Genomic DNA, 57,671 nt, shown 5'->3' with positions numbered 1-57,671 from the left:
GAGCAAAATGCTGGCCGAATCAGCGGACTGACCTTTCACGGCAAATAGCCGTCATATGCCGACTACTGCCCTGATCCGGAAGCGACTCCCTTGATGATCCAACGGCTTTTACCGTTCCTCCTGTTGGGAGCCCTCGCCCTGGGCGGCTGCGCCACGGTGACTGCGCCTCGAGTGCCCAGCGACGCACTGCCGGCCGGGCAATCCTCGTTCGGCCGCTCTATCCAGGCCCAGGCGGCGCCCTATCAAGGGCGCTCGGGCTTTCGCCTGCTGCCCAACAGCAGCGAAGCCTTTATGGCCCGCGCCGAACTGATCCGCAACGCCCAGACCAGCCTCGACCTGCAGTACTACATCGTGCATGACGGCATCAGCACGCGCATGCTGGTGGACGAACTGCTCAAAGCCGCCGACCGTGGCGTGCGTGTACGCATCCTGCTGGACGACACCACCAGCGACGGCCTCGACCAGGTGATCGCCACCCTCGCCGCCCACCCCAACATCCAAATCCGCCTGTTCAACCCGCTGCATCTGGGGCGCAGCACGGGCGCCACTCGGGCCATGGGCCGCCTGTTCAACCTGTCGCTGCAACACCGGCGCATGCACAACAAGCTGTGGTTGGCGGACAACAGTGCAGCCATCGTCGGCGGCCGCAACCTTGGGGATGAGTATTTCGACGCCGAGCCCAATCTGAATTTCACCGATATCGACATGCTCAGCGTCGGGCCGGTGGCCGAGCAATTGGGTCACAGTTTCGATCAATACTGGAACAGCGCCCTGAGCAAACCGATCGACAACTTCGTCTCTACCCTGCCCTCCAAAGACGATCTGGCCGCCGCCCGCGCGGGCCTGGCGGCGTCATTGGCGGAGTCGCGCCAACAACACCATGCCCTGTACAACCGCTTGCGCGCCTACCAGACCCAACCACGCATGGACATCTGGCGCCGCGAACTGATCTGGGCCTGGAACCAGGCGCTGTGGGATGCACCGAGCAAGGTGCTAGCCAAGGCCGACCCGGACCCGCAGCTACTGCTGACCACTCAACTGGCACCTGAGCTGGAAAGGGTCAACCGTGAACTGATGATGATTTCGGCGTACTTCGTGCCAGGCCAACCTGGGCTGGTGTACCTCACCGGGCTCGCCGATGCCGGCGTATCAGTCAGCCTGCTGACCAACTCCCTGGAAGCCACGGACGTACCGGCTGTGCACGGCGGTTACGCGCCGTACCGCAAAGCGTTGCTGGAGCACGGCGTGAAGCTGTACGAACTGCGCCGCCAACCCGGCGACCCGAGCGCCGGCAGTGGGCCGCATCTGTTCCGGCGCGGCTCGTTCCGCGGTTCGGACTCCAGCCTGCACAGCAAGGCAATGATCTTTGATGGCGAGAAATCATTTATCGGCTCGTTCAACTTCGATCCCCGCTCGGTGCTGTGGAACACCGAGGTCGGGGTGCTGGTGGACAGCCCCGAACTGGCCGAGCACGTACGCAACCTGGCGCTGCAAGGCATGGCGCCCGCCCTCAGCTATGAGGCGAAACTACAAGACGGCCAAGTGGTGTGGGTAACCGAAGATGACGGCCAACTGCACACCCTGACGCGCGAGCCAGGCAGTTGGTGGCGGCGGTTCAATGCGTGGTTCGCTACCTCGGTCGGCCTGGAGCGCATGCTTTAAGAACAAGGCTGTGTAGCGCCGAAAGCACCTTTGCGCATTAACAACAGCACCAGCCCCAATGCCCCGGCAGCCATCAGCAACGGCAGTGCGTGCCCGCTGACCCATTGGCTGCCGGCGCCAGCGATCAATGGCCCCAACAGACACCCGATGCCCCATAGCTGCGCGATATGGGCGTTGGCCCGCACCAGCGCGTCGTCGCGGTAGCGCTCGCCGATCAGAATCAACGACAGCGTGAACAACCCGCCCGCACTGGCGCCGAACAGCACCCACACCGGCCAGATCAGCAGCGTGTGCAGCAGCGCAGGAATTGCCAGGCTCGATGCCAGCAACAGCAGCGCACAGCCGAGAAACAGGGTGCGACGTGGCAAATAATCGGCCAGCGCGCCGATGGGCAATTGCAGCAACGCATCGCCGACGACCACCGTGCTGACCATCGCCAGGGCAATCTCGGCGCTGAATCCCTGTTGCAGGCAGTACACCGGCAGCAGTGTCAGGATCATCGCTTCGAACGCGGCGAACAGCGCCACCGCCCAGGCAATGGCCGGAAGGCTCCGGCAAAAACGCCAAAGCTCGGCGAAAGTGACGCTAAACGAATCGGCCGTCGGCGCGCCGGAACGCCCCAGCAACAGCAACGGCGCAACCATCAGCAGCCCTACGCCGACCCAGAAACCGTAGTCATGCCCGGTGCCGATCACACCCAACAACAACGGGCCCGACAGTTGGCTCAGCGCATAGCTGCAGCCATACAGCGCCACCAGCCGGCCACGCCATTGCTCCACCACTAATTGATTGATCCAGCTCTCGCCAAGGATAAAAACAATGGTCAGGATCACCCCAATCATCAAACGCAGCACCAGCCACACGGGATAACTGGGCAGGATCGCCAGTAAACCGATGGACACCGCACCCGCCCACAGACACAAACGCATCAGGTTTGCCGTACCGAGCCAAGCGGCCAAGCGGCTGGAAAGCTTAGCGCCGAGCAGCACGCCGAAGGCCGGCATCGCGGCCATTACGCCAATGGCGAAACTGCCGTAGCCCCAGCTCTCCAGGCGCAGGGAGACCAGCGGCATACTGACGCCCAGGGCCAAGCCCACGCTGAGTACCGAAGCCAGGACGGCAAAGTAAGTCGCCCAACGCATTGCCACGCTCCTGTGGATAATTATTTTCTAGGTTCAAAACGAACTGTAGGAGCGAGCTTGTGCGGGAGCCGGGCTTGCCCGCGATGCAAACGCCTCGGTGTGTCAGCCACACTTCGGTGATGCTATCGCAGGCAAGCCGGCTCCCACACAAGCTCGCTCCTACACAGGCCCGGCAGTGTTGCTTACAGCTTGATCCAGGTGGCCTTCAGCTCGGTGTACTTGTCGAACGCATGCAGCGACTTGTCGCGACCGTTGCCCGATTGCTTGAAGCCACCGAACGGCGCAGTCATGTCGCCGCCATCGTACTGGTTGACCCACACACTACCCGCGCGCAGCGCCTTGGCGGTCAGGTGCGCCTTGGAGATATCCGCAGTCCACACCGCCGCAGCCAGGCCGTATTGGGTGTCGTTGGCGATCTTGATCGCTTCTTCGGCGCTGTCGAAGGTGATCACCGACAGCACCGGGCCGAAGATTTCTTCCTGGGCGATTCTCATGGCATTGGTCACACCATCGAAAATCGTCGGTTCGACGTAGGTGCCGCCGGTCTCTTCCAGCGTGCGCTTGCCGCCCGCCACCAGCTTGGCGCCGTCGGCGTGACCGGCTTCGATGTAGGACAGCACGGTGTTCATCTGCTGGGTGTCCACCAGGGCGCCGACATTGGTCGCCGGGTCCAGCGGGTTGCCAGGTTTCCAGCCTTTGAGGGCCTCGATCACCAGGGGCAGGAATGTGTCCTTGATCGAGCGCTCCACCAGCAGGCGCGAACCGGCGGTGCACACTTCACCCTGGTTGAAGGCAATGGCACTGGCGGCCGACTCGGCAGCGGCCTGCAGATCGGGGGCGTCGGCGAACACGATGTTGGGGCTCTTGCCGCCTGCTTCCAACCAAACACGCTTCATGTTCGACTCACCAGAGCGAATCAACAGCTGCTTGGCGATCTTGGTCGAGCCAGTGAACACCAGCGTGTCGACGTCCATGTGCAGCGCCAAGGCGTTACCCACGGTGTGGCCGTAGCCTGGTAGAACGTTGAATACGCCTTTCGGAATCCCCGCTTCAACGGCCAGGGCCGCGATACGGATGGCGGTCAGCGGAGATTTTTCGGACGGCTTGAGGATCACCGAGTTACCGGTGGATAGTGCCGGGCCGAGTTTCCAGCAGGCCATCATCAACGGGAAGTTCCACGGCACGATGGCGCCAACCACGCCGACCGGCTCACGGGTCACCAGGCCCAGTTGATCATGGGGGGTGGCCGCGACTTCATCGTAGATCTTATCGATGGCTTCACCGCTCCAGCTCAAGGCATTGGCGGCACCGGGCACGTCGATATACAGGGAGTCGCTGATAGGCTTGCCCATGTCCAGGGTTTCGAGCAGCGCCAGCTCTTCGGCATTGGCTTTGAGCAGCGCGCCGAAACGGATCATGGTGGCTTTGCGTTTGGCCGGCGCCAGGCGTGACCACACGCCGGAATTGAAGGTGGCACGGGCGTTTTCCACGGCGCGCTGGGCATCGTCGGCGTCACAGCTGGCAACGGTGGCCAGCAGGCGGCCATCGACCGGGCTGATGCACTCGAAGGTGTCGCCGGAAACGGCGGCGGTGTATTCGCCATTGATGTAGGCGCGGCCTTCGATCTTCAGATCCTTGGCGCGTTGTTCCCAGTCGGCACGGGTCAGGGTGGTCATGCGAGTGTCCTCCTCTTATTGAATACGAGGGCCAGGCGATGTCGTCCGGCAGCCTCAAAGAATTCTTGCCCGCCAGCCAGCTGTTCGGCCCAAGGCAGCTGCCACCCTAAACCAGCGGCCAGGGATGTTTCAATATATTTGACATAACGGCGGCAAACGCCCTTGCGATGTTCATTTTAATAAACATAGACTTTGGCCTCACCAACCGCAGGCCAGACGGGACATGCACATGAGCATCCAGGACATCGTCGACTTTAGCCAAGCCAACACCGCCCCCGAACGCTACCGCCCTGGCGCGGAAAAAATCCTCAAGGGCGACCCCGAGCAAACCCTCTACAACCACTACAACAGCCCCTGTGGTCAGATGAATGCGGGGGTCTGGGAAGGCGAAGTGGGGCAATGGAAAGTTAACTACACCGAACATGAATACTGCGAGATCGTGCAGGGCGTCTCGGTACTGCGCGATGATCAGGGCAACGCCAAGACCCTGCGCGCTGGCGACCGCTTCGTGATCCCCGCCGGTTTCACCGGGACCTGGGAAGTGCTCGAACCTTGTCGCAAAATCTACGTGGTGTTCGAACAGAAAGCCTGATCAGCAAATCGCACGCAAAAAAAAGCCCGCATCGTGAGATACGGGCTTTTTTTCACAAGGAAGGAAATCAATTACTTGATTTTGCCTTCTTTGTAGATCACGTGCTTGCGAACGCGCGGGTCGAACATTTTCTTTTCGAGCTTGTCCGGGGTAGTACGCTTGTTCTTGTCGGTAGTGTAGAAGTGACCAGTACCGGCGCTAGAGATCATTCGAATCAATTCACGCATGATATAGCTCCTTAAACCTTGGCAGCGCGGCGGATGTCGGCCAGCACGGCAGTGATGCCACGCTTGTCGATGATACGCATGCCTTTGGCGGATACGCGCAGACGCACGAAACGTTTCTCTTCTTCAACCCAGAAGCGGTGATGCTGCAGGTTCGGCAGGAAACGACGACGGGTTTTGTTATTTGCGTGGGAAATGTTATTCCCAGTCACCGGACCCTTACCGGTAACTTGACAGACTCTCGACATGCCTCAGCCCTCTAAAACCACATGCCCAACCCGGCATGGGTTGGCCGCTTAATCTCTCAGTCATTTGGCGCCAGGCGCCGCGTTTCTTTAGGGTCTTACCGGCTACACCTACAAGCGAAGGAACCGGGCCCCTAGAAAAGAGCGCTGCTTTATACCAGAAAGACCCAGGTGCAACAACAGCCCGTGTGTTTTTACCGACTTAATTCCAAGCCGCTAACGCCCGAACCGCTGCCAGGAGGGGCCGCCCTTACAGCTGACCGCTCGTCGCACAGAATCAGTTCGAGCCCCCACCCACGCGATCAGGCGCACGCAGAAACTCACCGAGGCGCCATCAAAACAGTATTTTCGGCAAAAGCACAGGCAAAAATGGGCTAGTCATTTATCGATCAGACCTCTACGGTAGGACTTTTCCAGACTGCACTCGCAGATGGGCCTACGATCTGCAAAGGAAACCTAATATGCGCCTCGCAGCCCTGCCGCTCTTGCTTGCCCCTCTCTTTATTACGCCGCTGGCCTCTGCCGCCAGCAATTTGAGCGTCTGCACCGAGGCCAGCCCCGAGGGGTTCGATGTGGTGCAGTACAACTCGCTGACCACCACCAACGCCTCGGCCGATGTGCTGATGAACCGTCTGGTGGACTACGACGCCACCAGCGGCAAGCTCGTGCCCAGCCTGGCCGACAGTTGGGAAGTCTCGCCCGATGGCCTGACCTACACCTTCAAACTGCACCCCAACGTAAAATTCCACCGCACCGAGTATTTCACCCCAAGCCGAACGCTGACGGCCGAAGACGTGCGCTTCAGCTTCGAACGCATGCTCGACCCGGCCAACCCTTGGCATAAGATCGCTCAAAGTGGCTTCCCCCATGCCCAATCCCTGCAATTGCCCACGCTGATCAAGAAGATCGACGCCCTCGACCCACTGACGGTGCGCTTCACCCTGGACCACGCCGACTCCACATTTCTCTCGGCCCTGAGCATGGGCTTCGCGTCTATCTACCCAGCGGAGTACGCCGACAAACTGCTCAAGGCCGGCACGCCGGAGAAACTCAACAGCCACCCTATCGGCACCGGCCCCTTCGTTTTTGTGCGCTTTCAAAAAGATGCCGTGGTTCGCTACAAGGCCAACCCAGATTACTTCGCTGGCAAACCGGCTGTGGATAACTTGATCTTCGCAATCACCCCCGATGCCAATGTGCGCCTACAGAAGCTGCATCGCGACGAATGCCAGATCGCCCTGTCGCCCAAGCCTCTGGATGTGGGCGAGGCCCAAAAGGATGCCGCTCTCAAAGTGGAGAAAACCGCTGCGTTCATGACCGCTTTCGTGGCCATCAACAGCCAGCACCCACCCCTGGACAAGCCCGAAGTGCGCCAGGCTATCAACTTGGCATTCGACAAGGCCAGCTACCTCAAGGCCGTATTCGAAAGCACCGCCGAAGCCGCCAGCGGGCCTTACCCGCCGAACACCTGGAGCTTTGCCAAGGAGTTGCCGGGTTATCCACAGGACCTCGCCAAAGCCAAAGCGCTGCTGGACCGCGCGGGGCTCAAGGACGGCTTCAAGACCACGATTTGGACGCGCCCCACCGGCAGCCTGCTGAATCCCAACCCTAACCTCGGCGCACAATTGCTTCAGGCGGACCTGGCCAAGGTCGGCATCCAGGCCGAGATCCGTGTGATCGAGTGGGGCGAGCTGATCCGCCGCGCCAAGGCCGGCGAGCACGACCTGCTGTTTATGGGCTGGGCCGGCGACAACGGCGACCCGGACAACTTCCTGACGCCGCAGTTTTCCTGCGCGGCGGTGAAGTCCGGCACCAACTTTGCGCGCTACTGCGACCCGACGCTCGACAAGCTGATCAGCGCCGGCAAGACCACCAGTGAACAAGGCGTGCGCAGCAAGCTGTATCAACAGGCCCAGGCGCAGATCCAGCAACAGGCGCTGTGGCTACCGCTGGCACACCCGACCGCCTTCGCCCTGACGCGCAAGGGTGTCGAGGGGTATCAGGTCAGTCCATTCGGACGCCAGGATTTCTCCAAGGTCAGCGTCAAGCCCTGAGCCCCGGCCCCCACCGGGCGGGGTCACATCCAGCCATGCTCGGCCATCGACAGCGGGTCGCCGTCGCCGACGATGATGTGGTCCAGCACCCGCACATCCACGACCTCCAACGCCTTTTGCAGCAGCTTGGTCAATTTTCGATCAGCTGCACTGGGCTCAAGGCTGCCGGAAGGGTGGTTATGACATAGGATCAACGCCGCCGCGTTGTAGGCCAGGGCGCGCTTGACCACTTGTCGCGGATAAACTATCGCGGCATCGATCGTCCCCTGGGACAACGCCTCGAAACCCAACACCCGGTGCCGCGAGTCGAGAAACAAGCAGCCGAATATTTCGTGAGGCTCATGCCGCAACATCGCTTTTAGGTAGTCGCGCACCACCACCGGGCTATCCAGTACGGAGTCTTTGCGCAAGCGTTCGGCCATATGCCGCCGGGACATTTCCAGTACTGCCTGCAATTGCGCAAATTTCGCCGGCCCCAGTCCCAACTGCTGGTTGAACAACGTCTGGCTGGCCTCGAGCAACGGCCGTAAGCCGCCGAACTGCGTCAGCAGATGGCGCGCCAGGTCCACCGCGCTGCGGCCTGCCACTCCTGTACGCAGGAAGATCGCCAGCAGCTCGGCGTCGGACAGACTTGCCGCGCCCCACTCCAAAAGTTTCTCCCGTGGCCGCTCTGCCGCCGGCCAATCGCGAATACTCATCCCACCTCCCTGTGCATGTGCGCCGCTGTTGCGTGGCGGTCGCTGTGTTATCGTAGGCCCTCTTTTTTGCCTGCGATTTCACCTGGGGAGGGGCATCGCAGGCGTCACTGAACTGGCTTCACTGAACTGGAAAGGCAAACCAATGCAGCGTCTGTATCGGAAACGCATCGTTCTCGGCGTCGGCGGCGGCATTGCCGCTTACAAGAGCGCCGAGTTGGTTCGCAGGCTCCTCGACCAGGGCGCCGAGGTGCGCGTGGTCATGACCCGCGGCGGCAGTGAGTTCATTACCCCGCTCACCATGCAGGCCCTGTCCGGCCACCCGGTTCACCTGGATCTGCTCGACCCTGCCGCCGAAGCAGCCATGGGCCATATCGAGCTGGCGAAATGGGCCGACCTGGTGCTGATCGCCCCGGCCACCGCCGATCTGATCGCCCGCCTGGCCCAAGGCATCGCCGACGATCTGCTGACCACTTTGGTACTGGCCACCGACGCTACCGTTGCCATCGCCCCGGCCATGAACCAGGCGATGTGGCGCGACCCGGCGACCCAGGCCAACACCCGACTCCTGCAAGACCGTGGCCTCAAAGTGTTCGGCCCCGCGTCCGGCAGCCAGGCCTGTGGCGACGTGGGCCTGGGCCGTATGCTCGAAGCCACTGACCTGGCGCAATGCGCCGCCGAGTGTTTCCAGCACCTGGCCCTGACGGGCAAGCACGTACTGATCACCGCCGGTCCGACCCAGGAAAACATCGACCCGGTCCGCTACATCACCAACCATAGCTCAGGGAAAATGGGCTTCGCCCTGGCCGAAGCTGCGGTTGAGGCAGGCGCACGCGTCACGCTCATCACCGGCCCGGTGCATTTGCCGACCCCGGACCGCGTCACGCGAATCGACGTAGTCAGCGCTCGCGACATGCTTGCAGCTTGTGAAGCAGCCATTCCGTGCGACCTGTTTATCGCTTCGGCGGCGGTGGCGGATTACCGGCCGGAAGTCGTCGCCCCGCAAAAGCTCAAGAAAGACCCTACAAGCGGCGACGGCCTGCTCCTGCAAATGGTGCGCAACCCGGACATCCTGGCAACCATCGCCACGCGTCCCGACCGCCCGTTCAGCGTCGGCTTTGCTGCCGAAACCGAGCACCTGCTGGACTACGCCGCACGCAAATTGAAAGACAAAAACCTCGACTTGATCGTTGCCAATGATGTCGCCAACCCGAGCATCGGCTTCAACAGCGAGGAAAACGCTTGCAGCGTGATCGACCGCCAGCTGCACGCCACCCTTTTCGCCCAGACCAGCAAGGGCAAGATTGCCCGCCAACTGATCTCTTTTATCGCCCAACGGCTGAACCAGGTTTAATTTACATGCACGCTTTGCAAGCCAAGATTCTCGACCCCCGCCTCGGCACCGATTTCCCACTGCCGGCCTACGCCACACCGGGTTCCGCCGGCCTGGACCTGCGCGCCATGCTCAAGCAAGACACCGTGCTCGAGCCAGGCCAGACCCTGCTGATCCCCACGGGCCTGTCCATCTACGTAGGCGACCCGGGCCTGGCCGCGCTGATCCTGCCGCGCTCCGGCCTGGGCCATAAGCACGGCATCGTGCTGGGCAATCTGGTGGGTCTGATCGACTCGGACTATCAAGGCGAGCTGATGGTGTCGTGCTGGAACCGTGGGCAAACCGCCTTCAACATCGCCGTTGGCGAGCGCATCGCCCAACTGGTGCTGGTGCCCGTGGTGCAGGCGCACTTCGAACTGGTACAGGAATTCGACGAAACCCAACGCGGCGCGGGCGGTTTTGGGCATTCCGGCAGCCACTGACTAAGCTGAATCGGGCCGGACACTGACGTCCGGCTCAATGCTTCTAGCGAGGCTCTTCAGGATGAAGAATGCGTGAATTTAATCGGAAATATTTATCCATTAAAATCAATGGCTTACGCAAATAAAATGACCGAACGCGAGCCGCGATGGCATTTGTGCACCACGAACTCTCTGCCGAAAACGCCGTCATACCCTTCAGCTTGAGCCTGCCGGCCCCCCCCATTTAGGCCAGCCTTGCCCCCTTCAGATGGAGTTTCCCCCCGCGATGAGTACCGCAGCCCGAGTAGCCCCGACGTTCCCCGACAGCATTTTCCGCGCCTATGACATTCGTGGTGTGGTCCCCAAGACCCTTACCGCCGAAACCGCCTACTGGATCGGCCGCGCCATCGGCGCGCAGAGCCTGGCGCAGGGCGAACCGAATGTATGCGTCGGCCGCGATGGCCGCTTGTCCGGCCCGGAACTGGTGGAGCAACTGATCCAGGGCCTGGCCGACAGCGGCTGCCATGTCAGCGATGTGGGCCTGGTGCCAACGCCGGCGTTGTACTACGCCGCCAACGTACTGGCCGGCAAATCCGGCGTGATGCTAACCGGCAGCCACAACCCGTCGGACTACAACGGCTTCAAGATCGTCATTGCCGGCGACACCCTGGCCAATGAACAGATCCAGGCCCTGCACACCCGCCTCAAAACCAACGACTTGACCAGCGGCCAGGGCAGCATCACCCAGGTCGACATCCTGCAGCGCTACTCCGATGAAATCACCCGCGACGTCAAACTCGCCCGCCGCCTCAAAGTGGTGGTGGACTGCGGCAATGGCGCCGCCGGTGTAATCGCTCCACAGCTGCTCGAAGCCCTGAATTGCGAAGTCGTCCCGCTGTTCTGCGACGTGGACGGCAACTTCCCCAACCATCACCCGGACCCGGGCAAGCCTGAAAACCTGGTGGACCTGATCGCCAAGGTCAAGGAAACCGGAGCTGACGTCGGCCTGGCCTTCGACGGCGACGGCGACCGTGTAGGGGTGGTCACCAACACTGGCGTGAACGTGTTCGCCGACCGCCTGTTGATGCTCTTCGCTCGCGATGTGGTCAAGCGCAACCCCAACGCCGAGATCATCTTTGATGTGAAGTGCACCCGTCGCCTCACGCCGCTGATCAAGGAATACGGCGGTCGCCCGCTAATGTGGAAGACCGGTCACTCGTTGATCAAAAAGAAAATGAAGGAAACCGGCGCCCTGCTGGCCGGCGAAATGAGCGGCCACGTGTTCTTCAAGGAGCGCTGGTTCGGCTTTGACGACGGCATTTACAGCGCCGCGCGCCTGCTAGAGATCCTCAGTAAGGAAGAATCCACCGCCGAAGAGCTGTTTCAGACCTTCCCGAACGATATTTCTACGCCAGAGATCAATATCCATGTGACCGAGGAGAGCAAATTCAGCATCATTGACGCACTGCACGATGCGCAATGGGGTGAAGGCGCCAACCTGACGTCCATTGATGGTGTGCGAGTCGATTACGCCAAAGGCTGGGGCCTGGTTCGCGCATCCAACACCACTCCGGTGTTGGTGCTGCGTTTCGAGGCGGATACCGAGGCTGAGTTGCAGCGCATCAAGGACGTGTTCCACGCCCAGTTGAAACGTGTTGCCCCTGATCTCCAATTACCGTTCTGATCTTTTACCGGAGCCCTGAATGACCCTCGAACGCGAAGCCGCTGCCAACACCGCCAAGGTCCTGTCCGAAGCGTTGCCTTATATTCGACGCTACGTCGGCAAGACGCTGGTGATCAAGTACGGCGGCAATGCCATGGAAAGCGACGAGCTGAAAACCGGCTTTGCCCGCGACATCGTGCTGATGAAGGCCGTGGGCATCAACCCGGTGGTGGTGCATGGTGGCGGCCCGCAAATCGGCGACCTGCTCAAGCGTTTGTCGATCGAGAGTCATTTTATCGATGGCATGCGCGTCACTGACGCGCAGACCATGGACGTGGTGGAGATGGTCCTCGGCGGCCAGGTAAACAAAGACATCGTCAATCTGATCAACCGTCACGGCGGCAGCGCCATCGGCCTGACCGGCAAGGACGCGGAGCTGATCCGCGCGAAAAAACTGACGGTCACCCGTCAGACGCCGGAAATGACCCAGCCGGAAATCATCGATATCGGCCAAGTGGGCGAAGTGATCGATATCAACACCGACCTACTGAACCTGCTGGTAAAAGGCGACTTCATCCCGGTGATCGCGCCCATCGGCGTGGGCGCCAACGGTGAGTCCTACAACATCAACGCCGACCTGGTGGCCGGCAAGGTGGCCGAGGCATTGAAGGCTGAAAAGCTGATGCTGCTGACCAATATCGCCGGCCTGATGGACAAGCAGGGCAAAGTGTTGACCGGCCTGACCACCCAACAAGTCGACGATCTGATCGCCGACGGCACCATCTACGGCGGCATGCTGCCGAAGATTCGTTGTGCCCTCGAAGCGGTGCAGGGCGGTGTGGGCAGCTCGCTGATCATCGATGGCCGCGTACCGAACGCGGTATTGCTGGAGATCTTCACCGACACCGGCATGGGCACGCTGATCAGCAACCGCAAGCGCCCCTAAGCGCTGAATACAAAAAGGCCCCCGTTCAATCCGATTGAACGGGGGCCTTTTTTATGCGGGACCTGTAAGCACTGCCAGTCAAGGTGGCAGGGGCCTGTGTCAGACCCCAAACTGCTCGCGGTATGCACGTACAGCAGGCAAGTGCTGCTTGAGCTGCGGGTCATCTTCCAGGAACTGCAACACCTGGTTCAACGACACAATACTCACCACCGGAATGCCGAAATCGCGCTCAACTTCCTGGATCGCCGACAACTCACCGTTGCCGCGTTCCTGGCGGTTCAGTGCAATCAGCACGCCGGCCGCTTTAGCGCCTTCCTGGGAAGCGATGATCTGCATCACTTCACGGATCGCGGTGCCGGCCGTAATCACATCATCGATGATCAACACATCGCCAGTCAGTGGCGCGCCGACCAGACTACCGCCCTCGCCATGGGCCTTGGCTTCTTTACGGTTGAAGCACCAAGGCAAATCGCGCCCATGATGCTCGGCCAGGGCCACGGCCGTAGCGGCGGCCAAAGGGATGCCTTTGTAGGCGGGGCCAAACAGCACGTCGAAGGACATACCGCTTTCAACGATGGCTGCCGCGTAGAAACGGCCCAACTGCGCCAGGGCCGAACCGGAGTTGAACAGGCCGGCATTGAAGAAATACGGGCTGGTCCGCCCGGACTTGAGGGTGAACTCACCGAAGCGCAAAACCCCGCGATCGATGGCAAAACGAATGAAATCGCGTTGATACGCCTGCATGAAAAAAGCCTCAGATACCACGGATTTAGCTAATTAGGTAGACGGCGTGTATCATACACGCACGCGATTTTTGGGGCCATTTATGCGGATCATCAGTGTGAACGTTAATGGTATTCAGGCTGCAGTCGAGCGTGGTTTGCTCAGTTGGCTGCAAGCCCAGAATGCCGACGTCATCTGCCTGCAGGACACCCGCGCCTCCGCCTTTGAACTGGACGACCCAGCCTTCCAACTGGATGGCTACTTCCTTTATGCCTGCGATGCCGAAGTGCCCACCCAAGGTGGCGTGGCTTTGTACTCGCGGTTGCAACCCAAGGCGGTCATCAGCGGCCTCGGCTTCGAGACAGCCGACCGCTACGGGCGCTACCTGCAAGCCGATTTCGACAAGGTCAGCATCGCGACCTTGCTGCTTCCATCAGGGCAGAACGGCGATGAAGACTTGAACCAGAAGTTCAAGCTAATGGACGATTTCGCCCGTTATCTGGATAAACAGCGGCGCAAACGTCGCGAGTACATTTATTGTGGCTCGCTGTACGTGGCGCAACAGAAGCTGGATATCAAGAACTGGCGCGACAGCCAGCAATCCCCAGGCTTCCTGGCGCCGGAACGGGCCTGGATGGACGAGATTGTCGGCAACATGGGTTACGTCGATGCCCTGCGCGAAGTCAGCCGTGAAGGCGATCAGTACAGCTGGTGGCCGGACAACGAACAGGCCGAGATGCTCAACCTGGGCTGGCGTTTCGATTACCAGTTGCTGACCCCAGGCCTGCGCCGATTCGTTCGCAGCGCACGCCTGCCGCGCCAGCCGCGCTTCTCGCAACACGCGCCGCTGATCGTGGACTACGACTGGACGCTGACCATCTGAGGTCTTTTCCCAGGCACAAAAAAACCGACATCGCTGTCGGTTTTTTTGTGGGCGGTCATTATTTAACCAAACGCCAGGTCAGCGGATAGCGATAAGCGATCCCCTTGTTGGCCTTGATGCCGCCAATGATGGTCAGCACCACAGTGGCAATCGCCAGGGCCGTCATCAGGAAAAAACCAATCACGGCGAATGCCAGCACGATACAAACCAACCAGGCGATAGCCACGGTGATCTGGAAGTTCAAGGCTTCCTTGCCCTGATCGTCGATGAACGGGTCCACTTCCTTTTTCATCTGCCACAGAATCAGCGGCCCAACGACACTGCCGAAAGGGAACACAAACCCGAGAAACGCCGCGAGATGGCACAGCATTGCGCTCTGCCGAACCTCGTAGGAAGGCGTAGGTACCGGCATTTGGCTGTCATTCATGGCGCTTCTCCTTGAGGCGGTTTTCAGTCGGCCAGGGCGGCGTTCTGCAGTTCGAAAATTTCGCTCATGCCTTTCTGGGCCAAGGCCAGCATGGCGTTCAGATCGGCCGGCTGGAATGGCGCGCCTTCGGCGGTGCCCTGCACTTCGATGAAACCACCGGTGCTGGTCATCACGACGTTCAGGTCGGTCTCGGCGGCGGAGTCTTCCAGGTAGTCCAGGTCCAGCACAGGCTCGCCCTGGTACATGCCGACCGACACGGCGGCGATCATCTGCTTGAGCGGGTCGCCGGCCTTGAGGCCGCCACGCTTCTTGATCACTTTCAAGGCGTCGACCAGGGCCACCATGGCGCCGGTGATGGACGCGGTACGGGTGCCGCCATCGGCCTGGATCACATCGCAGTCAACATACAGGGTCACGTCGCCCAGCTTGGACATGTCCAGGGCGGCGCGCAGGGAGCGGCCGATCAGGCGCTGGATTTCCAAGGTACGACCGCCTTGCTTGCCGCGGCTGGCCTCACGCTGGTTACGCTCGCCGGTGGCGCGAGGCAGCATGCCGTATTCAGCGGTCAACCAACCCTGACCCTGCCCCTTGAGGAAACGCGGCACGCCATTTTCGACGCTGACGGTGCAAATGACCTTGGTATCGCCAAACTCGACCAGTACGGATCCCTCGGCGTGTTTGGTGTAGTTGCGGGTGATGCGGATCGAGCGGAGCTGATCGGCAACGCGACCACTTGGACGTTTCATAGGGGATACCTGTACTGAGGACGAAAACTGCCGGGCATTATAGAGCCGCGAACCGCTTCGGGGCACTTCTAAAAATTCAGTTACGAATGCTCGGCCTGTCGGCCTTTGTTTGGGCGCACTCGCCCCACTGCGCTACAATCCTGCGCCTTCGCAGCCTGCCTGCTTCATTTACCCATCAGCCCGTGATCGCGGGACTGCAACGCGAGGTACCCGCATGGTGCACAGCATGACCGCCTTCGCCCGCGTCGAAAAAGCCGGCGTCCAGGGCACCCTGAGCTGGGAATTGCGCTCGGTCAACAGCCGCTACCTGGAGCCGCACTTGCGTCTGCCGGAGTCGTTCCGCGACCTGGAAGGCGCCGTGCGCGAAGCGCTGCGTCAGGGCATTTCCCGCGGCAAGCTGGAATGCACCCTGCGCTTTACCGAAGAAACCACCGGCAAACCCTTGCAGGTCGACCGCGAACGCGCGGCGCAACTGGTCGCCGCCGCCGAAACCATTGCCGACCTGATCCAGCGCCCCGCGCCGCTCAACCCTCTCGAAGTGCTGGCCTGGCCGGGCGTACTGGTAGCCGACGCTATCGACCCGCAGGCCCTGAATGCCGAAGCCCTCGCTTTGTTCAACCAAGGCCTGAAGGAACTCAAGGCCGGTCGTGAGCGAGAAGGTGCCGAGCTGGCCCGTCTGATCAACGAGCGCCTGACCTCGATCGAAGAGGATGTGTCGATCCTGCGCGAGCTGGTGCCGCAGATGCTGGCCACCCAACGCCAGAAGGTGCTCGACCGTTTCGCCGATATGAAGGCCGACCTCGACCCGACGCGGCTGGAGCAGGAAATGGTGCTGCTGGCGCAGAAAAGTGACGTCGCCGAAGAACTCGATCGCCTCAGCACCCACATCCTCGAAGTGCGCCGCGTGCTCAAGTCCGGCGGCGCCGCCGGTCGGCGCCTTGATTTCCTGATGCAAGAACTCAACCGCGAAGCCAATACACTGGGCTCCAAGGCCTTCGATCCGCGCAGCACCCAGGCGGCGGTCAACCTCAAAGTGTTGATCGAGCAGATGCGCGAACAAGTACAGAATATTGAGTAAGGCAACCTCCATGACCCACAGCACCGGCACCCTGTACATCATTTCCGCCCCTTCGGGCGCGGGCAAGAGCAGTCTGGTCAAGGCCCTGACCGACACCAACGATCAGATCCGCATCTCGATCTCCCACACCACCCGCGCCATGCGCCCGGGTGAGGTGAACGGCGTGCACTATCACTTCGTCGAGCGCACCGAGTTCGTGAAGATGATCGAGCACGGCGACTTCCTGGAACGCGCCGAGGTGTTCGGCAACCTCTACGGAACCTCGCAAAGCCACTTGCAGCAGACCCTGGACGAAGGCCATGACCTGATCCTGGAAATCGACTGGCAGGGCGCCGAACAGGTGCGCAAGCTGATGCCCAATGCGCGCTCGATCTTTATCCTGCCGCCCTCGCTGCAAGCCCTGCACCAACGCCTGACCAACCGTGGCCAGGACAGCGACGAGATCATCGATGGCCGCATGCGTGAAGCCGTCAGCGAAATGAGCCACTACGTCGACTACGATTACCTGATCATCAACGACGATTTTTCCCATGCGCTGGATGACCTGAAGGCGATTTTCCGCGCCAATCAGCTCCAGCAAAAGCGCCAACAACAGCGCTTTGGCAAATTACTGGCCGAACTGCTCGGCTGATTGACGCTTCCCAAAACCGCTGCAAGGGCTTTACATTGGCACTTGCAGCGGTTTGACGAGGCTCCGCGAAAAATCAGCGCTTCCCTAAACGCTGGTGATTTTTTAAACTGCTCAGTCCGCTCGCCCAACCGGGCAGCGCGCATCTTGCATTCGCTCCGAGGAATACCATGGCCCGCGTAACCGTTGAAGACTGCCTAGAACACGTGGATAACCGCTTTGAGCTGGTCATGCTCTCTACCAAGCGTGCCCGTCAATTGGCCACTGGCGGCAAAGAGCCTCTGGTCCAGTGGGAAAACGACAAGCCGACCGTTGTCGCCCTGCGTGAAATCGCTGAAGGCCTGATGAGCTACGAGTTCATCGCCAACGCCGAAATCGTTGAAGACGAACCGCTGTTCGCAGCGTTCGAGGACGAGTCCAACGAGGCCGTCTAAGCCTATGCCTGGTCGACGTAGCACGGTGCGGGGTCAAAGCCATCGGCAGGAGTTCACACTTTGCCGAGCATAGACGCCCTCGCCGATCGCTTATCGGCCTACCTCGGCCCAGACCAGGTCAATCTGGTCCGCCGAGCGTATTTCTACGCCGAACAAGCCCACGATGGCCAACGCCGCCGCAGTGGCGAGGCGTACGTCACCCATCCTCTTGCGGTGGCTAATATTCTTGCCGACATGCACATGGACCATCAGAGCCTGATGGCCGCGATGCTGCATGACGTGATCGAAGACACCGGAATCGCCAAGGAAGCTCTCAGCTCCCAATTCGGCGAAACCGTGGCCGAACTGGTCGACGGGGTCAGCAAACTGACCCAGATGAATTTCGAGACCAAGGCCGAAGCCCAGGCGGAAAACTTCCAGAAGATGGCCATGGCCATGGCCCGCGATATCCGCGTGATCCTGGTCAAACTGGCCGACCGGCTGCACAACATGCGCACGCTGGAAGTGCTGTCCGGCGAAAAACGCCGGCGCATCGCCAAGGAAACCTTGGAAATCTATGCGCCCATCGCCAACCGGCTGGGCATGCACGCCATTCGCATCGAATTCGAAGACCTCGGCTTCAAGGCGATGCATCCCATGCGCTCGGCGCGCATCTACCAGGCGGTCAAGCGTGCCCGGGGCAACCGCAAGGAAATCGTCAACAAGATCGAAGAGTCGCTGAGCCATTGCCTGGCCATCGACGAAATCGAAGGCGAGGTCAGTGGCCGGCAGAAGCACATCTACGGCATCTATAAAAAGATGCGCGGCAAGCGTCGGGCCTTCAACGAGATCATGGACGTGTATGCGTTCCGGATCATCGTCGACAAGGTCGACACTTGCTACCGCGTGCTCGGCGCTGTGCATAATCTGTACAAACCCCTGCCCGGCCGCTTCAAGGACTACATCGCCATCCCCAAGGCCAACGGCTATCAGTCGCTGCATACCACGCTGTTCGGGATGCATGGCGTGCCGATCGAGATCCAGATCCGCACCCGTGAAATGGAAGAAATGGCCAACAACGGCATCGCCGCCCATTGGCTGTACAAATCCAGTGGCGACGAGCAGCCCAAAGGCACCCATGCCCGCGCCCGCCAATGGGTCAAAGGCGTGCTGGAAATGCAGCAACGCGCGGGCAACTCCCTCGAATTTATCGAAAGCGTGAAAATCGACCTGTTCCCGGACGAGGTCTACGTGTTCACGCCCAAGGGGCGGATCATGGAGCTGCCCAAGGGCTCCACGGCGGTCGACTTTGCCTATGCGGTACACACCGACGTAGGCAACAGCTGCATCGCCTGCCGCATCAACCGGCGCCTGGCGCCACTGTCGGAGCCGCTGCAAAGCGGTTCCACCGTGGAGATCGTCAGCGCACCGGGCGCACGACCGAACCCGGCCTGGCTCAATTTCGTGGTCACCGGCAAGGCCCGCACACACATTCGCCACGCCCTGAAACTGCAGCGCCGTTCCGAGTCCGTCAGCCTGGGCGAGCGCCTGCTGAACAAGGTACTCAACGGTTTCGACAGCGCCCTGGACAAGATTCCCCAAGAACGCGTGCAGGCGATGCTTCACGAATATCGCCAGGAAACCATCGAAGACCTGCTGGAAGATATCGGCCTGGGCAACCGCATGGCCTACGTGGTCGCCCGCCGCCTGCTGGGCGAGGGCGAGCAATTGCCGAGCCCCGAAGGCCCGTTGGCGATTCGCGGCACCGAGGGCCTGGTGCTCAGCTACGCCAAATGCTGCACACCGATCCCGGGCGATCCGATCGTCGGCCACCTGTCCGCGGGCAAAGGCATGGTGGTGCACCTGGACAACTGCCGCAACATCTCCGAAATCCGGCACAACCCGGAAAAATGCATCCAGCTTTCGTGGGCCAAGGATGTCACCGGCGAATTCAACGTCGAACTGCGCGTTGAGCTGGAGCACCAGCGCGGCCTGATCGCCCTGCTGGCCAGCAGCGTCAACGCCGCCGACGGCAACATCGAAAAGATCAGCATGGACGAACGCGATGGTCGCATCAGCGTGGTCCAACTGGTGGTCAGCGTACACGACCGCGTACACCTGGCCCGCGTGATCAAGAAGCTGCGCGCCTTGACCGGGGTCATCCGCATTACCCGCATGCGTGCGTAGTTCTTCAACCCCGCCACTGCCTATTACAAGGAGTCATTCATGACCAAGACTGTTATCACCAGCGACAAAGCCCCGGCCGCCATCGGTACTTACTCCCAGGCAATCAAGGCAGGCAATACCGTCTACATGTCCGGCCAGATTCCTCTGGACCCAAAAACCATGGAACTGGTGGAAGGCTTCGAAGCCCAGACCGTGCAAGTCTTCGAAAACCTCAAGTCCGTGGCCGAAGCCGCCGGCGGTTCGTTCAAGGACATCGTCAAACTGAACATTTTCCTCACCGACCTGAGCCACTTCGCCAAGGTCAACGAGATCATGGGCAAGTACTTCGAACAGCCGTACCCAGCCCGTGCCGCCATCGGCGTGGCAGCCCTGCCAAAAGGCGCGCAGGTTGAGATGGACGCGATTCTGGTGATCGAGTAAAACACCCGGCGCAGCCCCCACAGGCTGCGCCGACCTCGTTTTAAAAGGATTTCATGATGCGCAAAGCGCTTGTAGCTTCTTCATTGCTCGCCCTGTTGCTCGGCGGCTGTGCCAGCAACCCTGCCGACCAAGACGTAAGCGGCACTTGGATCAATCAGGTCGCCATTGATGCGGCAGCCAAGGGCGGCCCTCTGCGTGAAGCGCTGCAAAGCTTTGGCCCGAACCTCGAATGGGAGGTCAACGTCAAGGCATCTCAAGCCCGTTACTACAACGGTTTTGAGGTCGCCGAAGGCAAGTTGCTCGGGCAACAATCCGGCGCCTGGAGCGTGGACTTCTATGGCAGCTCCGCCACCGAACTCAAGCGCAAAGGTAAGCAGTTGCTGCAAGTGGCCAACGATAACGAGCCCGAGCAACTGTTCGCCCGTGCTAAAGACCCAGCCCCGGAAGGCGCACCATTGGGCGCCAACTTCGAACGAGCGCTCTATGCCGCCTACCTGGGCGGCGACTGGAAAATCACCGACGGCTTCGGCAACGGCGCAATCGTGCAGTTCCAGGCCGACGGCAAGGTTGTCGGCCTACCCAAAGTCGACCGGTATTCGCTGTGCCTGGCAGGCGATTGCGCCTCTATGAGCGGCGGCTACGACAGCATCTGGCTGCAACTCAATGGCCAGGGCAACCCTTGGATTTTCATGCGCAAGGGCAAACAGCTGGAAATTTTCCAGGCGGTCAATACGGCACAGGCAGACGAAGTACCTTCGTTTACGCCAGGCCCACGCCAATGGCTGTTGGAAAAACAGTAACGACCCTTGCAGGCAGTTGAATGTGAGAGGGGCAGGCCCCTCCCACATTTTTCAGATCGTGTTTCAGCCCTTGAGGATCGCCGCGTAGCCTTCCCGGTAAGTCGGGTATGTCGGTACCCAGCCCAGCGCCTTGATCCGCGCGTTGCTGCATTGCTTGCTCCCCGCACGCCGCACACTGGCCTCGTCTGACCACTCTGTCACGCCCAGATAATCGCGCAGCCAGGCCACCACTTCGGCCAGCGGCGCCGGCGCGTCGTCCACACCGATATAGACCTTATCCAGCGAACCGCCCTGCTCCACATGCCGCAGCAAAAACGCGAGCAAGCCTGCTGCGTCGTCCGCGTGGATCCGGTTGCCATATAACGGTGGATCTACCGCCACCCGGTAACCTTGGCGCACCTGGGTCAGCAACCATTCGCGGCCTGGGCCGTAAATGCCGGTTAACCGCACAATGCTGGCAGGAATGCCGCTGTTCAAGGCAACCTGCTCGGCTTCGAGCATGATCTGCCCGGAATAGCCTTTGGCCTGGGTTTCGGACGTTTCGTCGACCCATTCACCGTTCTGCTGCCCATACACACTGCTGCTGGACACAAACAGCAGATGTTTGGGTTGCTGGCCGTAATCGCCGAGCCACTCCAGAACATGTTGCAGCCCCTGCACGTAAGCCGCGCGGTAGCCAGCTTCATCGTGATCGGTAGCGGCGGCGCAATACACCAGGTAATCCACGCCGCCGATTGGCCAGGTATCGGGGCAGTCCTTTTTGAACAGGTCACCGCCAATGCCGATCACCCCGACAGGCAAGCGCGAAATGTCGCGCCGCAGGCCGTACACCTCCCATTCCGAGGCAAGCAATTGGCTGGCTAACCGACTCCCCACATCGCCACATCCGACAATCACAACAGAAGGCGCGGACATCATAAAACTCCGTATTGAAAGGTCTAGGTTAGCCCTCTCAGTTGACCGACGGCCAGAAAAAGGGCAAATAAAGTTACTGTATTACTTCTGTTAACAAGAATTACTTGCAATAATGACCACCCATTTGTCCTCGCCCCTTGCTCTGGGTCTGGAAGGACAATCACTCATTCTTTCTCTCAGGTCCGGCCAGCATGACACGTAATACAACCCCCGCTTCGCCAACCAAGCCTCACAGCCCTTCCCGCGCCTGGCGCGCGATTGCTGCGCTGCTGTTCAGCGTTCTGCTGGCGCCGACCGCCGCATTCGCCGATGCAACCGCACCCGCCACACCTGCTGCCGCCGAGCAGAATGCCGCCACCCCGCCCGCACCGCCTGCCGCGCCAGTCGCCACCGACCCGGCCGCCCCGGCTGCGGACGACACCGGTGTGGTGCTGGAAGAGAACAACACCTTGGGCATGGCCCACGACCTGTCGCCCTGGGGTATGTACCAGAACGCTGACGTGGTGGTGAAAGCTGTGATGATCGGCCTGGCCATAGCCTCGATCATCACTTGGACCATCTGGATCGCCAAAGGCTTCGAGCTGCTGGGCGCCAAGCGTCGCCTGCGTACTGAAATCGTCCATCTGAAAAAGGCCACCACCCTCAAGGAAGCCAGCGAAAGCGCAGCCAAGAAAGGCACCCTGGCCAATACCCTGGTGCACGATGCACTGGAAGAGATGCGCCTGTCGGCCAACACTCGCGAAAAAGAAGGCATCAAAGAGCGTGTCGCCTTCCGCCTTGAGCGTCTGGTGGCTGCCTGCGGCCGCAACATGAGCAGCGGCACCGGCGTTCTGGCGACCATCGGCTCCACCGCACCGTTCGTAGGTCTGTTCGGCACCGTATGGGGCATCATGAACAGCTTTATCGGCATCGCCAAAACCCAGACCACCAACCTCGCCGTGGTTGCCCCCGGCATCGCCGAAGCCCTGCTGGCAACTGCTTTGGGTCTGGTGGCAGCGATCCCGGCAGTGGTGATCTACAACGTCTTCGCCCGCTCGATTGCCGGCTACAAGGCCCAGGTGTCGGACGCGTCGGCGGAAGTCCTGCTGCTGGTCAGCCGCGACCTCGACCACCTGCCTACCGAGCGCAGCTCGCAACCGCACATGGTGAAAGTGGGGTAATCGGCCATGGGCCTGCATTTGAATCAAGGCGACGACGAACTCGTCGAGAACCACGAAATCAACGTCACCCCGTTTATCGACGTGATGCTGGTGCTGCTGATCATCTTCATGGTGGCCGCACCGTTGGCCACCGTAGACATCAAGGTCGACCTGCCCGCCTCCAGCGCCAAACCGGCGCCACGGCCGGAAAAACCGATCTTCCTCAGCGTCAAGGCAGATCAACGTCTGTTCCTGGGCGAAGAAGAAGTCAAAGCCGAAACCCTGGGGCCGGTGCTCGACGCCAAGACTCAAGGCAAGAAGGACACGACGATCTTCTTCCAAGCCGACAAAGGCGTGGACTACGGCGATCTGATGAGTGTGATGGATGCCCTGCGGGCGGCCGGCTACCTCAAAGTTGGCCTGGTTGGACTTGAGACGGCAGCCAAGAAATGATCACGACGCGCCACAAACTGACGCGTTATGGCACCAGCCTCGCCGTCGTACTGGGCGTGCATGCCATCGCGATTGCCATCGCACTCCACTGGTCGGCGCCGCGCACGGTGCAGTTGCCGCCGGCTGCCATGGTCATCGACCTGGCGCCTGCTCCCGCACCGCCACCGCCTCCGGCCCCGCCGAAGGTGGTGACACCGCCGCAGCCGCCCGCCCCGGTGGAAGAGCTGCCGCTGCCAAAAATGGCCGAAGCGCCCAAGCCGACGATCCAGGTGCCCAAGCCGGTCAAGCCCAAGCCCAAACCCCAGCCGCCCAAGCCGGTGGAGAAAAAGCCCGAGCCGCCCAAGGAAAAACCTTCCGAGGAGCCACCGAGCGATACGCCGCCGACCCAAGCGCCACCGCAGAAATCGGCACAGCCTGCACCAGGGCCGTCGCCACAACAGCTGGCGGCCAAGGCGTCTTGGGAAGGCACGTTGCTGGCCCACTTGCAGAAGTACAAGAAGTATCCGCCAGGCGCCCAGGCCCGAGGCAAGGAAGGTCTGAACCGCCTGAAGTTCGTGGTCGATGCCGAAGGCAATGTGCTGTCCTACGAGCTGGTGGGCCTTTCCGGCAACGCCGACCTGGACCGCGCCACCCTGGACATGATCCGTCGTGCCCAACCGCTGCCCAAACCGCCGGCCGATATGGTCAAGAGCGGCAGCATCGAGATCGTTGCACCGTTCGTGTACAACATCGAAAAACGTCGTCGCTGAACATGAGCGTGGCGAGGGGCAACCCTCGTCACTTTCAGCAAAATCCTCAGCAGTTCCCACTCAATCCCTAACAAACTTCTGATAACGTGCGTCTATCGATTGCAGCCGGTATGCTTGGCTCGCAACCTCATGGACGCCCGCTATGACTCTTACAGAATTACGCTACATCGTGACCCTCGCCCAAGAGCAACACTTTGGCCATGCGGCCGAGCGCTGCCATGTCAGCCAGCCGACGCTGTCGGTGGGCGTGAAAAAGCTTGAAGACGAACTCGGTGTGCTGATTTTCGAGCGCAGCAAGAGCGCCGTGCGCCTCACGCCAGTAGGCGAAGGCATCGTCGCCCAGGCCCAAAAGGTGCTGGAGCAGGCGCAAAGCATTCGCGAACTGGCCCAGGCCGGCAAGAACCAACTGACCGCGCCGCTCAAGGTCGGGGCCATCTACACCGTCGGCCCATACCTGTTCCCGCACTTGATTCCGCAACTGCACCGCGTCGCGCCGCAGATGCCGTTGTATATCGAAGAGAACTTCACCCACGTACTGCGCGACAAACTGCGCAACGGCGAGCTGGATGCGATCATCATCGCCCTGCCGTTCAACGAAGCGGACGTGCTCACCCTGGCGCTCTACGACGAGCCGTTCCAGGTGCTGATGCCCGCCTCGCACCCGTGGACCAAAAAAGCCAGCATCGACGCTGCCCTGCTCAACGACAAGAGCCTGCTGCTGCTCGGTGAAGGCCACTGCTTCCGCGATCAGGTGCTGGAAGCCTGCCCGACCCTCACCAAGGGCAACGACGGCGCCAAGCACACCACCGTGGAATCCAGCTCCCTGGAAACCATCCGCCACATGGTCGCCTCGGGCCTGGGCATCTCGATCCTGCCGCTGTCGGCGGTGGACAGCCATCACTACGCTCCCGGCGTGATCGAAGTACGCCCGCTTACACCGCCGGTGCCGTTCCGCACGGTGGCCATCGCCTGGCGCGCCAGCTTCCCACGGCCCAAGGCGATTGAGATCCTCGCCGACTCCATCCGCCTGTGCTCGGTGGCCAAGCCGACTGCGGCGAGCTAAGTAACCGTATGACTGAGCTGTCGCAGGTGTCGGTGACGGCACTCAAGGGTGTCGGTGAGGCCATGGCCGAGAAGTTGGCCAAGGTCGGCCTGGAGAACCTCCAGGACGTGCTGTTCCACCTGCCCCTGCGCTATCAGGACCGCACCCGCGTGGTGCCCATCGGCCACTTGCGCCCTGGGCAGGATGCGGTGATCGAAGGCACCGTCAGCGGTGCCGATGTGGTGATGGGCAAGCGCCGCAGCCTGGTGGTGCGCTTGCAGGACGGTACCGGCGGCCTGAGCCTGCGTTTCTACCACTTCAGCAATGCGCAGAAAGAGGGCCTCAAGCGCGGCACCCGCGTGCGCTGCTACGGTGAGGCCCGGCCCGGCGCCTCGGGCCTGGAGATCTACCACCCGGAATACCGCGCCATCACCGGCGACGAACCGCCACCGGTAGATACCACCCTCACCCCCATCTACCCGCTCACCGAAGGCCTGACTCAACAGCGCCTGCGCCAGTTGTGCATGCAGACGCTGTCCATGCTCGGCCCCACCAGCCTGCCCGACTGGCTGCCCTTGGAGTTGGCCCGCGATTACCAGTTGGCGCCACTGGCCGATGCGATTCGCTACCTGCATCACCCCCCCGCCGATGCCGACGTGGACGAGTTGGCCCTGGGTCATCACTGGGCCCAGCACCGCCTGGCCTTCGAAGAGTTGCTGACTCACCAACTGTCCCAGCAACGCCTGCGCGAAAGCATGCGCTCCCTGCGCGCGCCGGCGATGCCCAAGGCCACGCGTCTGCCCGCGCAATACCTGGCCAATCTCGGCTTCACGCCGACCGGCGCCCAGCAGCGCGTAGGCAACGAAATCGCCTACGACCTGAGCCAGCACGAACCCATGCTGCGCCTGATCCAGGGCGACGTCGGCGCAGGCAAGACCGTGGTCGCCGCCCTCGCCGCGCTGCAAGCCCTGGAGGCCGGTTACCAGGTGGCGCTGATGGCGCCTACCGAGATTCTCGCCGAGCAGCATTTCATCACCTTCAAGCGCTGGCTCGAACCGCTGGGCCTGGAGGTGGCGTGGCTGGCGGGCAAGCTCAAGGGCAAGAACCGCGTAGCCGCCCTGGAGCAGATCGCCGCCGGCGCCCCCATGGTGGTGGGCACCCACGCGCTGTTTCAAGACGAAGTGCAGTTCAAGAACCTGGCGCTGGTCATCATCGACGAACAACACCGCTTCGGCGTGCAGCAACGCCTGGCCCTGCGCCAGAAAGGCGTGGGCGGACGCATGAGCCCGCATCAGCTGATCATGACTGCCACGCCAATCCCACGCACTCTGGCGATGAGCGCTTACGCCGACCTCGACACCTCGATCCTCGACGAATTGCCGCCCGGTCGCACCCCGGTCAACACCGTGCTGGTCACCGATACGCGGCGGGTCGAGGTGATCGAGCGCGTGCGCGGTGCCTGCGCCGAAGGGCGCCAGGCGTACTGGGTCTGCACGCTGATCGAAGAGTCCGAAGAGCTGACCTGCCAGGCCGCCGAAACCACCTACGAAGACCTCACCAGCGCCTTGGGCGAACTCAAGGTCGGGCTGATCCATGGTCGTATGAAACCGGCGGAAAAAGCGGCGGTGATGGCCGAATTCAAGGCCGGCAACCTGCAACTGCTGGTGGCCACTACGGTGATCGAAGTCGGCGTGGACGTGCCCAACGCCAGCCTGATGATTATCGAGAACCCCGAACGCCTGGGCCTGGCGCAATTGCACCAACTGCGCGGCCGCGTCGGTCGAGGCAGCGCCGCCAGCCACTGCGTGCTGCTATACCACCCACCGCTATCGCAGATCGGCCGCCAGCGCCTGGGCATCATGCGCGAAACCAACGACGGTTTTGTCATCGCCGAAAAAGACCTCGAACTGCGCGGCCCCGGTGAAATGCTCGGCACGCGCCAGACCGGCCTGTTGCAGTTCAAAGTGGCCGACCTGATGCGCGACGCCGACCTGCTGCCGGCCGTCCGCGATGCGGCGCAAGCCCTGCTGGAGCGCTGGCCGGATCATGTCAGCCCGCTGTTGGATCGCTGGCTGCGGCACGGTCAGCAATACGGCCAGGTTTGACGCTGCCGAAGCAAAAGGCGTCGCGGATCCCCAACCGGGTCACAAAAAGCACTTATCCGACCAACACTTGTATCAAGCTGGTTATACTTCGGTGACTGTACGAAATTGGATCAGGCCATGTCAGAAGTTGCCCACGCCACAGCCCCGCTGGCCGCCCCGCCGGTTATCCGCGCCCTGCTCGCCAAGCTTGCCGTCAGCTACACGGAAGTCGCCGAACAACCGGGCCTGAATCCTGCGCAAAAGGTGCAGGCCGTGCTGTTGGAAGACGCGGTGGGCGCACTGATGGTGCTGTTTCCCCAGAACCAACTGCTGGACCTCAACCGCCTCGCCGAACTCACTGGGCGTCGCCTGACCGCCGTGGCGCCGGATCGCATCAAGCGCATGCTGGACAAGCACGACCTGAAACTGCTGCCGGGCCTGCCGCCGCTCACCAGTTCGCCATGCCTGTACGAAGGCAGCCTGCTCAACGAGCCGAGCCTGTTGGTGCATTCGGGCGAAGCCGGGCTGCTGCTGGAAATCCCCACCGATGCCTTCAAGACGATGCTCACCAAGGCCAGCGCCGCGCAATTCGGCGAGCCGTTGAGCAATATCCGCCCGAACCTCGACCGCCCTAATGATGACCGCGAGGAAATCACCCAGGCGATGCAGGCCTTCACCGCTCGCCGTATCCAGCAGCGTCTGGAAGCGACCATCGAAATTCCGCCGCTGGCCGACACTGCGCAGAAGATCATCAAGCTGCGGGTCGACCCCAACGCCACCATCGACGACATCACCGGCGTGGTGGAAACCGACCCGGCGCTGGCGGCGCAGGTGGTGAGCTGGGCGGCGTCACCGTACTACGCGTCGCCGGGCAAAATCCGCTCCGTGGAAGACGCCATTGTGCGCGTGCTGGGGTTCGACCTGGTGATCAACCTGGCGCTGGGCCTGGCCCTGGGCAAAACCTTGAGCCTGCCCAAAGACCATCCGCAACAGGCCACGCCGTACTGGCACCAGTCGATCTACACCGCGGCCGTGATCGAGGGCCTGACCCGCGCCATGCCCCGCGCCCAGCGCCCGGAAGCGGGCCTGACGTACCTCGCAGGCCTGCTGCACAACTTTGGCTACCTGTTGCTGGCCCATGTATTCCCGCCGCACTTCTCGCTGATCTGCCGCCACTTGGAGGTCAACCCGCACCTGTGCCACAGCTATGTGGAACAGCACTTGCTGGGCATCAGCCGCGAGCAGATCGGCGCCTGGTTGATGCGTTATTGGGACATGCCGGACGAATTATCCACCGCCCTGCGCTTCCAGCACGACCCGACCTACGACGGCAACTACGCCGAGTACCCGAACCTGGTGTGCCTGGCCGTTCGCCTGCTGCGCAGCCGTGGGATCGGTTCCGGACCGGACGAAGCGATCCCGGATGCACTGCTTGAGCGTCTGGGCTTGAGCCGGGACAAAGCTGACGAAGTGGTGGGTAAGGTGCTGGACGCCGAAGTCTTGCTGCGCGAATTGGCCTCGCAATTCACTCAGGGCTGAGTGTAGCGCCTGTCATATAGCTATCGGGGGCAAGCCCCCTCCCACATGGGAATGCATTCCAAATGTGGGAGGGGGCTTGCCCCCGATAAATCCAACTCGGTCTAGCTGAAGAGCCCTACTTCTTTTTCTTCGGCTTCAAGTACTTCGTCAGCCCCTGGAACCAGATTACCAGCGCCGGATTGCCCTTGATCTGGATCGACTTGTCCTGAATCCCCGTCATAAACGCCAGTTGCTTGTTTTTCGCCTGCATCGTGGCGAAGCCGTAGGCGGCGTCTTTAAAGGCAATGGCAAACGCCGGCGCGGGGTGAACACCCGAGCGGCTGGTGATGCGCTGATCTTTGACGATGAAATGACGGGCAACCTTGCCGTCGAGGGTCTGCAACTGGAACGCCAGGTCTTTATCACCCAGCTGTTGCTGAAAGGCAGGGTTGGTGCGGCTGGCTTTGCCCATCATCAGGCCCAGCACCCACAGGAGAAGACGAAATTTCATGCACACGGCCTCGGTGTAATTATTGAGTGGCCGCAGCAGTGTAGCGATTTGTCGGAAGAACGCCACCGATCTCGCGCTTTAGCGGGAGATCGGCTGGCGTTTAACGCTTATAGCAACATGTTGCTTAAACGTTAGGGCAAGGGACCGGTGCCCAGTCGGCCAGGTTTGGATCGCGGCAGGTGCCTTCGATCTGTGCCTTACCGGCGCTGGCGACCTGCTTGCTTTCAGCTTGCTTGGTCTGCGCGGTCTGCAGGGTTTTCTCGGTAGCGACGGCTTCTTTCGGCACCACCGGCAGCACTGGCTTCTTGGCCGGTTTCACAGCCTTTTTGCCCTTGGCCGGAGCAACCACCGGAGTGGTATCGGCAGTGGCCACGGTCACCACGTCGTTACGCTGCACGCCGACCTGTTGCAGGTCTTTCTCGTAAGCCTGGGTGTAGTTGTTCAGGTCTTCGGCGGCTTTGCCGTTGACCGCTACGATCAGGTCGTTGGATTCCTTCAGGCCGGCGACGATTTCCGCCAGGCGCTTGCGGCCTTCGGTGTCGTTGACGGTCTTGGCTTTGCGATCGGCCACCAGCTTGGTGAACGCGCTCTGGTAGCACTGCTGCGAGGCTTTGGCGTAGGCGGTGCTGCGGTCGATGTCGGACGCGCTCTTGTTGACGTCGGCCGCGTAGGACGCAATGCGCTGGTTGTCGTCGGCAATCTGCTTCTGACGCTCGGTGTAGTAACCCGCCGCGCCGCCGGCCAGGGCACCGCCCGCCGCGCCGATGGCGGCGTTACGGCCGCGCTTGTCCTTGTCGCCGCTCAACACGCCCAGCAGGGCACCGCCGGCAGCGCCGATGGCCGCGCCGGTAACGACCGACTTGGTCATGTCCGAATCGGTGGCACGCAGGTGCTGGACCGGCTCGTAGCAGCTTGGGTAGTACTCGACCTTGGTGCTCGACGCGACCTTGGAGGCCGGCGACGTGGCGCAACCGGTCAGTACGGTGCTGAAACCGGCTGCAATCAGCAGCAAGTGACGCTTGGAAACCGCCTTACGGGAAAAAAGCATAAGTTGTGTTCTCTTCTAAGTTTGACTTGCCCAGCACGGCCGATGCCGCCTGAGTCCCTTCCAAGCTCGCCATACAGCCAACGATCAAGACCGCTGACCGCTCGCTGCGAGCAATTCCTTCAAGATCGTTGCCGGGTCGGCCCGCTGTTGCTTGCGGTAGTTGCCGACATGGCGAACGAACAGTGTTGCGCGCGTCACCAGGCTCTTGCCGAGCACCGGTTTGCGATCCAACTCTTCCTTGATCCGTTGAAACTGCGCCTGGATCACCGCATCGGTATAGCGGGTGCCGGTGGCCAGGTTGTCGATATAGATCGCCACCGCGCCGTCGAGCGCGCTTCGGCCATTGTCGATGGCCGTGGCGAACAGCTGCGCGCTGGCGTCGTCTTTGTTGTCCACCGCCTGCTGCCGACTCTTCTGCAAGTTGATCAGCCGAATGTTGTAGTTGCTGATCGTCTCGGCCACCAGGGCCGCCGACTGGATCAGGTTACCCGCCGCTTCTTCGCGCTGTTGAGCGATCAGCGATACGTTGCGTTTGAGTTCCTCGTTGACCAGGCCCAATTCGGCTTGCAGCTTGGGGTCGACGCTGGCGGCGATGATGCTGTCCAGGCGCTTGGTCGGGTCCTGAGCGTCGTCGATGGCATCGGTCAGCGAGGCCAGGCGACCTTCTTTCTGCCACTGCGCAAACAGCTCCTTGTAGCGCGAGCGCGGCGCCGACAGTGCGCCAATCGCCACGCGGAAACCGGTGGTCTCGTTGCTTTGCTCGGTGCCGTCGGCGGCGAACAATGGGTACTCACGGCGCATGCCGGTGAACAACGTGCCCTCGCCTTCCAGGTAGTTGCCGCCCTTGACCACGAACCCGCCATAGGTGCCCTGACGACGGCCTGCGTGTACCAGTTGGAAGGATTCCTGGACCATTTCCGCAGCGTTGCCAATCACATCGAACATGCCGATCGGGTTGGGCAGTTTGGTGCCGATGGGCATCAACCGCGCGGCCTGGCCAGTACCGCCGGCCACTTGGTTGAAGACAGCGTAGTCGCCCAGCGGGCCGTCACTGTCGCTGCCTTCGGTGCGACGCGGGAACAGCCGCCCTTCCAGGTCCTGACGGCTCACGGCCTGGGCGCCGCGAGCGGCGAATTCCCACTCCACTTCGGTGGGTAGGCGTACAAAGCCCACACCGCCATCGTCCTCGGACGAGCCGCGACCACTGACCGGCAGCGCATCCCGGTGATATTTGAGCAGCCAGGCGCTGTACACCGCCGAGAACCGCTCGGCCTCAAACCGCGACAACTTCACCTTGGGCAAACGCGCGGCCATCCCGGTCGGCGCGTCACAGGCCGGGGCCGGCTCGCCACTGGCCAGGGACTGCGCCTGGGCCATCACCTGGGCGTACTGGCGCGCGGTCACTTCATACTTGCCGATGAAATACAGCATCGGTTTGAGCGGCGTTTTGGCGTCGGTCTTGGGCATCAACGGCGTGATGACTTTGCTCCAGTCCTTGGGCAGGTCTTTGAGGGTGAACTGACCGTTGATGAAGTCGCGACGGTAGCCGGAGATAAAAGACTGCTGGTAACCGGCTTCGCCTTCGCTGAAGGGGTAACCGAGGCTGATCTCACGGTCATCGAGAGTGCCCTGGGCCAACACGTAGGCGTAGCGGAACACCATGTTGCCTTCGCAGGGCAGCGGCAGGCTCACGTCATCCGGCAACGGTTTGGGGTTGTCCAGCTTGTCGCTGGCTTCATCGGCCCAGGCCAGGGAGGCCAGGCTCAGCGCCACACAGGCGCCCAATAACTTATACATCTCTGATCCCTTCAGAAGCCTGGATACGCGCCACCCGCCAACCGCCGCAGGCCGCCGCCACGGCGCTGACGCCGAGCACGGCCACCAGGGCCAAGCCATAGTGATGCGCCAACAGATGACTGGCGTGTTCGCCCGGCACCTGCACGAATAATTGATTCAACCCCGCCTCGGCCAGGCCGTATAACCCGGCGCTGAACACGGCGGCAAACCCCGCGCTGTACAGCGCCTGCAACACCACAAACAGCAACAGCGCACCGGTGGAAAACCCCAGCAGGCGCAGCACCGACAATTCTCGACGCTTGCGCGCCACCGCGGCCAGGGCACCGGCGAAAATCGCCGCGAACGCCCCGGCCAATGCCAACCCGGCGATGATCCAGAACACAATCGACAGGTTGCGACTCAAGGATTGCACCTGTGCAATGCTCAACGCCTGGGTCGACACCAGCATGTTCTGCCTTGCAAAAAACACTCGTAACGGCTCCACATCGTTGAGGCCGCGCGCATACAAACGAAACGCCGGGTAGACGCGCTGCTCACCCACGCCCACCGCCTCACCGTCCCACCCCAGCGCCGGCACCGCACGGCCGTCGCGATAGTCCTCCGCCGCTTCGAGCAAGCCCAGCCCGGCGAACAGTCCGTCCCGGGCGAACGCTTCCAGGGGCAACACCGCCAGCACCTGCAACCGCATATGACGCGCCTCGACACGCCCGGCCACTTGCCGCGCGAAACTGGCCTCCAGCCAGTCACCGGGCCGCGCCGCGAGTTTCTCGGCGGCGGTGTGGCTCAGGACGATCTGCTCCAGCCCCTGAGGCACCGGCAAACCGCCAAGCAGCGGATCGCCCGGCGCGGTCGGCAGCATCTCCAGCACCAACGTGCCCACCTGCGCCGTGGCCGCAATCTGCCGCGTACGCGGGATGGCGAACGCCACGTCCGGCCGTTGACCCAGTTGCTCGATAAACGCGCTGCTGAATCGACCACCGCCCAGCGGAATAATTTCACGGGTGGCGGGGTCCGTCTCCAAACGTTCGGTCAAACTGCTGACCAGTCCAAATTTCAGGCCGAATAACACCAGCAACGGTGCGATCACCGCCACCAACGCCAGCACCGAGCAGGCCGACAGCCACGCGTCGTTGCGGTAGTCCTGCCAGGCGATCGACGCCACCAGAGGAATGCGCATCAACCGGCCTCCCCCAGCGTCGCCGTGACGCCACCGTCGTTGTCGCGTCGGCAATGGATGCGTCGAACCTGCAAGCCACTTGCGCGAGCCAACGGCTCATCGTGGGTGGCGATCACACAGGCGGCGCGATGTTCACGGGCCTGAGCCAGCAAGGCGTGCATGACCCGCTCGGCATTCAACGGATCGAGGGACGCCGTGGGTTCGTCCGCCAATACCAGTTGCGGCGCATGGGCCAAGGCACGGGCACAGCTGACGCGCTGGCGCTGGCCCACCGACAACGCCGAAGGCTTCTTGCCCAACTGGTCGCTGATCTCCAATTGGTCGGCCAGGCGCGCCACGCTGCCGTCATCCTTCAGGCCAAGTAGCTGGCGAGACAACGCGATATTGCCGCGCACATCCAGAAACCCCAGTAGCCCGCCGGTTTGCAACACGTAACCCAGGTGCTGACTGCGCAACCGGGCCAAGGTCGATTGCTGATCGGCGCGCCACAGCCCGGCAATGTCCTGTTGATTGAACTCAAAGCGGCCTACCTGATCCGGCGCCAGCACCAGTGCGAGCAGGTCCAGCAAGGTGCTTTTGCCACAGCCGCTGGGGCCGACTATCGCCACTTGCTCGCCCGCACGCAGGTGCAGCGCCGGGATCACCAGGCTGTAGCGCTGGCTACCGGCGCCCCGGCTCTTGTGCACGGCGCTCAGGTTCAGCATCACGGCAGCGTCGACAAGGGCACGCGGTACAACGCGTCACCCGGCTCGGCATCGCCGAAACGGACCCAGTTGGCCACGTCGTTGTGGAAGGTTTCGTAGAGGCGGATTTTCGAATCCAACTCGTCGATAAAGTCTTCCTGCTCGGCCACGCTCAGCGACAACCACAAATCCTGGGTCATGTTCAGCGACTTGCTGCGGTACGGCAGGCCCTCCAGGTATTCGCCGAGGATGCCGCCGTCGGCCAGGTTGCCGCCCTTGCGCAGGGCCTGCGGGTCGCGGCTCATGTAGGCCGAGGCGCTGGCGATTTCCTGGAAGAAGTCCTTGGGTGAGGTCTGGGTTTTGCGCGCGGCGTCGACGATCAGCTTGAGCGATTGCTGCAAATCGTTGAGCTGCAGCTTGGTCAGCATCACGCACACTTGGAACGCCGGCAGCGCCGGGTTGGTCAGGTCGCGGTCGGCGGTCCAGGCGCTGACCAGTTGCGGCGCCTGGCTCGCAGTTTTGCGACCGAGGAAGTCCATGTGCATCGCATAACCGACCGCCGCGGATTTATCCGCCAGGCTTGGTGCCGAGCTGAGCGTCGGCACCGCTTGCGGTGTGTTGCTGCGCACTTGGTGAACGAGGTTGGCGAACACCGTGCCGATCTCATCCACTCGCTCGCCCAGTTTGCGTACGTCGCCGCCCGGCACCGGCGTGTAGAGGTCGCCGATCTGTGGGTTGGCGTCGGCGGTAAGAATGCGGTACTGGCTTTCGGCGCCGGCGTGGGTTTTCTTGCCGGCGTCGGTGCGCAGGTGCAGGGCGTAGATTTTGATCTGCTTGCCCAACGCAGCCTGGCGCACTTCGGCTTCGTTCATCTGGGTGGCGGCGAACGGGTCGTTCTTGCGCAGCGCGCCGGCGTCGGTCACCAACAGGATGATGCGCCCGCCGTAGCCGGACCAGTCCATGCCTTCGACGGCCTGCATCACCCCGGCAAACGCATCTTCGTTGAACGAGTGGCTGGAGACCGTAGAGGCTTTGACCTGGCGCGCCATGTCGAGAAAGCGTTGCGGGTCGCGGCCCTGATCGAGGGTGATCAAGGTTTTAGCCACGTATTCCAGGCCAGGGGTTTTCTTGATGCTGTTACGGAAGCCCACCAACCCGAAGCTCACGCTGTCCAGCTCGCCACGTTCGGCGATGCGGGTTTGCAGTTCGTGTACCACGTCGCGGACCTGGTCGATATACGGCTGCATCGACACAGTGGTGTCCACCACCAACACCACGGCCGTGCGGAACGCATCGGCGTTGGCGTTGAGTATCGGCGTTGCGGGCTTGGCCACGGGGCTGCTGCCGGGGTCGATGGACGCTACGTTAAGCAACTGCACCGGCTGGCCGTTTTCGTCGAAGCTTTCTTTGGAATCAAAGATCGGCAGCAGATAAAACTGGTTCTGCGGCACCGCGCTGGCGGCCGGTTCCAAGGCCAGCACCTGGCCGTTGTCTTCACTATTTTTCTGCGCCTTGGCCAGCACGTTTTTGGCGGCGGCGGGGTCGGCGAGCAATTTCTCCACTTCGCCGGATTGACGCAGGAACATCACCGGCGCGCGGCCTGAGCGTTCGGTGAACTTGAGCACCAGGCTCTGCTTCCAGTCGCTGACCTGAGTGGCCGGCAACCAGCCGTCGCTGCGACCATCGGTGGCGGCGCCGACGCGCACCCACGGTTGGCCACCCACGTCTTTACGCTGGTACACGTACAGCACGGAGAACGCCGGCAGCGCCTTGCCCGGCGCACTGCCGGCGTCGCCGGAGAGTTTCGCGCCGGGCTTGCTCAGCACGCGCTGGAACAAGGTTTTCTTGCCCGCCATCAGCAACGGGCGGCCGCCGCCGTCCGCTTCGGCCACTGCCGGTTTGACCTCTGGCGGCGCAGTCGGCGTTTGTGGCGGTTTCGGCTGGCTGGCGGTGGGCGGCGGCACTGGCGTATCGCTGCGACTCATCCACCAATAACTGCCGCCGCCGATGGCCAATGCCACCGCGACCGCCACGGCCGCCAATGCCAACACCGGTCCGCGCCGTTGCTCGCCGTGCTGGGTCGGGGTGACCACCGGCTGGCGCGCTGGCGGCGGCGTGGGCTGTGGCTCTGGTTTGCCGGTAGGAATCTCGATGGATTCCGGCGTCATCCCCGCCAGGTCGAAACTGAGCGGCAGAGCCACCGGCCGCACCAGCGTGGCTTCCGGCGAATCCGCCGGCAGTTGGTCCAGCGCCAGCAGCAACGCCGCCGCATCCGGAAAACGGTCGGCGGGATCTTTGGCCAACAACTTGCGCAACACGCCTTGATAGCGGCCGTGATGCACCGGCAATTCCGGCAACGGTTCGGTCAGGTGGGCCAGGGCGGTGGAAAGCGCATCGGTGCCGTTGTACGGCAGCTCGCCCACCAGAATTTCATACAGCACCACGCCGAGGGCGTAGAGGTCGGCACGCCCGTCGATCTCCTGGCCGCGCGCCTGCTCCGGGCTCATGTAGCTCGGGGTGCCCACGGCGAAACCGGCCTGGGTGAATTGGGTGCGGTCGTCCAGGGACTTGGCGATGCCGAAGTCCGACAACACCGCCGTGCCATCGGCGCGGAACAGGATGTTCGCCGGTTTGACGTCGCGGTGCACCAGGCCCTGGGCATGGGCGTAACCCAAGGCCGAAGCAATCTGGCGAATCAACGTCACGCCCTGCTCAGGCGTCATGCCGGCGGCGATGCGCTCTTTGAGCGTGCCGTTGGGCAGGTATTCCATGGCCATGTAGTACAGCTCACCGACATTGCCGATGTCATGGATGGTCACGGTGTGGGGGTGGGACAGGCGCGCCAGGGTCTTGCCCTCGCGCAGGAAACGCTCGCAGAAGCTCGGGTCGGCCGCCAGGGCCGCTGCCATTACCTTCAACGCCACCTTGCGCTCCAGCGAGCGCTGGGTCGCCAGGTACACGCTGGCCATGGCGCCTTCGCCGATCTCGCCTTCGATGTCATAACCCGGAATCAGGATGTTCATGCCGATACCTTCACGACGATGGCGGTGATGTTGTCCGGGGCGCCGCGGTTAAGGCCCAGGTGCACCAGGCTGCGCACGATTTCATCCGGCGTGTCATGGCCGAGCACTTCACGGATCTCATGGTCTTCGACGGTTTTGTTGAGGCCGTCGCTGCACAGCAGGTAGGTGTCCCCTGGGGCGATTAACAGGTCGACTGTCGCCAGGTTCAGGTGCGCTTCCACGCCGATGGCGCGGGTGACGATGTTGGCGCGCGGATGCACACGGGCTTCGGCTTCGCTGAGCAGGCCGCTGTCTTGCAGGTCTTGCACGTAGCTGTGGTCGCGGGAAATGCCTTCGAGCACGCCGTCGCGCAGACGATACAGGCGACTGTCGCCGGCCCACAGGCATACGCCACGCAGCCCACGAGCGGCGAGGAGCACCACGGTGCTGCCCATCATGGTCACGCCACGGTGGGCGGTCTCTTCGCGCACGGCGGCGTTGATGCGCACCAAATCATTGCGCAGCGCCGCCGTGTATTCATCCAGCGAGCGCCCCAGCGGCACATTGCGCAGGCTGTCGACAATCAGGCTGCTGACATAATCCCCCGCCGCATGCCCGCCCATGCCGTCGGCCACCACCCACAGGCGGTTCTCCGGCAGGTCCAGGCAGGCGTCTTCGTTGACCTGGCGCACCATGCCCACATGGCTTTTGCTCGCGGATTTGTACGTCGACCCCATCTACACCACACCTTCTTGTCCGAGCAAAAACTGCGCAAAATCGCTGGCGGCAGGCAGGCCCTGACACCGCAATAAACCAGGAGAAATCTGTTGCGAGCCTCGGCCCCACCACAGGCTAGCGCCCTCGCAGGCCTGTTCGGCCAGCGCGGCCAGTCGCCCTTGGGGCACGGTCGCGGCGACGCGTTGCAAGCCCGCAAAGCGGCTGTCGAGCGCACGCGGTTCAGTGGTCGGCACGCCCAAGCGGTCTAGGCCCTCGTTGAAGCCTTCAAAGGTTGCGCCGCTGTCCAGGGTGCCGAGCAGCAATTGCTCGGCCTGCTCGAACCAGGCGTCCGGCCCCCCCACCAGCGAGGCGGGGTTGGTGTCGTGATCCAGCAGCGCCACCACTGCCAGCGGGAAATACCGCCCGACCCTGTCAATGCTCGGCATCACCACACCTGCGGCGGCGTCCGGCCCGCACACACCCGGCGCCAGCACAAAGCGCCACAGCGGACTGACCAGGTACGCATTGAGCCAGTCACCACCCAGGCTGTTCTGGCTGGCGAGCAACCCCGCCGCCAGCCAGCTGTCCCACGGGCCGATAAAGCTCTGGGGCAAGGCGCGGCTGACGAAATCGCCACGGCTGGCCAATTTGCCGTAGAAACCCAACGTCGTCATAGCCGCTCCGGCAGGCTGAAGCCGCTGAGCACGCGGCTCTTAAACGGGTTGAAAGCACTGTTGGCGCGCAGCTCGTACGCGATGCTCGCACCGTCGACCCGCAGGCGCAGGTTGAAACGGTCCGGCGAATTGCCGGGGGTCAGGTCCGACTGTTCCAGCAGGCGGAACCACGCCCACGGGCCGTCAAGGGTCACGCCCGAACGGCCACTGGCCGATGGCGGCATGATGGAAATACGCACCACGCCAATGCTGCCCGGGTTCGGCCATTGCATCGCCACCGGGCGGCTCGGGCCGTGGTCGTAGCTCAGTTGCTGGCCGTCGAGGTCGAGCAGGAACTGGGTGATGCTCGGGTCCATCGACACCGGTTTAAGCTCGAACCGCACAATCGGTTGGGTGCCGCCAGAGCGGAAGAACGCATCGCGAATCGTCGCGGCACGCTGGAAGGTTTGCAGCACGCCCGGCGCGATCCCCAGTTTCTGCGCCGCGCCCGGCTGCCAGCGCCAGGTCTGCGCGGAGGTGTCCACGTAGGGTTGCAGGTATTTGCGGAAGTAGTTGTCCATCACCCCGCCCACGCCGAAGAACTGGCCGAAGTCATCCAGGGTGGCGTCCCGTGCGCTGCCCGGCGACATCGGGTAACGTCCTGCCAGCGACTGGCGGTACACGTTGACCACTTCGCTGACCCACGCCGCGTTCAGTTGGTTACGCACCCCACCCATCATGCTGTTGGTGGTGGAGTTGACCACCGACTTGACCATGCCCTGCACCAGCGGCGGCTGGCGCTCGGCATTCAGGCTGACCCGTGTGGCCGCAGCCGCCGCCTGGTTCTTCGCCTCGCCGAGCAACGCATCGCCGCTGGCGCCGACCATGGCGCTGACCTGCACATACAGCGCATTCATGTCCGCCAGCAGGCCGTCGATGGCCGCCGGTTCGCCTTCGTTCTTGCTGACGATGCTGTTGAGTTCGGCAAAGTGCGCAGTGACTGGATCGTCCGTCGCTGCCGGCGCGTTGGCCGTAGGTTGATCCTGGCCCAGCAGACTGCCGAGGCGTTCCTTGAGCTTGTCGACGCCGCCTTCGACCGGCACCCCCTTGGCGGCCAGTTGGCGTTCTTCGGCTTGCAGATCGGTTTCCTTGGCCACCGCCACCAGCAGTTTTTTCAGTGGTGACGTCGGGCCGGAGATCACCCGCAGCACGTCGGCGGCCTGGGCCACGCTGGTGATCGGCACAAAGTCGATGTCCGCCAGCAAGGCGTCCCATTGGCGCTGGTAGTCCTGGAAATACAGGCGCCGCACATCGGCGGCCAGGCTCACCACGTTCTGTTGATCGGCCTGTTCGTGGCCCAGCACCCACTGTTCTTCGGCGAGGGTGCCGGTCTGGTTGAGGCTGCTCAGCAGGAAGGCCTGACGATAACCCTTGGCGGTAAAGAACCCACTCAACGGCTCGCCCAGAGGCTTGCCGCTCTTGCGGCTGAACACCAGCGCGGCATCACGCCCGGCGGCTTCGTTGATGCGAAAGTCCGGGATACCGTCGGGCAGCTTCTGGCGCTTGACCCGGTCATACACACGCTGCGCCACCGGCAGTTGTTGCAATTGACGACGCAGGTCGTCGATCAGGCGCGGGTCCAGGCGTGCGTTCGGCGGATGGCGTTCGAACAGGGCCTGCAAGTGCCCGGTCAGCGCCTGGCGCTGATCGGCCGGCAGGTCCCGTGGCAGGTTGCGGTCCCAGTCCAGGGCAATCCACGCCTTGATGAAGTCCGGGTCGTAGTGCTCGCTGTCGGCGAGCATCAGGTAGGCCTTGAGGCCTTCGTAGAGGAAGTCGGAATTGCCGCCGCCGTGCAGTTGTTCCTCGATGCGCGTCACCAGTCGCGGGGCGAATACGGCAATCAACAATTTGCGGTAGACGCTGGCGGACTCGGCTTCGAGCATGTCGCCCTGATACAGCCCCAGGCCCTCGGACCAACTCGGCGAATCCCCCGCCAGGTTCTTCACCGCATTGAGCAGCGGCAGCACCGCAAGCACGTCGCGCTGTGCCGGGCTGAGGTTTTGCACGGTCTGGCCCAGGGGCGCGACCTTCTGGTCGACCTGAGCGATATAAGCCTGGTTGGCGCGATAACTGACCCACCACAGGCCGCTGACCACCACCACCAGGGCCACGGTGGCCGCGAGTACACCGCGCGCGATCCACTTGCGACGCCGCTCGACCTTGGGATTGACGCCCACCAGGCCACGTTCGGCAAAGGCGACGGCGGTGAACAGTTTTTCGATGAAGTAGCTGCGCCCGGTGCCACTCTGGCGCGCCAAGTGCTGGCGGTCCAGGTTCATGCTCTGGGCCATGGCGCCGATCAGGCGGTCGATGGGGCTGCCTTCCTGGGTGCCGCTGGTGAAATACACGCCGCGCAGCAACACACGCTCTTCAAACGCGTTGGGTTTGAACACACCTTCGAGGAAGCTCTGCAGGCAATCCTTCAAGGCCCCGAATTGCTGCGGGAAGCCGTAGATCAGGTCGCGCCGCGCCGGGTCGCGCTCCTGTTGCAGGCGTTCCACCAAGCGTTCGTTGAGGCGCTGTTCCAGGCCGGCGAACTCGCTTTGCAGATGCGCCAGCGGGCTGTCGGTGCTTTTGCCGTCGTCCAGGGCAAAGGTCATGCCCCAGACCTGGGCGCGCTCTTCCTTGCTCAGGTTGTCGAAAAACTCCATGAAGCCGGGGACCAAATCGAGTTTGGTCAACATCAGGTAGATCGGGAACCGCACGCCCAATTGCGTGTACAGCTCCTGGATCCGCAGGCGAATCGCCGCCGCGTGGGCGGCGCGCTCGGCGTCGGTGCCGAGCAGCAAATCCGAAAGGCTGATCCCAATGAATGCGCCGTCGATGGGGCGGCGCGAGCGTTGTTTTTTCAGCAGGTCGAGAAAGCCCAGCCACGCGGCTTTATCCACCGTCGAGTTGCTGTCCTGGGTGGTGTAGCGGCCGGCGGTGTCGAGCAATACGGCCTGGTCGGTGAACCACCAGTCGCAGTTACGCGTACCGCCGACGCCACGCACCGCCCCGGCGCCCAGCTGCGCGGCCAGCGGGAAGTGCAGGCCGGAGTTGACCAGTGCGGTGGTCTTGCCCGAACCCGGCGGGCCGATGATCACGTACCACGGCAGTTCGTAGAGGTTGCGCCGCTCGTCGCCGCCAAGTTTGGCTTTCTTGAGCAGCGCCAGGGCCTCGTCCATGCGCTGGCGCAGGGTGGCGAGTTCTTCGGCGGTGGCCACGCTGTTGGGGTCCACCGGGGCGTCCGCCGCCAAGCTGCGCATCACTTCGGCGGCCTGGCGGCGCGCCTGGATAATGCGGAACACGCGATAGGCGATCCACACCGCGAACATCAGGACGATCAACGCCCAGCGGCGCCCTTGCGGCACCAGCACGTCGAGCAACGGCCCGACAAACCAGATGATCAGACTCAGGGCGATCAGGCCCAGTACCGGGATCACCCAGCGAATCATAAAACTGAAAAACGCCTTCACTCGACGCCCTCCGCCAATACGGTGATTTCAACCCGACGATTGCGGGCACGGCCTTCGGCGGTGGCGTTGGTGGCCACCGGCTCAGTGTCGCTGCGGCCTTCGGCGCTGAAGCGCTCGCCCTGGCCGGTCTTGGCGGCGAGGATCTCCAGTACCGACTTGGCCCGCGCTTCAGACAGCGCCCAGTTGGACGGGAAGCGCAGCGTGGCAATCGGGCGGTTATCGCTGTGCCCGGTCACGCGCACCTGACCCTTGACCTTGCGGATGGCGTCGGCGATGCGCAGCATCAACGGCTGGTAGTCATCGACGATGCTGGAACTGGCGGACGCAAAGAGTTCGTCGCCACGGATTGTCACCACCGAGCGGTCAACGGCATCTTCCACCGCCACCCGGCCAGCCTTGATGTCGTCCACCAGGAAGCCGGCCAGGCGCGGGCGTTCGATGACCTTGGGCTGCGCCACAGGGCGATCGATGCTCTGCACCGGGATCTCGCCCAGGGCATGGATATTCTTGAACACCGGTTCGGCCTGCCCCGCCAGTAGCATGCGCAAGACGAACAGCAGCGCCAGCAGCAGCGCCAGGCCGATGGCCACGGCGATCCACGGCGGCATAAATTGCGCCAGGCGATCTCGCGCCACGGTCACGCCGCGCCAATGCGGCGACAACTCGCGCTCGTGCTCGCCACGGGCGCTGCGAATCGCCGCAGCGGTGCGCTCGCGCAAGGCTTCCAACTGGCTGCGGCCGTCGTTCATCACGCGGTAGCGACCTTCGAAACCCAGGCACATGCACAGGTACAACAGCTCCAACAGGTACAAGCGTTCCCGTGGGCTTTGCAGGCAATGGTCGAGCAACTGGAAGACCTTTTCGCCGCCCCAGGCTTCGTTATGCACGGTGATCAACAGGCTCTGCTTGCCCCACTCGCTGGTGCTGCCCCACGGCGTGCTCAGCACCGCCTCATCCAGGGCGGTACACAGCGCATAGCGCGCCAGCAGCACTTCGTTGCGCGCCACGCCGGCGGCCTCGGCACGCTCTTCGAACTGGCGCAGGTAGGCCAACAGTTGCGCGCGCAGGCTGGCCGGCGCCGGGTGGGCGATGGTGTTGCGCAGCCGCGTCAGCAATGCCAGCAGCGGGCCGGCGGCGCTTTCCAGCGGGTTGAGGCCCTGGCTCTTGCCGGTGAGCATCGGCGCGGCGGGCACTGACAAAGGCGCGGGCTCTGCACGCGCGGGTTCCGGCGCACGGCCACCCGGGCGCGGCATGAACTGGGTGCGGTCGTCATCATTGGGATGCATCGCGGATTATCCTCGGATCGCCCAGAAGGCCAGGTTCAAGCCCGGGAACTGCCCGGCGATATGGAAGGCAAAACCACCGGAATTGCTCAGTTGCTGCCAGTGCTCGCTGCCCCGGTCCAGTTCGTAGTAGGTCGAGCCCGCGTGGTACGGCAGTTGGCGCGGCGCCACCGGCAACGGCACCAGGCCGATGCCCGGCAGTTGCAGGTTGACCATGTCGCGGATGTGCTCCACCGAACCCACTTTGCTCTGCTGGCCGAAGCGCGCGCGCAGGGTTTCGCCAGGCACATCGGCACGTACCACCAGGATGAAACTGGCGTTGTCGAGCAGGGTCTTGTCGGCCAGCATCGCCACGTGGATGCCGTAGGCTTTTTCCACAATCGGGATCGGCGTGGCTTTGCTGTCGATCAGCATCGACAGCGCCTCGCGCAACGCCGCCATCACCGGTGCGAAGCTCACGGCCAGGTCGTCGTGCTGGTACTGCGGGTATTCCTGAGGGCGCCGGCCCGAGGTGGAGAACGTGGAAAACTCACCGGCCAGGCTTACCAGTTCACTGAAGAAACGCTCCGGGTGCAGCGGGCTCAACTGGCTGAAATGCTGGATCAGCGGCTGGGCGCGGTTGACCAGTTGCAGCAGCATGAAGTCGGCGATTTCCGACGCGCCGCCAGCGCCCGAGGCCACCACGCGGCCGGCCAGAGCTTCGCCACGCTGGTGCAACAGGCCCAGCAGTTCGCTGCGAAATGCCGTAAGCGGTTTGCTTGCGGCCACGTCCAGCACGGGTGGGATGTAGCTGTCGTCGAGCACCAGCGCGCGGTCGGCGCGTTTTTCCTTGATGCGTACCACGCCGATGGCCGCGTAATCACTGATGCCATCCTGGGCGGTCAACAGGCGCAAAGCGCGGGAGCCGACGGCCACCGGCGCGCGGTTTTCGAACGGCGCGTTGTCGTCGCGCACTTCACGCACTTGGCTCACGTAACGCGCGGCTTCCAGGGCCTCGCCTTCGTCGACGGTGTCGCGCACGCCGGCACGCTTGAGCGGCAGGGCCAGGTACACCAGGCCGTCACGCAGGCTGTCATCGATGTTCAGCGGGCTCGGCGCCAGGTCGTCCTGGGGGATATTGAACGGCGTGCCGTCAGGCAACAGGCCCCGCGCCGTGACGATGGCCAGCTTGCCCTGGGCCAACAGGCCCTGGTCGATCAGCAACTCGGAAAAGCCCCAGGCACCGGCGGACAACGGGCGGCTGCGGGCGTCGATCAGGTTTTCCAGGTAACGGTCATGCTGCTGGAAGTGCTGCGTTCCGATGAACATGCCTTCCGACCAGACCACGCGATTGTTCCAGGACATGGGGGCTCCGATTGCTTATTGGGCAGGGCTGGATGGGGTAACCACGACGTCGGCGCGCACCGCACGCACATCGAGGCTGATCTGGTATTCGGTGTACTGACGCGCCGGCACGTTGATCACCGTGCGCCACTGCGCGCGGTCGAGTTCGCGGTAGCCCACCAGCAAACCGATCTGGCGCGTGGACGGGTCGAGGTCGCGCTGAATGCTCAACTGCTGGCCGGGCTGGACCGTCACTTCGTCCTGGTCCAGCAGGTCCAGGCCCAGGGTCGATTGCGCGCGGTCGGCCAGGGAGAAATAGTCGGAACGGGCAAAGGTGGCGGCGTTCTTCAGTTCGAAAATCCGCACCCGTACCGGCGCGGCCTGGCCATTGGCGCTGGGGTTGAGCCCGGCAATCGCATGGAAGTGCAGCTCGACCGCCGCGGTATCGGCGTCAGCCTCGGCGGCGGTGTCGGGTTTGGCGGCATCTTTGGCACACGCCGTCAGCAGCAGCGCGGTGGCGACTGCGAGTAAAAACCTGGGAATCATCCTGCGTCCTCAATGACGTACTTAGCTATCCGTTAATCCGTGTGTGGCGGTCAGCGCCGCTGTCGGGCGCTGTGTTCTTCGTAGGCCCGGCTGAATTCGCGGCCGAACAGGTCCTGGAAATCCTCCTGGGCCTCACGGGAAATATTGCTGTAAAGCTCGGTGAACTGCTGCCAGTACTGGGCCTGGCGCGAACCGCTGAAAATACCCGAGAGCCCGCCGGGCTTGCCCATGCGCTCTTCGAGTTGCGCCGGTTCGAAGCGCTTGAGCAGGTGTTTGATCGCCGCTTCCACACCCGCCATCACCGCCAACTGGTGGGCGCGCAGGTCGTCGAAACTTTCCCGCACGGCGACATCCGGCGCCATAAACGCTTGGTTGCCGTGACGCAGCAACAGCAGTAACGCTTCATCGGCATTCGGTGCGAATTTCAACGGATTGTTTTCAGCCGGCTGGATCATGGTCTGCTGCATGCGGAACTCGCCCTTGAGGCTGGCCCGGGCGCGCAGGACATCGATCAGACCTTCGACCATCAGCCGGTAGCTGCGGCCGATGCTTTCCATCTGCGCGCAAGCGTCGGCCTTGTCCAGGCGCAGCTGGTCCAGGCCAGCGCCACGTAGGAAGGCTTGCAGCAGGTCCGGCTGCCCGGCGCTGGCCACCGGCGGTGCAACGTCGGGCGCAGGGGCGGACGGAGTCAGCGGCGGTGACGGCGGTGGCGGTGGCGGCGATGGGATCGGTGCCGGTGCGCTGATAATCGGCGGCGGCGCGTCGCTGAGCAGGTCCCAGTCTTCGGGGATCACCGAAGCGGACACCAGCGGCGGTTCTGCCACCGGCACACTGACCGGCGTCGGCGGGCGGAAATCGTGTTGTTCGCTGGGGACGTGGTCGGCCACGGTGGGCGGCGGCACGGCGGTGGGGCTGAGGAAGTCAAACAGGTCCGGCAGCGTGTCCATCGACGAGGCGCCCTGGAACTGCGGCGCGATCACCGGCGTCGGCATGGGCGCGGGCACCGAGGGGCTGGCAACGGCCCCCATCAGCGCTTCGAAGCTGTTCGGCGACTCACCGGCAAAGGGTTGGCTTTCAACCGCTTGCACGCTGAAATCAATGCGTGCCTGGATTTCGTAGTCGCCGATGCGGATCAGCTCGCCGTCCTGCAGAGGTTCGCTATTGCCACGGCGCATACGAATACCGGCGTTAACCAACTCCACACCGTTTGTACTGTTATCGGTTAAATAATAACGGCCGTCTTTGTATTGAATAACGCAATGTTGGGAAGACACGAGGCGCTCGGGATCAGGCAATACCCAGTCATTATCCGAGCTGCGGCCGATCGCCATCGAGCCCTTATTCATGGACTTTTCGGGACATTGCCCGGGGGTAATCTTGTGATAACTAGTGATAGTCAAACACAGCGACATCTTGCCTCCTTGCTGATACTTCGCGCGCGGTCGATTCCCGGGCCGAACATTCCCGGGAAATCCCCATCGGGTCGTGCAATCGACCCTTCACAACCCGCAGTTGCCAGCATGATCGCTGATCTTAACTGGGCCGCATGACAAAAATCCTGCCTCGGTACGTGCTTCGACCCGTCAGTCGCACAGGTTGTTAAGCACCGCACATCTGTCACAGAGGGCGAATAGCTTACCTTGACAAGGCATAAGTACTACACCAAAAATGCACAACTTCTTGAACACCAATGATGGCACATTAATACCATCGTGCTTATATGACCAAGAAAACATGCAAAGTTCCTCGCGCAACTAATGCATGAATTGCCCGGCATTTAACGGGCCGATAGGGAGATCGATTTCAGTGGATGTGCCTTTGCTGCTCGCCGCCGTTTCCGCGAACTCGCCATGTGGCGAAGACATGGAATATGACGCGGATTTTCTCCAGCTAGAGCGTGATGCCAAGGGCCAACCCGAGCGCAGCATGGGCGACGCTATTCTGCCCGCCGAACCGCCGGAATGGCGCAGCATCCAGCAGCAGAGCCTCGACTTGCTGCAGCGCAGCAAAGACCTGCGCATCACCCATTTTCTATTGCAAAGCTCCCTGGCCCTGCAGGGCGTGGCCGGTCTGGCCGAAGTTCTCACGCTGATCGACGCACTGCTGCGCGAATACTGGGCCGACCTGCACCCGCGCCTGGACGCCGACGACGATAACGACCCCACCGTGCGCATCAATGCACTGGCCGGCCTGACCAGCGACGCGACCATCCGCCTACTGCGCGAAAGCATCCTGACGCGCTCGCGCACCTTCGGCCCCGTGAGCCTGCGCGCCGCGCTCAATGCCAGCGGCCTGATGCACTTTCCGGATGAACAACTGGGCGCCCAGCAGCTCAACGCGGCGTTCCTCGACAGCGACCCCGACCATCTGCAAGCCACCCGCGACGCCTTGAGCACCGCGCGAGCGGCCTGCGAAGCCATTGAACAGCAGGTCAACGAACAAGTCGGTTCCGCCCAGGGCGTGGACCTGAGCGCATTGAAGCAGCCACTCAAGCAAGCGCTGCAAGTCCTCAATCAGGCGGTACCCGGTACCGACAGCAGCAGCGAACCCGAGGCCGTCAGTGAAGACAGTGCCCCCTCGGTCGACTTCGCCCCTGCTCCAGCGGCGCCACGCCCGGTTGGCGATATAGCCAGCCGCGACGACGTGCTGCGCAGCCTCGACAAAATCCTTGCGTATTACACCCGGCACGAGCCTTCGAGCCCGCTGCCGGTGTTGTTGAACCGGGCCAAAAATCTGGTCCATGCCGATTTCGAAGCGATCGTGCGCAACCTGATCCCCGACGGCATGTCCCAATTTGAAAACCTGCGCGGCCCGGACGGCGAGTAAGCCGCCCGGCTGTGCAGTAACAACACCGTCGCTCAAGCGACCAGGAGCAGCAACGTGGCGAAGCAAAGTTCTCAGAAATTCATCGCGCGCAACCGCGCGCCTCGAGTGCAGATCGAGTACGACGTCGAGCTCTACGGCGCCGAGAAAAAGGTCCAGCTGCCCTTCGTGATGGGTGTGATGGCCGACCTCGCCGGCAAGCCTGCCGAGCCGCTGGCGCCCGTGGCCGACCGCAAGTTCCTTGAAGTGGATGTCGACAACTTCGACTCGCGCCTCAAGGCCATGCAGCCGCGCGTGGCATTCCATGTGCCGAACGAACTGACCGGCGAAGGCAACCTGAGCCTGGACATGACCTTCGAAAGCATGGACGACTTCAGCCCGGCCGCCGTGGCCCGCAAAGTCGACGCGCTGAACCAGTTGCTCGAAGCCCGCACCCAGCTGGCCAATCTGCTGACCTACATGGACGGCAAGACCGGCGCTGAAGAAATCATCATGAAGGCAATCAAGGACCCGGCACTGCTTCAGGCACTTGCCAGCGCGCCGAAGCCTGCAGGGGATCAGTAATCATGACCGACAACACCGCACGCGAAGGCGTCCAGAGCCTGGGCGCCACTGAAGAAACCAGCGAATTCGCATCCTTGCTGATGCAGGAATTCAAGCCCAAGACCGAACGTGCCCGCGAAGCCGTGGAAACCGCCGTGCGCACCTTGGCCGAACAAGCCCTGGCGCAGACCGATCTGGTGTCCAACGACGCGATCAAGTCGATCGAATCGATCATCGCTGCCATCGACGCCAAGTTGACCGCCCAGGTCAACCAGATCATCCACCACCCGGACTTCCAGCAGCTGGAAAGCGCCTGGCGTGGCCTGCACTACTTGGTCAACAACACCGAGACCGATGAGCAGCTCAAGATCCGTGTGCTCAATATCTCCAAGCCGGACCTGCACAAGACCCTGAAGAAATTCAAGGGCACCGCGTGGGACCAGAGCCCGATCTTCAAGAAGATGTACGAAGAAGAATACGGCCAGTTCGGCGGCGAGCCGTACGGCTGCCTGGTGGGCGACTACTACTTCGACCAGTCGCCACCGGACGTCGAGCTGCTGGGCGAGCTGTCGAAAGTCTGCGCCGCCATGCACTCCCCCTTCATCGCTGCGGCATCGCCGACCGTGATGGGCATGGGCTCGTGGCAGGAACTGTCGAACCCGCGCGACCTGACCAAGATCTTCACCACCCCGGAATACGCCGGCTGGCGTTCGTTGCGTGAATCGGAAGACTCGCGCTACATCGGCCTGACCATGCCGCGCTTCCTGGCGCGCCTGCCGTATGGCGCCAAGACCGATCCGGTGGAAGCCTTCGCGTTCGAAGAAAACACCGACGGCGCCGACAGCTCCAAGTACACCTGGGCCAACGCCGCTTACGCCATGGCGGTGAACATCAACCGTTCGTTCAAACACTACGGCTGGTGCTCGCGCATCCGTGGTGTGGAGTCCGGCGGTGAAGTGGAAAACCTGCCGGCCCACACGTTCCCTACCGACGACGGTGGCGTGGACATGAAGTGCCCGACCGAGATCGCCATCAGCGACCGTCGCGAAGCGGAGCTGGCGAAGAACGGTTTCATGCCGCTGCTGCACAAGAAAAACACCGATTTCGCCGCCTTCATCGGCGCGCAATCGTTGCAGAAACCCGCCGAATACGACGATCCGGACGCCACCGCCAACGCCAACCTGGCCGCGCGTCTGCCGTACTTGTTCGCCACCTGCCGTTTCGCCCACTACTTGAAGTGCATCGTGCGCGACAAGATCGGTTCCTTCAAAGAGAAGGACGAGATGCAGCGCTGGTTGCAGGACTGGATCCTCAACTACGTGGACGGCGATCCGGCGCACTCCACCGAAACCACCAAGGCCCAGCACCCGTTGGCGGCCGCCGAGGTGATCGTGGAAGAAGTGGAAGGCAACCCGGGTTACTACAACTCCAAGTTCTACCTGCGCCCGCACTACCAGCTCGAAGGGCTGACCGTGTCGTTGCGCCTGGTGTCGAAGCTGCCTTCGGCGAAAAGCGCCTAACAACAGATGAGCCGGCTCTTGTGCAGGAGGGGGTGTGCCCCCTCCCACACAAAAGCACTGCCCATTTGGAGTGACTCAAATATCAGTGGCAAGCGCCACACAGGGAGAAAACATGGCTGTTGATATTTTCATCAAGATCGGCGACATCAAGGGCGAGTCCATGGACAAAGCCCACAAAGACGAAATCGACGTGCTGAACTGGAGCTGGGGCATGTCCCAGTCCGGCAACATGCACGTTGGCGGTGGCGGCGGTGCGGGCAAGGTGAACATCCAGGACCTGTCGCTGACCAAGTACGTCGACAAAGCGTCGCCTAACCTGATGATGCTGTGCGCCAGCGGCAAGCACATCGACAAGGTCAAGCTGACCGTGCGCAAAGCCGGTGGTGAAAGCCAGGTCGAGTACATGGTGATCAACCTGGAAGAAGTGTTGGTGACGTCGCTGAGCACCGGCGGTTCGGGCACCGATGACCGTCTGACCGAGAACGTCACCCTGAACTTCGCCCAAGTGATGGTGGACTACCAGCCGCAGAAAGCCGACGGCACCAAAGACGGCGGCGCGGTCAAGTTTGGCTGGAACATCCGTTCCAACACCAAGCGCTGATAGCCCTGGTGCCGTGGCCCTGCGCCACGGCACTACGGCCTCAAGCGCAGCCTCTTGTTCCTCTCGCAATCCGTCCGTGGAGCTGCTTTGGTGGTAACTGAAATCGCTTCCCGCGACCGTCTGCAACCGTCCCTGTTGGACCGGTTGACCGACGAAGACCCAACCAATCCCAAGGAAAGCGCCGACAAACGCGTGCTGTCCCTGACCCAATTGAAAGCCTCGGTGCTGCGTGACCTGGCGTGGCTGCTCAATACCACGTCGTTGCTCGATGCCGATGCGACGCTGCACACCCCGGCCGGTACGTCGGTGATCAATTACGGCCTGCCGGCGCTGGCGGGCAACAGCGTGTCCAGCGTGGACATCAAAGCGCTGGAGGCCCTGATCTATCAGGCCATCGCCACCTTCGAGCCGCGCATCCTGCGCCACACCCTGCGCGTCAAAGCCCGGGTCGGCCACGGCGAGATGAACCACAACGCCTTGAGCTTCGAGATCGAAGGCGACCTGTGGGCACAGCCGGTGCCGTTGCGCCTGCTGCTGCAAACCGACCTGGACCTGGAATCCGGCCATGTGCGCGTGGTCAACGCTGACCAACGGAGGCGCTTATGAACCCGCGCCTGCTGGAGCTGTACAACCAGGAACTGCACCACGTGCGCGAAAGCGCCGCCGAGTTCGCCAAGGAATACCCGAAGATCGCCAGTCGGCTGACCCTGTCCGGTATGGACTGCGCCGACCCGTACGTCGAACGCCTGCTCGAAGGCTTTGCCTACCTGACCGCCCGCGTGCAGCTCAAGCTCGACGCCGAGTACCCGACCTTCACCCACAATTTGCTGGAAATCGCCTACCCGCATTACCTGGCGCCGACGCCGTCGATGACCGTGGTGCAATTGCAGACCGACCCCGACGAAGGTTCGCTGGTCGGCGGTTTCCCGTTGCCGCGCGACACCGTCCTGCGCGCCGCCCTCGGCCGCGAGACCCAAACCTGCTGCGAGTACCGCACCGCGCACCCGGTGACGCTGTGGCCGCTGCAGGTGAGCAATGCCGAGTACTTCGGCAACCCGGCCACCGTACTCGGGCGCCTGGCCGCCAGCGAGCCGAAGGCCAAGGCTGGCCTGCGCCTGACCCTGCGCACCGGCGCCGAGCTGCCATTCAACAGCCTCGATCTGGACAGCCTGCCGCTGTACCTCAGCGGCGCCGACGAGCAACCGTTCCGCCTTTACGAGCAACTGCTGGGCAACGCCTGCGCGGTGTTCGCGCGCAAGCCCGGTGGCGATTGGGTCGAGCGCCTACCGCAAGACGCACTGCGTTCACGCGGGTTCGACGACGCGGACGCGGCCATGCCGGTAGTGGCGCGGGCGTTCCAGGGTTATCGGTTGTTGCAGGAGTACTTCGCCCTGCCCCAGCGGTTCCTGTTCGTGGAGTTCGCCGAGCTGAGCCGGGCGGTCAAGCGCTGCGACGGCCAGGAGCTGGAATTGATCGTGCTGTTCGACCGTCACGAGCCGAGCCTGGAAGGCAGTGTCGGTGCGGCGCAGTTCCTGCCGTTCTGCACCCCGGCGATCAACCTGTTCCCCAAACGCCTGGACCGTATTCACCTGTCCGACCGCGTCAATGAACACCATGTGATCGCCGACCGCACCCGGCCGATGGATTTCGAGGTGCATTCCCTCACCGGCCTGACCGGCCATGGCACCGGACCGGAGCAGCCGTTTCTGCCGTTCTACGCGGTGCGCGACCCGTCGCGCTACGGGCGGGACAAGGCCTACTACACGGTGCGCCGCGAGCCTCGCGTGCTGTCCAGCGACCAACGCCGCAACGGCCCGCGTTCCACCTACGTGGGCAGCGAAACCTTTGTGAGCCTGGTGGACAGCCAGCAAGCGCCGTACCGTCACGACCTGCGCCAACTCGGCGTAACCGCCCTGTGCACCAACCGCGATCTGCCGCTGTTCATGAGCGTGGGCAATGGCAAGACCGACTTCACCCTGGCCGACAGCGCCCCGGTGCTGGCCGTGCGCTGCGTAGCCGGCCCGAGCCGCCCGCGCGCCAGCCATGCCCATGACGCCAAGGCTTGGCGCCTGATCAGCCAGCTGTCGCTCAATTACCTGTCCCTGAGCGAACAGGGCCAGGGCGCCGGCGCCTTGCGCGAGCTGCTGCGGCTGTATGGCGACAGCAACGATGCCGCGCTGCAATTGCAGATCGAGGGCTTGCGCGAAGTCAGCAGTAAAGCCGTGACCCGGCGCCTGCCGATGCCCGGCCCGATCGTGTTTGGCCGGGGCCTGGAAATCACCTTGGAATTCGATGAAAACGCGTTTCGCGGCACCGGCGTGTTCCTGCTCGGTGCGGTGTTGGAACGCTTCCTGGCACGTTACGTGTCGATCAACAGCTTTACCGAGACGGTGATCCGTACCACCGAACGCGGCGAGATCATGCGATGGAAAGCCAAGCCCGGACGTCGTCCGACCCTGTGAGTACCCTGGAAGCGATGCACCAGGAGCCCTGGGAATACGATTTCTTCCAGGCCCTGCGGCGCATCGAATGCGAGTCGCCGCAGCTGCCGCGCCTGGGCCATTCCCTGCGCCTGGCGGACGACCCGTTGCGCCTCGGGCAACAGGCCGACTGCACGTTCGCCCCGGCCACCCTGGCGTCGCTGGAGCCTGGCGGTGACGGCCGGCCGGCGCGGCTGGAGCAATTCTTCTTCGGCCTGGGCGGCCCCAACGGCCCGCTGCCGTTGCACATCACCGAATACGTGCGCGAGCGTCAACGCAACAACGCCGACAGCACCAGCAAACAGTTTCTGGACGTGTTCCACCATCGTCTGCTCAGCCTGTTCTACCGAGCCTGGGCCGAGGCGCGGCCGACGGTCAGCCACGACCGCCCCGACGATGACTACTGGTCCGCGCGCCTCGCCGCGTTGAGCGGTCGCGGCATGCCGAGCCTGCTCAACCAGGGGCTGATTCCCGACACGGCCAAGCTGCATTACAGCGGCCACCTGTCGGCACAGACCCGCTATCCGGACGGTCTCAAAGCCATCCTCAGCGAGTACTTCGGCCTGCCGGTAGAGATCGAGGAATACGTCGGCCAATGGCTCGAACTGCCCGAACGCAGCCGCGTGGGCGTCAACGCCAACCGGCTGGGCGTGGACCTGTGCCTGGGCAGCCATGTGTGGGACCGCCAGCATAAATTCCGTATCCGCCTGGGCCCGCTCACGCTCGATGACTACATGGGCATGCTGCCCGGCCACCAGCCGTTCAACGAACTGGTGGCGTGGGTAGCCGAGTATCTGGGCCACGAATTGGACTGGGACTTGAACCTGGTCCTGCAACAACCCGAAGTACCGGCGCTGCGGCTTAACGGCCAGTTTCGCCTGGGCTTCAACACGTGGCTCGGCCAACCTGCGCACGACGCCAACGACCTAATCCTGGCCCGGCATTACGCCGATCAAGCCACCACCTCAAGGAATCCAGAGCATGGGTGAAATCAGTCGCGCCGCACTGTTCGGCAAACTCAACAGCGTGGCCTACAAAGCCATCGAAGCCGCCACCGTGTTCTGCAAGTTGCGGGGCAATCCTTACGTGGAACTGGCCCACTGGTTCCACCAGTTGCTGCAACTGCAGGACTCGGACCTGCACCGCATCATCCGCCAGTTCAACGTCGAGCCGGCGCGCCTGGCCCGCGACCTGACAGAAGCCTTGGACCGTCTGCCGCGCGGCTCGACTTCCATCACCGACCTGTCGTCCCACGTAGAAGAAGCGGTGGAACGTGGCTGGGTCTACGGCAGCCTGATGTTCGGCGAAAGCCAAGTGCGCACCGGTTACCTGGTGCTGGGCATTCTCAAGACCCCGAGCCTGCGCCATGCGTTGTTGGGCTTGTCCGGCGAGTTCGACAAGATCAAGGCCGAGGCCCTGAGCGAGCGTTTTGACGAATACGTCGGCGACTCGCCGGAAAACGCCTTGACCGCCAGCGACGGCTTCAACGCCGGCGCCGTTCCCGGCGAAGCCAGCGGCGCCATGGCGCCCAGCGCGATGGGCAAGCAGGAAGCCCTCAAGCGCTTCACTGTGGACCTGACCGAACAGGCGCGCAGCGGCAAGCTCGACCCGATCGTGGGGCGTGACGAAGAGATCCGCCAGTTGGTCGACATCCTTATGCGTCGGCGCCAGAACAACCCGATCCTCACCGGTGAAGCCGGGGTGGGTAAAACCGCCGTGGTCGAAGGGTTTGCCCTGCGCATCGTCGCCGGCGATGTGCCGCCGTCGCTCAAGGATGTAGAACTGCGCAGCCTGGATGTGGGCTTGCTGCAAGCCGGCGCCAGCATGAAAGGCGAGTTCGAACAGCGTCTGCGCCAGGTAATTGAAGACGTGCAGGCCTCGCCCAAGCCGATCATCCTGTTTATCGACGAAGCCCATACGCTGGTGGGCGCTGGTGGCGCCGCCGGCACCGGCGATGCGGCCAACCTGCTCAAGCCTGCGCTGGCCCGCGGCACCCTGCGCACCGTGGCCGCCACCACCTGGGCCGAGTACAAGAAGCACATCGAGAAAGACCCGGCCCTGACCCGCCGCTTCCAAGTGGTGCAAGTGGCCGAGCCCTCCGAAGACAAAGCCCTGTTGATGATGCGCGGCGTGGCCTCGACCATGGAACAGCACCACCAGGTGCAGATCCTTGACGAAGCCCTGGAAGCCTCAGTGAAGCTGTCGCACCGCTACATCCCGGCGCGTCAGTTGCCGGACAAATCCGTGAGTCTGCTGGACACCGCCTGCGCCCGTGTCGCCATCAGCCTGCACGCGGTGCCGGCCGAAGTGGACGACAGCCGCCGTCGCATCGAGGCCCTGGAAACCGAGCTGCAGATCATTGCCCGCGAGCATGCCATTGGCATCGACACCGGCGCGCGCCAAAGCAACAGCGAGGCCCTGTTGGCCGCCGAACGCGAGCGCCTGGCCACCCTCGAAAGCCGTTGGGCCGAAGAGAAAGCCCTGGTGGACGAGCTGCTCGCAACCCGTGCCACCCTGCGCGAAAAGGCCGGGGTGGTGGACAGTGGCAACGACGAATTGCGCACTCAATTGGTCGACCTGCAACAACGCCTCACCGCCCTGCAAGGCGAAACCCCGCTGATCCTGCCGACCGTGGATTACCAGGCCGTGGCCTCGGTGGTCGCCGACTGGACCGGCATCCCGGTGGGCCGCATGGCGCGCAACGAATTGGAAACCGTGCTGAACCTGGATCAGCACTTGAAAAAACGCATCATCGGCCAGGACCATGCCTTGCAGATGATCGCCAAGCGCATCCAGACCTCTCGCGCCGGCCTCGACAACCCGAGCAAGCCGATCGGTGTGTTCATGCTGGCCGGCACCTCCGGCGTGGGCAAGACCGAAACCGCCCTGGCCCTGGCCGAAGCCATGTATGGCGGTGAGCAGAACGTCATTACCATCAACATGAGTGAGTTCCAGGAAGCCCACACCGTGTCGACCCTCAAGGGCGCGCCACCGGGCTACATCGGCTACGGCGAGGGCGGTGTGCTGACCGAAGCGGTACGGCGCAAGCCCTACAGCGTGGTGCTGCTGGACGAGGTGGAAAAAGCCCACCCGGACGTGCACGAGATTTTCTTCCAAGTGTTCGACAAAGGCGTAATGGAAGACGGCGAAGGCCGGGTGATCGACTTCAAGAACACCTTGATCCTGCTGACCACCAACGCCGGCACCGAGTTGATTTCCCAGGTCTGCAAAGACCCGGCGAACATCCCCGAGCCCGAGGAGATTGCCAAGGCCCTGCGCCAGCCGCTGCTGGAGATCTTCCCACCGGCCCTGCTCGGCCGCCTGGTGACGATCCCTTACTACCCGCTGAGCGACGAGATGCTCAAGGCGATCACTCGCTTGCAGCTCAACCGCATCAAAAAACGTGTGGAGAACACCCACAAAGTCGCCTTCGACTACGACGACGCGGTGGTCGACCTGATCGTCTCGCGCTGCACCGAAACCGAAAGCGGCGGACGCATGATCGACACCATCCTTACCAACAGCCTGCTGCCGGACATGAGCCGTGAATTCCTCACGCGCATGCTTGAGGGCAAGGCGCTGGCGGGAGTGCGGATCAGCAGTCGGGATAATGAGCTGCACTACGACTTCAACGACGCCGAATAACGACTGTTGAAATAAGGTTTAAATGTGGGAGGGGGCTTGCCCCCCGATAGCGGTGAATCAGTCACTGCATGCATCAACTGACACACTGCTATCGGGGGCAAGCCCCCTCCCACATTTGGACTGGGTTCCTTCAGTTATTAGGGTACTTCGATGCTATTCAACCAAGCCTCACGCCTGGCCAAGATCACCAGCCCCCTCGGGCCGGATGTGCTGCTGCTCAATGAAATGGGCGGTGGTGAAGAGTTGGGGCGCCTGTTCAATTACGAGCTGCAACTGACGTCCCTGGACGCCAACATCGACCTCAACCAGTTGCTCGGCAAACCCATGAGCGTCGGCCTGCAATTGGCGGACGGCGGCGAGCGGCACTTCCACGGCATCGTCGCGCGGTGCAGCCAGAACATTGATCAAGGCCAGTTCGCCAGTTACCAAGTGACGCTGCGCCCGTGGTTCTGGCTGCTGACTCGGACCTCGGACTGCCGGATTTTCCAGAACCTGAGCATCCCGCAGATCATCAAGCAGGTGTTCCGCGACCTGGGCTTTTCCGACTTCGAAGACGCCCTGAGCCGGCCGTATCGCGAGTGGGAATACTGCGTGCAGTACCGCGAAACCAGCTTCGATTTCGTCAGCCGCTTGATGGAACAGGAAGGCATCTACTACTTCTTCCGCCATGAGCAGGACCGCCATGTGCTGGTACTGGCCGATGCCTATGGCGCCCACACCACCGTGCCGGGCTACGCGTCGGTGCCGTACTACCCCAAGGATGAGCAACAGCGCGAACGCGACCATATGCACAACTGGCATTTGGCGCAGGAGGTGCAGCCGGGCTCCCTGGAACTCAACGACTACGACTTCCAGCGCCCCAGCGCCAGCATCGACGTGCGCTCGGCCATGCCGCGCCCACAT

The 57,671-nt window shown here is 62.7% G+C and carries 51 protein-coding genes and 1 pseudogene (2 of these 52 cut by a window edge); 30 read left to right on the top strand and 22 right to left on the bottom strand.

Annotation, left to right across the window (positions count from 1 at the left end):
- Together ACFZPT_RS01540 and ACFZPT_RS01535 are read left to right on the top strand one after the other, a co-directional pair.
- Positions 1-31, top strand: partial view of a PLP-dependent aminotransferase family protein gene (locus tag ACFZPT_RS01540; protein ID WP_099312920.1) — the end only. 1,394 nt of this gene lie to the left of the window's left edge; the window shows 31 of its 1,425 coding nt (coding positions 1,395-1,425); its start codon lies beyond the left edge, outside the window; the stop codon is at positions 29-31.
- 62 nt (positions 32-93) lie between these two features.
- Complete coding sequence (locus ACFZPT_RS01535; protein WP_099312921.1) at positions 94-1,662, top strand: phospholipase D family protein; 1,569 nt, start codon at positions 94-96, stop codon at positions 1,660-1,662.
- On the opposite strand, the gene ACFZPT_RS01530 is transcribed toward ACFZPT_RS01535, so the two are convergent.
- Entirely contained in the window at positions 1,659-2,804 is a 1,146-nt protein-coding gene (locus ACFZPT_RS01530; protein ID WP_034101471.1) for an MFS transporter, read from the bottom strand. The genes ACFZPT_RS01535 and ACFZPT_RS01530 overlap by 4 nt on opposite strands.
- A 182-nt stretch (positions 2,805-2,986) precedes the next feature.
- Positions 2,987-4,480: an aldehyde dehydrogenase gene (locus tag ACFZPT_RS01525; RefSeq protein WP_099312922.1), complete on the bottom strand. Its 1,494-nt coding sequence runs from the start codon at positions 4,478-4,480 to the stop codon at positions 2,987-2,989.
- Positions 4,481-4,709: 229 nt separating this feature from the next.
- Between ACFZPT_RS01525 and ACFZPT_RS01520 the strand changes: the two genes are divergently transcribed.
- Entirely contained in the window at positions 4,710-5,072 is a 363-nt protein-coding gene (locus ACFZPT_RS01520; protein ID WP_034101473.1) for a cupin domain-containing protein, read from the top strand.
- Between the two features lie 71 nt (positions 5,073-5,143).
- Here the strand turns inward: ACFZPT_RS01520 and rpmG are convergent, their stop codons facing one another.
- Together rpmG and rpmB are read right to left on the bottom strand one after the other, a co-directional pair.
- Positions 5,144-5,299: a 50S ribosomal protein L33 gene (gene rpmG / locus ACFZPT_RS01515; RefSeq protein ID WP_003176906.1), complete on the bottom strand. Its 156-nt coding sequence runs from the start codon at positions 5,297-5,299 to the stop codon at positions 5,144-5,146.
- 11 nt (positions 5,300-5,310) lie between these two features.
- Complete coding sequence (rpmB, locus tag ACFZPT_RS01510) at positions 5,311-5,544, bottom strand: 50S ribosomal protein L28 (RefSeq protein WP_034101474.1); 234 nt, start codon at positions 5,542-5,544, stop codon at positions 5,311-5,313.
- A 458-nt stretch (positions 5,545-6,002) separates the two neighbouring features.
- Here rpmB and ACFZPT_RS01505 point away from each other — a divergent pair, with 458 nt between their 5' ends.
- Complete coding sequence (locus tag ACFZPT_RS01505; RefSeq protein WP_034101475.1) at positions 6,003-7,595, top strand: ABC transporter substrate-binding protein; 1,593 nt, start codon at positions 6,003-6,005, stop codon at positions 7,593-7,595.
- A gap of 23 nt (positions 7,596-7,618) precedes the next feature.
- Here ACFZPT_RS01505 and radC read toward each other — a convergent pair whose 3' ends face one another.
- Entirely contained in the window at positions 7,619-8,293 is a 675-nt protein-coding gene (gene radC / locus ACFZPT_RS01500; protein WP_034101476.1) for a DNA repair protein RadC, read from the bottom strand.
- A 142-nt stretch (positions 8,294-8,435) separates the two neighbouring features.
- On the opposite strand from radC, the gene coaBC reads away from it, so the two are divergent.
- From coaBC to argB, 4 genes and pseudogenes are all read left to right on the top strand, one after another.
- The gene (coaBC, locus tag ACFZPT_RS01495) at positions 8,436-9,644 is read left to right on the top strand and encodes a bifunctional phosphopantothenoylcysteine decarboxylase/phosphopantothenate--cysteine ligase CoaBC (RefSeq protein WP_034101477.1); all 1,209 of its coding nucleotides are present in this window, start codon (positions 8,436-8,438) and stop codon (positions 9,642-9,644) included.
- 5 nt (positions 9,645-9,649) lie between these two features.
- Positions 9,650-10,105 (top strand): dUTP diphosphatase, encoded by a 456-nt coding sequence (dut, locus tag ACFZPT_RS01490; RefSeq protein ID WP_034101478.1) that lies wholly within the window; start codon positions 9,650-9,652, stop codon positions 10,103-10,105.
- A gap of 241 nt (positions 10,106-10,346) precedes the next feature.
- Positions 10,347-11,768: pseudogene (locus ACFZPT_RS01485) on the top strand (phosphomannomutase/phosphoglucomutase); the annotation flags it as partial.
- A gap of 19 nt (positions 11,769-11,787) precedes the next feature.
- Positions 11,788-12,693 carry an acetylglutamate kinase gene (gene argB / locus ACFZPT_RS01480; protein WP_099312923.1) on the top strand — a complete coding sequence of 302 codons (906 nt, stop codon included), beginning with the start codon at positions 11,788-11,790 and terminating at the stop codon, positions 12,691-12,693.
- Between the two features lie 99 nt (positions 12,694-12,792).
- Here argB and pyrE read toward each other — a convergent pair whose 3' ends face one another.
- Positions 12,793-13,437 (bottom strand): orotate phosphoribosyltransferase, encoded by a 645-nt coding sequence (gene pyrE / locus ACFZPT_RS01475; protein ID WP_034101480.1) that lies wholly within the window; start codon positions 13,435-13,437, stop codon positions 12,793-12,795.
- 82 nt (positions 13,438-13,519) lie between these two features.
- Between pyrE and ACFZPT_RS01470 the strand changes: the two genes are divergently transcribed.
- Positions 13,520-14,299, top strand: a complete 780-nt coding sequence (locus ACFZPT_RS01470; RefSeq protein WP_003195493.1) for an exodeoxyribonuclease III — start codon at positions 13,520-13,522, stop codon at positions 14,297-14,299.
- Between the two features lie 58 nt (positions 14,300-14,357).
- On the opposite strand, the gene ACFZPT_RS01465 is transcribed toward ACFZPT_RS01470, so the two are convergent.
- Both ACFZPT_RS01465 and rph read right to left on the bottom strand, forming a co-directional pair.
- Positions 14,358-14,726, bottom strand: a complete 369-nt coding sequence (locus ACFZPT_RS01465; RefSeq protein WP_034101481.1) for a DUF4870 domain-containing protein — start codon at positions 14,724-14,726, stop codon at positions 14,358-14,360.
- 23 nt (positions 14,727-14,749) lie between these two features.
- Positions 14,750-15,472 carry a ribonuclease PH gene (gene rph / locus ACFZPT_RS01460; protein WP_034101482.1) on the bottom strand — a complete coding sequence of 241 codons (723 nt, stop codon included), beginning with the start codon at positions 15,470-15,472 and terminating at the stop codon, positions 14,750-14,752.
- 214 nt (positions 15,473-15,686) lie between these two features.
- On the opposite strand from rph, the gene ACFZPT_RS01455 reads away from it, so the two are divergent.
- The 6 genes from ACFZPT_RS01455 to ACFZPT_RS01430 all read left to right on the top strand — a co-directional run bounded on the left by ACFZPT_RS01455 (position 15,687) and on the right by ACFZPT_RS01430 (position 20,998).
- Positions 15,687-16,550: a YicC/YloC family endoribonuclease gene (locus ACFZPT_RS01455; protein ID WP_034101483.1), complete on the top strand. Its 864-nt coding sequence runs from the start codon at positions 15,687-15,689 to the stop codon at positions 16,548-16,550.
- Between the two features lie 10 nt (positions 16,551-16,560).
- Positions 16,561-17,181: a guanylate kinase gene (gene gmk, locus ACFZPT_RS01450; protein ID WP_034139821.1), complete on the top strand. Its 621-nt coding sequence runs from the start codon at positions 16,561-16,563 to the stop codon at positions 17,179-17,181.
- Positions 17,182-17,348: 167 nt separating this feature from the next.
- The gene (gene rpoZ, locus ACFZPT_RS01445) at positions 17,349-17,612 is read left to right on the top strand and encodes a DNA-directed RNA polymerase subunit omega (protein ID WP_003176920.1); all 264 of its coding nucleotides are present in this window, start codon (positions 17,349-17,351) and stop codon (positions 17,610-17,612) included.
- Positions 17,613-17,672: 60 nt separating this feature from the next.
- Positions 17,673-19,778: a bifunctional GTP diphosphokinase/guanosine-3',5'-bis pyrophosphate 3'-pyrophosphohydrolase gene (spoT, locus tag ACFZPT_RS01440; RefSeq protein WP_034101485.1), complete on the top strand. Its 2,106-nt coding sequence runs from the start codon at positions 17,673-17,675 to the stop codon at positions 19,776-19,778.
- 39 nt (positions 19,779-19,817) lie between these two features.
- On the top strand, positions 19,818-20,198 hold the full coding sequence (locus tag ACFZPT_RS01435; RefSeq protein WP_003176922.1) for a RidA family protein: 381 nt from the start codon (positions 19,818-19,820) through the stop codon (positions 20,196-20,198).
- A gap of 56 nt (positions 20,199-20,254) precedes the next feature.
- Positions 20,255-20,998, top strand: coding sequence for a hypothetical protein (locus ACFZPT_RS01430; protein WP_034101486.1), 744 nt, complete (start codon positions 20,255-20,257; stop codon positions 20,996-20,998).
- Positions 20,999-21,061: 63 nt separating this feature from the next.
- Here ACFZPT_RS01430 and ACFZPT_RS01425 read toward each other — a convergent pair whose 3' ends face one another.
- Positions 21,062-21,913 carry an SDR family oxidoreductase gene (locus tag ACFZPT_RS01425; protein ID WP_034101487.1) on the bottom strand — a complete coding sequence of 284 codons (852 nt, stop codon included), beginning with the start codon at positions 21,911-21,913 and terminating at the stop codon, positions 21,062-21,064.
- 191 nt (positions 21,914-22,104) lie between these two features.
- On the opposite strand from ACFZPT_RS01425, the gene exbB reads away from it, so the two are divergent.
- The 6 genes from exbB to ACFZPT_RS01395 all read left to right on the top strand — a co-directional run bounded on the left by exbB (position 22,105) and on the right by ACFZPT_RS01395 (position 28,919).
- Positions 22,105-23,073 (top strand): tonB-system energizer ExbB, encoded by a 969-nt coding sequence (exbB, locus tag ACFZPT_RS01420; protein ID WP_034101488.1) that lies wholly within the window; start codon positions 22,105-22,107, stop codon positions 23,071-23,073.
- A 6-nt stretch (positions 23,074-23,079) separates the two neighbouring features.
- A complete protein-coding gene (gene exbD, locus ACFZPT_RS01415) occupies positions 23,080-23,505 on the top strand; it encodes a TonB system transport protein ExbD (RefSeq protein ID WP_003195519.1) in 426 nt (141 codons plus the stop codon).
- Positions 23,502-24,254: an energy transducer TonB gene (locus ACFZPT_RS01410; protein ID WP_034101489.1), complete on the top strand. Its 753-nt coding sequence runs from the start codon at positions 23,502-23,504 to the stop codon at positions 24,252-24,254. The genes exbD and ACFZPT_RS01410 overlap by 4 nt, the downstream gene beginning before the upstream one ends.
- Before the next feature lie 142 nt (positions 24,255-24,396).
- On the top strand, positions 24,397-25,317 hold the full coding sequence (locus ACFZPT_RS01405) for a hydrogen peroxide-inducible genes activator (RefSeq protein ID WP_034101490.1): 921 nt from the start codon (positions 24,397-24,399) through the stop codon (positions 25,315-25,317).
- 8 nt (positions 25,318-25,325) lie between these two features.
- Positions 25,326-27,401, top strand: a complete 2,076-nt coding sequence (recG, locus tag ACFZPT_RS01400; protein WP_034101491.1) for an ATP-dependent DNA helicase RecG — start codon at positions 25,326-25,328, stop codon at positions 27,399-27,401.
- A 117-nt stretch (positions 27,402-27,518) separates the two neighbouring features.
- Positions 27,519-28,919: an aminoacyl-tRNA deacylase and HDOD domain-containing protein gene (locus ACFZPT_RS01395; RefSeq protein ID WP_034115456.1), complete on the top strand. Its 1,401-nt coding sequence runs from the start codon at positions 27,519-27,521 to the stop codon at positions 28,917-28,919.
- A 115-nt stretch (positions 28,920-29,034) separates the two neighbouring features.
- Here ACFZPT_RS01395 and ACFZPT_RS01390 read toward each other — a convergent pair whose 3' ends face one another.
- The 13 genes from ACFZPT_RS01390 to tagH all read right to left on the bottom strand — a co-directional run bounded on the left by ACFZPT_RS01390 (position 29,035) and on the right by tagH (position 46,568).
- A complete protein-coding gene (locus ACFZPT_RS01390) occupies positions 29,035-29,409 on the bottom strand; it encodes a hypothetical protein (protein WP_003195530.1) in 375 nt (124 codons plus the stop codon).
- A gap of 124 nt (positions 29,410-29,533) precedes the next feature.
- On the bottom strand, positions 29,534-30,457 hold the full coding sequence (gene tagQ, locus ACFZPT_RS01385) for a type VI secretion system-associated lipoprotein TagQ (protein WP_034101493.1): 924 nt from the start codon (positions 30,455-30,457) through the stop codon (positions 29,534-29,536).
- 84 nt (positions 30,458-30,541) lie between these two features.
- Positions 30,542-32,254, bottom strand: coding sequence for an SUMF1/EgtB/PvdO family nonheme iron enzyme (locus ACFZPT_RS01380; protein WP_040266752.1), 1,713 nt, complete (start codon positions 32,252-32,254; stop codon positions 30,542-30,544).
- The gene (locus ACFZPT_RS01375) at positions 32,247-33,431 is read right to left on the bottom strand and encodes an ABC transporter permease (protein ID WP_099312924.1); all 1,185 of its coding nucleotides are present in this window, start codon (positions 33,429-33,431) and stop codon (positions 32,247-32,249) included. Before ACFZPT_RS01375 ends, ACFZPT_RS01380 begins: the two co-directional genes overlap by 8 nt.
- The gene (locus ACFZPT_RS01370) at positions 33,431-34,135 is read right to left on the bottom strand and encodes an ABC transporter ATP-binding protein (protein ID WP_034115460.1); all 705 of its coding nucleotides are present in this window, start codon (positions 34,133-34,135) and stop codon (positions 33,431-33,433) included. The genes ACFZPT_RS01375 and ACFZPT_RS01370 overlap by 1 nt, the downstream gene beginning before the upstream one ends.
- Positions 34,135-37,137: a serine/threonine-protein kinase gene (locus ACFZPT_RS01365; RefSeq protein WP_099312925.1), complete on the bottom strand. Its 3,003-nt coding sequence runs from the start codon at positions 37,135-37,137 to the stop codon at positions 34,135-34,137. The genes ACFZPT_RS01370 and ACFZPT_RS01365 overlap by 1 nt, the downstream gene beginning before the upstream one ends.
- Positions 37,134-37,853 carry a PP2C family serine/threonine-protein phosphatase gene (locus ACFZPT_RS01360; protein ID WP_034115462.1) on the bottom strand — a complete coding sequence of 240 codons (720 nt, stop codon included), beginning with the start codon at positions 37,851-37,853 and terminating at the stop codon, positions 37,134-37,136. The genes ACFZPT_RS01365 and ACFZPT_RS01360 overlap by 4 nt, the downstream gene beginning before the upstream one ends.
- Positions 37,854-38,507, bottom strand: coding sequence for a type VI secretion system-associated protein TagF (gene tagF, locus ACFZPT_RS01355; protein ID WP_034115463.1), 654 nt, complete (start codon positions 38,505-38,507; stop codon positions 37,854-37,856).
- On the bottom strand, positions 38,504-42,004 hold the full coding sequence (gene tssM, locus ACFZPT_RS01350) for a type VI secretion system membrane subunit TssM (protein WP_379554926.1): 3,501 nt from the start codon (positions 42,002-42,004) through the stop codon (positions 38,504-38,506). Before tssM ends, tagF begins: the two co-directional genes overlap by 4 nt.
- Positions 42,001-43,290, bottom strand: coding sequence for a DotU family type VI secretion system protein (locus ACFZPT_RS01345; RefSeq protein WP_034101501.1), 1,290 nt, complete (start codon positions 43,288-43,290; stop codon positions 42,001-42,003). The genes tssM and ACFZPT_RS01345 overlap by 4 nt, the downstream gene beginning before the upstream one ends.
- Positions 43,291-43,296: 6 nt before the next feature.
- Complete coding sequence (gene tssK / locus ACFZPT_RS01340; protein ID WP_034101502.1) at positions 43,297-44,631, bottom strand: type VI secretion system baseplate subunit TssK; 1,335 nt, start codon at positions 44,629-44,631, stop codon at positions 43,297-43,299.
- 15 nt (positions 44,632-44,646) lie between these two features.
- Entirely contained in the window at positions 44,647-45,156 is a 510-nt protein-coding gene (gene tssJ / locus ACFZPT_RS01335; protein ID WP_047881779.1) for a type VI secretion system lipoprotein TssJ, read from the bottom strand.
- 50 nt (positions 45,157-45,206) lie between these two features.
- The gene (gene tagH / locus ACFZPT_RS01330; RefSeq protein ID WP_034115466.1) at positions 45,207-46,568 is read right to left on the bottom strand and encodes a type VI secretion system-associated FHA domain protein TagH; all 1,362 of its coding nucleotides are present in this window, start codon (positions 46,566-46,568) and stop codon (positions 45,207-45,209) included.
- 394 nt (positions 46,569-46,962) lie between these two features.
- Here tagH and tssA point away from each other — a divergent pair, with 394 nt between their 5' ends.
- From tssA to ACFZPT_RS01285, 9 genes are all read left to right on the top strand, one after another.
- Positions 46,963-47,982 carry a type VI secretion system protein TssA gene (tssA, locus tag ACFZPT_RS01325; protein WP_034101505.1) on the top strand — a complete coding sequence of 340 codons (1,020 nt, stop codon included), beginning with the start codon at positions 46,963-46,965 and terminating at the stop codon, positions 47,980-47,982.
- Positions 47,983-48,036: 54 nt separating this feature from the next.
- On the top strand, positions 48,037-48,543 hold the full coding sequence (tssB, locus tag ACFZPT_RS01320) for a type VI secretion system contractile sheath small subunit (protein WP_034101506.1): 507 nt from the start codon (positions 48,037-48,039) through the stop codon (positions 48,541-48,543).
- Positions 48,544-48,545: 2 nt separating this feature from the next.
- The gene (tssC, locus tag ACFZPT_RS01315) at positions 48,546-50,042 is read left to right on the top strand and encodes a type VI secretion system contractile sheath large subunit (RefSeq protein WP_034101507.1); all 1,497 of its coding nucleotides are present in this window, start codon (positions 48,546-48,548) and stop codon (positions 50,040-50,042) included.
- A 112-nt stretch (positions 50,043-50,154) separates the two neighbouring features.
- A complete protein-coding gene (locus tag ACFZPT_RS01310; protein WP_017526783.1) occupies positions 50,155-50,643 on the top strand; it encodes a type VI secretion system tube protein Hcp in 489 nt (162 codons plus the stop codon).
- A gap of 90 nt (positions 50,644-50,733) precedes the next feature.
- Entirely contained in the window at positions 50,734-51,249 is a 516-nt protein-coding gene (gene tssE, locus ACFZPT_RS01305; protein ID WP_034101768.1) for a type VI secretion system baseplate subunit TssE, read from the top strand.
- Positions 51,246-53,105 carry a type VI secretion system baseplate subunit TssF gene (gene tssF, locus ACFZPT_RS01300; RefSeq protein ID WP_034101508.1) on the top strand — a complete coding sequence of 620 codons (1,860 nt, stop codon included), beginning with the start codon at positions 51,246-51,248 and terminating at the stop codon, positions 53,103-53,105. The genes tssE and tssF overlap by 4 nt, the downstream gene beginning before the upstream one ends.
- On the top strand, positions 53,069-54,112 hold the full coding sequence (tssG, locus tag ACFZPT_RS01295; RefSeq protein ID WP_034101509.1) for a type VI secretion system baseplate subunit TssG: 1,044 nt from the start codon (positions 53,069-53,071) through the stop codon (positions 54,110-54,112). The genes tssF and tssG overlap by 37 nt, the downstream gene beginning before the upstream one ends.
- A complete protein-coding gene (tssH, locus tag ACFZPT_RS01290) occupies positions 54,105-56,768 on the top strand; it encodes a type VI secretion system ATPase TssH (RefSeq protein ID WP_034101510.1) in 2,664 nt (887 codons plus the stop codon). The genes tssG and tssH overlap by 8 nt, the downstream gene beginning before the upstream one ends.
- Positions 56,769-56,918: 150 nt before the next feature.
- A protein-coding gene (locus ACFZPT_RS01285) for a type VI secretion system Vgr family protein (protein WP_034101511.1) crosses the window boundary here: on the top strand, positions 56,919-57,671 show its 5' portion. It continues 1,188 nt past the right edge of the window; the window shows 753 of its 1,941 coding nt (coding positions 1-753); it begins with the start codon at positions 56,919-56,921; its stop codon lies off the right edge, out of view.

It is taken from the genome of Pseudomonas sp. MD330_10, assembly GCF_042610415.1.
Taxonomy (GTDB): domain Bacteria; phylum Pseudomonadota; class Gammaproteobacteria; order Pseudomonadales; family Pseudomonadaceae; genus Aquipseudomonas; species Aquipseudomonas rhodesiae.
This window is presented reverse-complemented; position numbering and strand designations above follow the sequence as displayed.

Coding starts and splice junctions, on each gene's coding strand:
- coaBC (WP_034101477.1), top strand. CDS start 8,436: ATGCAGCGTCTGTATCGGAAACGCATCGTTCTCGGCGTCGGCGGCGGC.
- exbD (WP_003195519.1), top strand. CDS start 23,080: ATGGGCCTGCATTTGAATCAAGGCGACGACGAACTCGTCGAGAACCAC.
- rpmB (WP_034101474.1), bottom strand. CDS start 5,544: ATGTCGAGAGTCTGTCAAGTTACCGGTAAGGGTCCGGTGACTGGGAAT.
- radC (WP_034101476.1), bottom strand. CDS start 8,293: ATGAGTATTCGCGATTGGCCGGCGGCAGAGCGGCCACGGGAGAAACTT.
- ACFZPT_RS01535 (WP_099312921.1), top strand. CDS start 94: ATGATCCAACGGCTTTTACCGTTCCTCCTGTTGGGAGCCCTCGCCCTG.
- argB (WP_099312923.1), top strand. CDS start 11,788: ATGACCCTCGAACGCGAAGCCGCTGCCAACACCGCCAAGGTCCTGTCC.
- pyrE (WP_034101480.1), bottom strand. CDS start 13,437: ATGCAGGCGTATCAACGCGATTTCATTCGTTTTGCCATCGATCGCGGG.
- ACFZPT_RS01405 (WP_034101490.1), top strand. CDS start 24,397: ATGACTCTTACAGAATTACGCTACATCGTGACCCTCGCCCAAGAGCAA.
- ACFZPT_RS01470 (WP_003195493.1), top strand. CDS start 13,520: ATGCGGATCATCAGTGTGAACGTTAATGGTATTCAGGCTGCAGTCGAG.
- rpmG (WP_003176906.1), bottom strand. CDS start 5,299: ATGCGTGAATTGATTCGAATGATCTCTAGCGCCGGTACTGGTCACTTC.
- ACFZPT_RS01395 (WP_034115456.1), top strand. CDS start 27,519: ATGTCAGAAGTTGCCCACGCCACAGCCCCGCTGGCCGCCCCGCCGGTT.
- tssH (WP_034101510.1), top strand. CDS start 54,105: ATGGGTGAAATCAGTCGCGCCGCACTGTTCGGCAAACTCAACAGCGTG.
- ACFZPT_RS01455 (WP_034101483.1), top strand. CDS start 15,687: ATGGTGCACAGCATGACCGCCTTCGCCCGCGTCGAAAAAGCCGGCGTC.
- ACFZPT_RS01390 (WP_003195530.1), bottom strand. CDS start 29,409: ATGAAATTTCGTCTTCTCCTGTGGGTGCTGGGCCTGATGATGGGCAAA.
- ACFZPT_RS01345 (WP_034101501.1), bottom strand. CDS start 43,290: ATGCATCCCAATGATGACGACCGCACCCAGTTCATGCCGCGCCCGGGT.
- tssJ (WP_047881779.1), bottom strand. CDS start 45,156: ATGATTCCCAGGTTTTTACTCGCAGTCGCCACCGCGCTGCTGCTGACG.
- ACFZPT_RS01310 (WP_017526783.1), top strand. CDS start 50,155: ATGGCTGTTGATATTTTCATCAAGATCGGCGACATCAAGGGCGAGTCC.
- exbB (WP_034101488.1), top strand. CDS start 22,105: ATGACACGTAATACAACCCCCGCTTCGCCAACCAAGCCTCACAGCCCT.
- dut (WP_034101478.1), top strand. CDS start 9,650: ATGCACGCTTTGCAAGCCAAGATTCTCGACCCCCGCCTCGGCACCGAT.
- ACFZPT_RS01430 (WP_034101486.1), top strand. CDS start 20,255: ATGCGCAAAGCGCTTGTAGCTTCTTCATTGCTCGCCCTGTTGCTCGGC.
- ACFZPT_RS01410 (WP_034101489.1), top strand. CDS start 23,502: ATGATCACGACGCGCCACAAACTGACGCGTTATGGCACCAGCCTCGCC.
- ACFZPT_RS01505 (WP_034101475.1), top strand. CDS start 6,003: ATGCGCCTCGCAGCCCTGCCGCTCTTGCTTGCCCCTCTCTTTATTACG.
- ACFZPT_RS01530 (WP_034101471.1), bottom strand. CDS start 2,804: ATGCGTTGGGCGACTTACTTTGCCGTCCTGGCTTCGGTACTCAGCGTG.
- rph (WP_034101482.1), bottom strand. CDS start 15,472: ATGAAACGTCCAAGTGGTCGCGTTGCCGATCAGCTCCGCTCGATCCGC.
- gmk (WP_034139821.1), top strand. CDS start 16,561: ATGACCCACAGCACCGGCACCCTGTACATCATTTCCGCCCCTTCGGGC.
- ACFZPT_RS01370 (WP_034115460.1), bottom strand. CDS start 34,135: ATGCTGAACCTGAGCGCCGTGCACAAGAGCCGGGGCGCCGGTAGCCAG.
- ACFZPT_RS01360 (WP_034115462.1), bottom strand. CDS start 37,853: ATGGGGTCGACGTACAAATCCGCGAGCAAAAGCCATGTGGGCATGGTG.
- ACFZPT_RS01365 (WP_099312925.1), bottom strand. CDS start 37,137: ATGAACATCCTGATTCCGGGTTATGACATCGAAGGCGAGATCGGCGAA.
- tssG (WP_034101509.1), top strand. CDS start 53,069: ATGGAAAGCCAAGCCCGGACGTCGTCCGACCCTGTGAGTACCCTGGAA.
- ACFZPT_RS01375 (WP_099312924.1), bottom strand. CDS start 33,431: ATGCGCATTCCTCTGGTGGCGTCGATCGCCTGGCAGGACTACCGCAAC.
- tssC (WP_034101507.1), top strand. CDS start 48,546: ATGACCGACAACACCGCACGCGAAGGCGTCCAGAGCCTGGGCGCCACT.
- ACFZPT_RS01380 (WP_040266752.1), bottom strand. CDS start 32,254: ATGTATAAGTTATTGGGCGCCTGTGTGGCGCTGAGCCTGGCCTCCCTG.
- ACFZPT_RS01435 (WP_003176922.1), top strand. CDS start 19,818: ATGACCAAGACTGTTATCACCAGCGACAAAGCCCCGGCCGCCATCGGT.
- tssK (WP_034101502.1), bottom strand. CDS start 44,631: ATGTCCTGGAACAATCGCGTGGTCTGGTCGGAAGGCATGTTCATCGGA.
- tagF (WP_034115463.1), bottom strand. CDS start 38,507: ATGACGACGTTGGGTTTCTACGGCAAATTGGCCAGCCGTGGCGATTTC.
- tssF (WP_034101508.1), top strand. CDS start 51,246: ATGAACCCGCGCCTGCTGGAGCTGTACAACCAGGAACTGCACCACGTG.
- ACFZPT_RS01525 (WP_099312922.1), bottom strand. CDS start 4,480: ATGACCACCCTGACCCGTGCCGACTGGGAACAACGCGCCAAGGATCTG.
- recG (WP_034101491.1), top strand. CDS start 25,326: ATGACTGAGCTGTCGCAGGTGTCGGTGACGGCACTCAAGGGTGTCGGT.
- rpoZ (WP_003176920.1), top strand. CDS start 17,349: ATGGCCCGCGTAACCGTTGAAGACTGCCTAGAACACGTGGATAACCGC.
- ACFZPT_RS01520 (WP_034101473.1), top strand. CDS start 4,710: ATGAGCATCCAGGACATCGTCGACTTTAGCCAAGCCAACACCGCCCCC.
- tagH (WP_034115466.1), bottom strand. CDS start 46,568: ATGTCGCTGTGTTTGACTATCACTAGTTATCACAAGATTACCCCCGGG.
- ACFZPT_RS01425 (WP_034101487.1), bottom strand. CDS start 21,913: ATGTCCGCGCCTTCTGTTGTGATTGTCGGATGTGGCGATGTGGGGAGT.
- ACFZPT_RS01465 (WP_034101481.1), bottom strand. CDS start 14,726: ATGAATGACAGCCAAATGCCGGTACCTACGCCTTCCTACGAGGTTCGG.
- tagQ (WP_034101493.1), bottom strand. CDS start 30,457: ATGCTTTTTTCCCGTAAGGCGGTTTCCAAGCGTCACTTGCTGCTGATT.